Genomic DNA, 57671 nt, shown 5'->3' with positions numbered 1-57671 from the left:
ATAAGACTGGGGCTCATGATAGAGCGCTGTTGGCAAAATAGGTAGTTGAGCGCGGGCCTCTGTCATTATTTGCTCACATGTCCGGACCAACGTCGTGTGCCCCTCGGCCGCTGGCTCTGTATACTGGCGGCCTATTTTAGGAGGGCTTCATGGTCGAACAAACTGAACTCAACCGGCTCTTTTGGCATAGCCGCCGTGGCATGCTCGAGCTCGATGTCTTGCTGGTCCCGTTCAGCGCGGAGGTCTACCCGACCCTGAGCGAAGCCGATCGCGAGCTGTACAAGCGCTTGTTGAGCTGCGAAGACCAAGACATGTTCGGCTGGTTCATGGAGCGTAGCGAGTCCGAAGACCCGGAGCTGCAACGCATGGTTCGCATTATTCTGGACCGTGTCCAGCCCAAGTGAACGCTTCGAATGTCACTGGCAGGGCTCAAGGGCCCTGCTGGTGGCGTACCTCTCCAGCCAGTTGCTGGCCTTGCTGGCCCTGAGCCTGCTGCAACTGCCCTTGTGGTTGTGCCTGGCGGCCATCGCCCTGTGCCTGCTGCACGGCGCCTGGATTATCCCCCGGCGTATTCTGCTGACGCATCCCAATGCCATTACTGCACTGCGCCGCGATGCCCTCGGTTGGCAGTTGTTCAGTCGCGGCCAGGGCTGGCAGCCGGTGCGATTGAAACCCGACAGCCTGGCCCTGCCAGGTTTGGTGGTGCTGCGTTTTCGCCGGCCCGCAGGGTGTTTGAGCGAAGGCCAGTGCATTGCCTTCGATGCGTTGGAGCCGGTGCAGCACCGACGCCTGCGCGTGCGCCTGAAGTTCAGTCGGCGTAGGTGGGTGGCTGCAGGATAGTGTCGCAGGCCTCACTGAGCATGCTCGGATAATCCAGGGTGTAGTGAAGGCCCCGGCTTTCCTTGCGCTGCATGGCCGAACGGATCATCAGTTCGGCCACCTGGGCGAGGTTGCGCAACTCGATCAGGTCGCGGCTGACCTTGTAGTTACTGTAGAACTCGTCGATTTCGTCAAGCAACAGGCGCACCCGGTGCTCGGCACGCTGCAGGCGCTTGTTGGTGCGCACAATGCCGACGTAGTCCCACATGAAGCGCCGCAACTCGTCCCAGTTGTGGGCGATGATCACGTCTTCGTCAGAGTCGGTGACCTGGCTTGCATCCCAACAGGGCAGCGCCTGGGGCATTTCGACCTGGTCGAGACGGGCGACTATGTCGTTGGCAGCCGAGCGCCCGTATACAAAACATTCGAGCAGCGAGTTGCTGGCCATGCGATTGGCGCCGTGCAGGCCGGTAAAGCTGGTTTCGCCAATGGCATACAGGCCCGGTACGTCGGTCAGGCCCTGCTCGTCGACCATCACCCCGCCGCAGGTGTAGTGAGCGGCTGGCACCACCGGGATCGGCTGGCGGGTGATGTCGATGCCGAAGGTCAGGCAGCGTTCATAAACGGTGGGGAAGTGGCTTTTGACGAACTCGGCCGGTTTGTGGCTGATGTCCAGGTAGACGCAGTCGACCCCCAGGCGCTTCATCTCATGGTCGATGGCGCGGGCGACGATATCGCGTGGGGCCAGTTCTTCGCGCGGGTCGAAACGCGGCATGAAGCGTTCGCCATTGGGCAGCTTGAGCAGGCCGCCTTCGCCACGCAGGGCTTCGGTAATCAAGAAACTCTTGGCCTGGGGGTGGTACAGGCAGGTCGGGTGGAACTGGTTGAATTCAAGGTTGGCCACCCGGCAACCAGCGCGCCAGGCCATGGCGATGCCATCGCCGCAAGCACCGTCGGGGTTACTGGTGTACAAGTAGACTTTGGCCGCGCCACCGGTGGCCAGCACGGTGAAGCGGGCGCCGAAGGTGTCGACTTCGCCGCTGTTGCGGTCCAGCACATAAGCGCCCAGGCAGCGATCGCCGTCAAGACCCAGGCGCCGCTCGGTGATCAGGTCGACCGCCACCCGCTGCTCCAGCAGCTCGATATTGGGCCGCAACCGCGCTTGGGCCAGCAGGGTGGTGAATATTGCCGCGCCCGTGGCATCGGCGGCGTGGATGATGCGCCGATGGCTGTGGCCGCCTTCGCGGGTCAGGTGGAACTCGAAGCCGCTTTCTTCATCGCCGGCGTGTTCGTCGCGGGTGAAGGGCACGCCCTGGTCGATCAGCCACTGAATCGACTCACGGCTATGCTCTACGGTGAAGCGCACAGCGTCTTCATGGCACAGCCCGCCACCGGCATTGAGGGTGTCTTCGACGTGGGATTGCACCGTGTCGGTATCGTCCAGCACCGCGGCCACGCCGCCCTGGGCCCAGAACGTCGAGCCGTTGGCGAGGTCGCCCTTGCTGAGCACGGCGATGCGCAGGTGGCCGGGGAGGGTCAGGGCCAGGCTGAGGCCGGCGGCACCGCTGCCGATCACGAGAACATCATGTTGGAATTGTTGGCTCATGTCAGGACACTAGTATCTGAAGGGGGGGATCGGCACAATAGTCAGGCGCTTATGGCATTGTGAAACTATCGTGAATCTGGGCCGGCTGCCTTTATAACAGCCCCAAGGCCCTGATTTCCAATGGCGCTTGTGCAGTCTTGGTGGCCTTTTGTGGGAACTTTCCGTGATGCACGGATATCCATAGAAGGATGCCCGCACGCCACAAATGCCGCGGCGACGCACGGCAGGCGCCCGTTGGAGGCACTGTTTGCGTATTCGAGACCCGATTATCGACGCAGCCGGCCGTGACCGTGCTGCGTTTTTCGTGCGAGCCGACCAAGGGCCGCAGGAAACTTGCTTGGAGGGGAGAACTTTTGCGAAAAGCCCGAGTCTATGGTTGCAAGCCTGAACGGTGGCATTTGCAACGCTCCTTCGAGTTCACTGAGGAGTATTCATGCTAACCCAGGAAGAGGATCAGCAGCTTGTCGAGCGCGTGCAGCGTGGCGACAGGCGAGCGTTCGATCTGTTGGTGCTGAAGTATCAGCACAAGATTCTCGGGTTGATCGTGCGTTTTGTTCACGACACCCATGAAGCCCAGGATGTTGCGCAGGAAGCTTTCATCAAGGCTTACCGCGCGCTTGGTAATTTTCGCGGAGACAGCGCTTTTTATACCTGGCTGTACCGCATTGCCATCAACACGGCAAAGAACTATCTGGTATCCCGCGGTCGGCGGCCACCGGACAGCGATGTAAGTTCCGAGGATGCGGAATTTTACGACGGCGATCATGGCCTCAAGGATCTGGAGTCCCCCGAGCGCGCGTTGTTGCGAGATGAGATCGAAGGCACCGTCCATCGGACCATCCAGCAACTGCCAGAAGATTTACGTACGGCGTTAACTTTACGTGAATTCGATGGTCTGAGTTACGAGGACATTGCGAGCGTCATGCAGTGTCCGGTGGGTACCGTGCGCTCTCGAATCTTCCGCGCTCGGGAGGCCATAGACAAAGCCCTGCAGCCGTTGTTGCAGGAAACCTGAGACAGCGGCGACAGCCAAGAGAGGAACCGCCATGAGTCGTGAAGCTTTGCAGGAATCGCTGTCCGCGGTGATGGATAACGAAGCGGACGAGCTGGAGTTACGTCGGGTATTGAATGCCGTCGACGACCCTGAAACCCGTGCCACCTGGTCGCGTTACCAGGTTGCCCGTGCAGCGATGCACAAGGAATTGGTACTGCCACAGCTGGATATCGCATCGGCCGTATCCGCAGCGCTGGCCGACGAAGCCGCACCCGCCAAGGTCTCCCGTGGCCCGTGGCGCAGCCTTGGCCGCCTGGCCGTCGCCGCTTCGGTGACCGTCGCGGTGCTGGCCGGTGTGCGCCTGTACAACCAGGATGAAATCAGCGGTGCCCAGCTGGCCGCCCAGCAACCGGCACAGCAAGGCCTGAGCCTGCCACAAGCGCAAGGCCCGGCCGTATTGGCAGGCTATAGTGAAAGTGCAGAACAGCCAGGCCCGATGGCCAATGGCGTGCTGCAAGGGCAAACCGGCTGGCACGACCAGCGTCTGCCTGGCTACCTGCGCCAGCATGCTCAGGAAGCAGCCCTCAAAGGAACCGAGAGCGCTCTGCCGTACGCACGTGCAGCCAGCCTGGAAAATCGTTAAGTAAGGAGGATCATGCGCGCGCTACCTCTCATACCGCTGCTGCTGGGTAGCTGGTTGACGGTGCCGGCCCTTGCCGCCAACTCCTCTCCGGAGGCAGGTGACTGGCTCAAGCGTCTGGCCCAGGCCGAGCAACAGCAGAGTTATCAGGGTACTTTCGTTTACGAGCGTAACGGTAGCTTCTCCACCCACGACATCTGGCATCGCGTCCAGAGCGGCAAAGTCAGCGAGCGGTTGTTGCAGCTCGATGGTTCTGCCCAGGAAGTCGTGCGTGTCGATGGGCGCACCCAGTGCGTGAGCGGAGCCCTGGAAGCGGGAGTGGCCAATACGCCGGAGCCTACGGCGCGAGTGCTTGATCCTTTGAAACTGATGAGCTGGTACGACCTCGGGGTCGCCGGCAAATCCAGGGTGGCAGACCGCGCAGCGGTGATCGTCACCCTGACCCCGCGTGATCAACACCGTTATGCCTTCGAGTTGCACCTGGATCGTGAGACCGGGTTGCCGCTCAAATCGCTGATGCTCGATGACAAGGGGCGTTTGCTTGAGCGCTTCCAGTTCACTCGGCTGGATACTGCCCAGGCGCCAGACGATAACGACCTCAAGGGCAGCCCTGGCTGCAAGTCGCTCTCACAGGTAGCGGCGCAATCAGCACAACCAGTCACAGACTGGCGTTCGGATTGGCTGCCGCCGGGTTTCGAGTTGGTGACGAGCTCCGTGCGCAAGGACTCGCAGAACAAGAGCACCGTCAGCAGCTTGATGTACGACGATGGCCTGGCGCGTTTCTCGGTGTTCGTCGAAGCCCTGGATAAAGGTACTGCAGCTGACATCCGCACCCAGCTTGGCCCGACCGTGGCCGTCTCGCGGCGCTTGACCACGCCCAGGGGCGAAATGATGGTCACCGTAGTCGGCGAGATCCCCATCGGCACCGCCGAACGCATTGCGCTGTCCATGCGCGCCCAGGATGCTCAGGCAAAGAAATGAGACGCCGGCAATGAAGCTGACAGTGCGAGGATTGCTTGGCTGACATGATTGGCAAGCTTTGCAATTTGCAAAAACTCCAGATTTTTTCTATAGGTCAGTCCTTTCGGGGGCTGGCCTTTCCTGCTTCTGCAGGTCCCTACTGCTAACCACGCTCGTTGTGACGGGAGCCGTATGTCAATACCACGCTTGAAAACCTACCTATCGATGTTCGCCGCCGTGTTCATGCTCGGTCAGGTGCTCACCGCCCAGGCCGAAGCCCTGCCGGATTTCACCACCCTGGTCGAGCAGGCCTCGCCTGCTGTAGTGAACATCAGTACCAAGCAGAAACTGCCGGACCGCAAGTACGCCGCCGGGCAAATGCCCGACCTCGAAGGCCTGCCGCCGATGTTCCGTGAGTTCTTCGAGCGCAATATGCCGCAGACCCCGCGCTCGCCGCGCGGTGATCGTCAGCGTGAGGCGCAATCGCTGGGTTCGGGTTTCATCATCTCCAGTGATGGCTACGTGCTGACCAACAACCACGTGGTCGCCGACGCCGACGAAATCATCGTCCGCCTGTCGGACCGCAGCGAGTTGCAGGCCAAACTGGTCGGCACCGACCCGCGCACTGACGTCGCCCTGCTCAAGGTCGAAGGCAAGGACCTGCCGACCGTCAAGCTAGGCGATTCGGAGAAACTCAAGGTAGGTGAGTGGGTGCTGGCTATCGGTTCGCCGTTCGGCTTCGATCATTCGGTGACCAAAGGCATTGTCAGTGCCAAGGGCCGTACCTTGCCTAACGACACCTATGTACCGTTCATCCAGACTGACGTGGCCATCAACCCGGGTAACTCCGGTGGCCCACTGTTCAACATGAACGGCGAGGTAGTGGGTATCAACTCGCAGATCTTCACCCGTTCCGGCGGCTTCATGGGCCTGTCGTTCGCCATCCCGATCGACGTAGCCCTGGATGTTTCCAACCAACTGAAAAAAGACGGCAAGGTCAGCCGTGGCTGGCTGGGCGTGGTGATTCAGGAGGTCAACAAGGACCTGGCTGAATCGTTCGGCCTCGATAAACCGGCCGGTGCCCTGGTCGCCCAGGTTCTGGAAGACGGCCCGGCGGCCAAGGGTGGCTTGCAGGTGGGTGACGTGATCCTGAGCATGAACGGTCAGCCGATTGTCATGTCTGCCGACTTGCCACACCTGATTGGCAGTCTGAAGGATGGTGCCAAGGCCAAGCTGGACATCATCCGTAGTGGCAAGCGGCAGTCGCTGGACATCACCATTGGTGCACTGCCGGATGACGACGCCGAAATCGCCAGCAACCTCACTGGCGGCGTCGAGCGCAGCAGCAACCGTCTGGGTGTGTCGGTGTCCGATCTGACTGCAGAGCAGAAGAAAACCCTTGAGCTCAAGGGCGGCGTGGTCATCAAGGAAGTCCAGGATGGTCCGGCGGCGCTGATCGGCCTGCGTCCGGGTGATGTCATCAGCCACCTGAACAACCAGGCGATCCTCTCGGCCAAGCAGTTCACTGAAATCGCCAAGGAACTGCCGAAGAACCGTTCGGTGTCCATGCGTGTCCTGCGTCAGGGGCGTGCCAGCTTCATCACCTTCAAACTGGCTGAGTAAGCCGGGTTGAGCAAAAAAGGCAGCCTAGGCTGCCTTTTTTTGAGCTGTAGGAGCGGGCTTGCCCCGCGATTGCATTCTGTCAGCCACATCGCATCGCGGGGCAAGCCCGCTCTTACCCTCGGTGGTGATGGAAACTTATCCTGCGGTCGTAGTGCCCACAGTTCACGTGACGCCAACGTCAAGCTTCAGGTACAATTCCCGGCTATTTTTCGGTGGGCGTCCGGCCCGCAGCCTTTTTGAGTGTTGACCCGTGAGTGATTTGAGTCATATCCGCAATTTCTCCATCATCGCCCACATTGACCATGGCAAGTCGACCCTGGCCGACCGCTTCATTCAAATGTGCGGTGGCTTGTCTGCGCGTGAGATGGAAGCCCAGGTACTCGATTCCATGGACCTGGAGCGTGAGCGCGGTATCACCATCAAAGCCCACAGCGTCACCTTGCACTACAAGGCGCAGGACGGCAAAACCTACCAGCTGAACTTCATTGACACCCCGGGCCACGTCGACTTCACCTACGAAGTCAGCCGTTCCCTGGCGGCTTGTGAAGGTGCCTTGCTGGTGGTCGATGCCGGCCAGGGCGTCGAAGCCCAGTCGGTCGCCAACTGCTACACCGCCATCGAGCAGGGCCTTGAGGTCATGCCGGTGTTGAACAAAATGGACCTGCCCCAGGCCGACCCGGACAAGGTCAAGGACGAGATCGAGAAGATCATCGGCATCGACGCTACCGACGCCGTGGCCTGCAGTGCCAAGAGCGGCATGGGCGTGGACGAGGTGCTCGAGCGCCTGGTGCACACCATCCCAGCCCCTACCGGTGACATCGAGGCGCCCCTGCAGGCGCTGATCATCGATTCCTGGTTCGACAACTACCTGGGCGTCGTCTCCCTGGTGCGTGTACGTCACGGCCGGGTGAAGAAGGGCGACAAGATCCTGGTCAAGTCCACCGGCAAGATCCACCTGGTCGACAGCGTCGGTGTGTTCACCCCCAAACATACCCAGACCGCCGACCTCAAGGCCGGCGAAGTAGGCTTCATCATTGCCAGCATCAAGGACATTCACGGTGCGCCAGTGGGCGATACCCTGACCCTGAGCACGACCCCCGAGGTCGAGGTGCTGCCAGGCTTCAAACGCATTCAGCCGCAGGTTTATGCCGGCTTGTTCCCCGTCAGTTCCGAAGATTTCGAAGATTTTCGTGATGCATTGCAGAAGCTGACCCTGAACGACTCGTCGCTGCAATATCTGCCGGAAAGCTCCGATGCCCTGGGCTTCGGCTTCCGTTGCGGCTTCCTCGGCATGCTGCACATGGAGATCATCCAGGAGCGCCTGGAGCGCGAATACGACCTGGACCTGATCACCACTGCGCCAAGCGTAATCTTCGAGGTCAAGCTCAAGACCGGCGAAACCATCTACGTCGACAACCCGTCGAAGTTGCCGGATGTCTCGTCGGTCGAAGACTTCCGCGAGCCGATCGTTTCGGCGACTATCCTGGTGCCTCAGGAGCACCTGGGTAACGTCATTACCCTGTGCATCGAGAAACGCGGCGTGCAACGCGACATGCAGTTCCTCGGCTCGCAGGTGCAAGTGCGCTACGATCTGCCGATGAACGAAGTGGTCCTGGACTTCTTCGACCGCCTGAAGTCCACCAGCCGCGGCTATGCTTCGCTGGACTACCATTTCGACCGCTACCAGTCGGCTAACCTGGTCAAGCTCGACGTACTGATCAACGGTGACAAGGTCGACGCCCTGGCGCTGATCGTGCACCGCGACAATGCGCACTACAAGGGCCGCGCATTGACCGAGAAGATGAAGGAACTGATTCCTCGGCAGATGTTCGATGTGGCAATCCAGGCCGCCATTGGCGGGCAGATTGTTGCGCGTACCACTGTCAAGGCGCTCAGAAAGAACGTGCTGGCCAAATGCTACGGTGGCGACGTGAGCCGTAAGCGCAAGCTGTTGGAGAAGCAGAAGGCCGGTAAGAAACGCATGAAGCAGGTCGGTAACGTGGAGATTCCACAGGAAGCCTTCCTCGCCGTGCTCAGGTTGGATAGTTAGGTCCTATGTCACTAAATTTCCCGCTGTTGCTTGTCATCGCCGTCGCCGTCTGCGGTCTGTTGGCCCTGGTCGACCTGCTGTTCCTGGCCCCGCGCCGGCGCACGGCAATCGCCACCTATCAGGGCAGCGTCAGCCAGCCTGAAATGGCCGTGGTCGAGCGCCTGAACAAGGAACCGTTGCTGGTCGAGTACGGTAAATCGTTCTTTCCGGTGCTGTTCATTGTCCTGGTGCTGCGCTCGTTCCTGATCGAGCCGTTCCAGATCCCCTCAGGGTCGATGAAGCCGACCCTGGACGTGGGCGATTTCATCCTGGTAAACAAGTTCTCCTACGGGATTCGCTTGCCGGTGATCGACAAGAAAGTCATCGAAATCGGTGACCCGCAGCGTGGCGATGTCATGGTGTTCCGCTATCCGAGCGACCCGAACGTCAACTACATCAAGCGTGTAGTAGGCCTGCCGGGCGATGAGATTCGCTACACCAGCGACAAGAAGCTGTTCGTCAACGGCCAGGCAATTGCCGAGCAATTGGTGGGCAGCGAGCCGGGAACCCTGGGCAGCGCCGAGTTGTATCAGGAAAAGCTCGGTGCAGCCGAGCACCTGATCCGCAAGGAAATGAGCCGCTACCGCATGCCGCCTGATCAGCAATGGACGGTCCCGGCCGGCCATTACTTCATGATGGGCGACAACCGCGACAACTCCAACGACAGCCGTTACTGGGATGACCCCAACATCCCCAAGGAACTGCACGGCATGGTTCCGGACAAGAACATCGTCGGCAAGGCCTTCGCGGTCTGGATGAGCTGGCCAGAGCCGAAACTGAGCCATTTCCCCAACCTGTCGCGGGTCGGCTTGATCAAGTAACACCATAACGGCGCTGTCCTGGGACAGCGCCGAATGCGTTTCTGGCATAGGCTGTGTTCAGGGATCTTGCGATTCAACCGGGCATCGCGGCCAGCGAGCATGAACCAAACAGTCTTTCAGGATGTTGATTTGAACAACGCGTTAAACCCGACGGTAGCCCCGATGGCGGCGTACCGAGCTGAAAAGTGTGAGCCTTGCGCCCTGGCGCCTGGCCTGAATTTCGACCACGAACTGCGCGTGGGTACACTGTGAGCGTTTCCTTGAGCCGCCTCGAGCGTCAGCTGGGCTATACCTTCAAGAACCAGGAGCTGATGCTGCTGGCCCTGACGCACCGCAGTTTTGCCGGGCGTAACAATGAACGCCTCGAGTTCCTCGGCGATGCGATCCTCAACTTTGTCGCCGGCGAAGCGCTGTTCGAGCGTTTCCCCCAGGCCCGCGAAGGTCAGCTGTCGCGTTTGCGCGCACGCCTGGTCAAGGGTGAGACCCTGGCGGTACTGGCCCGTGGCTTTGACCTGGGCGACTACCTGCGTCTGGGCTCGGGCGAGCTCAAGAGCGGCGGTTTCCGTCGCGAGTCGATCCTTGCCGATGCCCTGGAGGCGTTGATTGGCGCCATCTACCTGGACTCGGACATGCAAACCGCCCGTGAGCGGGTGCTGGCCTGGTTGGCGGGCGAATTCGAAAGCCTGACCCTGGTCGATACCAACAAGGACCCGAAAACCCGTCTGCAGGAATTCTTGCAGTCGCGGGCCTGCGAACTGCCGCGCTACGAAGTGGTGGATATTCAAGGTGAACCCCATTGCCGGACGTTTTTCGTCGAATGCGAAGTGACCCTTTTGACTGAAAAAAGCCGAGGGCAAGGCGTCAGCCGGCGTATCGCCGAGCAAGTCGCGGCCGCCGCAGCACTGATCGCCCTGGGCGTGGAGAATGGCAATGACTGATACCAACACTACCCGCTGCGGCTATGTCGCCATTGTCGGCCGCCCGAACGTGGGCAAGTCGACCCTGCTCAATCACATCCTCGGGCAAAAGCTGGCGATCACCTCGCGCAAGCCACAGACCACTCGCCACAACATGCTCGGGATCAAGACCGAGGGTGATGTCCAGGCGATCTACGTCGATACCCCGGGCATGCACAAGAGCAACGAAAAGGCGCTCAACCGCTACATGAACAAAACTGCTTCGGCCGCCCTCAAGGACGTCGACGTGGTGATTTTCGTCGTTGACCGCACCAAGTGGACCGACGAAGACCAGCTGGTGCTGGAGCGCGTGCAGTACGTGCAGGGGCCGGTGATCCTGGCGATCAACAAGACCGACCGGATCGAAGAGAAAGCCGACCTGATCCCGCACCTGCAGTGGTTGCAAGAGCAGCTGCCGAATGCCGAAATCGTGCCGATCTCGGCCCAGCAGGGTCACAATCTTGAAGCGCTCGAAGGCCTGATCGCCAAGCACCTGCCGGAAAACGATCACTTCTTCCCGGAAGACCAGATCACTGACCGCAGCAGCCGTTTCCTGGCCGCGGAGCTTGTGCGTGAGAAGATCATGCGTCAACTCGGCGCGGAGCTGCCGTACCAGATCACCGTGGAAATCGAAGAGTTCAAGCAGCAGGGCAAGATCCTGCACATCCATGCGCTGATCCTGGTCGAACGTGACGGCCAGAAGAAGATCATCATTGGCGACAAGGGCGAGCGGATCAAACGCATCGGTTCCGAGGCGCGCAAGGACATGGAAGTGCTGTTCGACGCCAAGGTCATGCTCAACCTCTGGGTCAAGGTCAAGGGTGGCTGGTCCGACGACGAGCGCGCCCTGCGTTCGCTGGGCTACGGCGACCTCTGATCGCTCCAGGCCCGGCGGCGTCCGCTGCCGGGTCGAACCTCTTCTGAAGCGCCGCTCATGGATCTGCCAGTTGGCCAACCGGCTTACGTGCTGCACAGCCGGGCCTACCGTGAAACCAGCGCGCTGGTTGACTTTCTCACCCCGCAAGGGCGCCTGCGCGCGGTCATGCGCCGTGCCCGTGGCAAGGCGGGCAGCCAGGTCCGGCCTTTCGTGCCGCTTGAGGTCGAGTTTCGCGGGCGCGGCGAGCTGAAGAATGTCGGCCGCCTGGACAGTGTCGGCGTGGCTGCCTGGTTGCATGGCGATGCGCTGTTCAGCGGGCTGTACCTCAATGAGCTGCTGATTCGCCTGCTGCCGGCTGAAGACCCTCATCCGGTGGTGTTCGAGCACTATGCCGCGACCTTGCAGGCCCTGGCCGCGGGACGGCCGCTGGAACCCCTGCTGAGGGCTTTTGAATGGCGCCTGCTGGACGAGCTGGGCTATGCCTTTGCGCTCGATCAGGACATCAACGGCGACCCGCTGGCCGTTGATGGCCTGTACCGCTTGCAGGTCGATGCCGGGCTTGAACGGGTCTACCTGCTGCAGCCGGGGCTGTTCAACGGCGCCGAGCTGCTGGCCATGGCCGATGCCGACTGGGATATTCCGGGCGCTCTGAGCGCGGCCAAGCGCCTGATGCGCCAGGCTTTGGCCGTGCATCTGGGCGCACGGCCGCTGGTCAGTCGCGAACTGTTTCGCAAGCGCTGAACAACGTCGTATGCTGTGTGGCTCAACTTTCAGGAGAGCCTCTTCGTGACTCAAAGCAACCGCATGCTGCTCGGCGTGAACATCGACCACGTGGCGACCCTGCGCCAGGCGCGTGGCACCCGCTACCCGGACCCGGTCAAGGCCGCGCTGGACGCCGAAGAGGCCGGTGCCGATGGCATTACCGTGCATCTGCGCGAAGACCGCCGGCACATCCAGGAGCGTGATGTGCTGCTGCTCAAGGACGTGCTGCAGACGCGCATGAACTTCGAGATGGGTGTCACCGAAGAAATGATGGCGTTTGCCGAGCGCATTCGTCCGGCGCATATCTGCCTGGTACCGGAAACCCGCCAGGAATTGACCACCGAAGGTGGCCTGGATGTCGCCGGCCAGGAAGCGCGGATCAAGGCCGCGGTCGAGCGCCTGTCGCGCCTGGGGTCGGAAGTCTCGCTGTTCATCGATGCCGACGAGCGCCAGATCGAAGCCTCGCGCCGCGTCGGTGCGCCGGCCATCGAGCTGCACACTGGCCGTTATGCCGATGCGCAAACCCCGAGCGAGGTGGCCGAAGAGCTCAAGCGCGTGGCCGATGGCGTCGCCTTTGGCCTGGGCCAGGGCCTGATCGTCAATGCCGGTCATGGCCTGCATTACCATAACGTCGAGGCGGTGGCGGCAATCAAGGGTATCAATGAACTGAACATCGGCCATGCACTGGTGGCCCATGCGTTGTTCGTTGGCTTCAAGTCGGCGGTGGCCGAGATGAAGGCGTTGATTCTGGCGGCCAGCAGCAAGTAAAAGCATCGCGGGGCAAGCCCGCTCCTACAGGTTGATGTGGGAGCGGCGGTGCGGCGATCCGACTTGCCCCGCGATGAGGCCCTATCAGCCAGCCCGATCGGCAAACACCAGGCTAAACCGCGTCACCCCCTGCAATTCGCTCTGCACCTCAACCCGCCCTCCATGCACCTGCATGATCGAGCGCACGATGGCCAGCCCCAGGCCGGTCCCGCCCTCCAGCCGCGAGCGCCCCGAGCCCACCCGGTAAAAACGTTCGAACAGATGCGGCAAATGCGTCTGGGCAATGCCTGGCCCGCGATTGGCTACCGACACCCACACCGATCCGTCCCGGCGCTCAATGCCAATATCAATCGGTTGCCCTTCATCGCCATGGCGGATGGCATTGCTGAGCAAGTTGGACAGCGCTCGCTGCACCATCAAGCGCTCGCCCATCACCGTGCCCCAGCCCTGCACGCGCAAGGCAATGCTCTTCTGCTCGGCATTGCACTCGAACAACTCGCACACCCGTTTTACCTCATCGGCCAGTACCACCGGCTTGAGCGGCACCTGCGTCTGGGGCTGGCTGACCTGGGCGAGGAACAGCATGTCGTTGATGATGCGGTTCAACCGGGTCAGTTCTTCGATGCTGTTTTCCAGCGCTTCGCGGTACTCGTCGTTGCAGCGCTCGCGGCTGAGGGTGACCTGGGCCTTGCCCATCAGATTGCCGATGGGAGTGCGCAGTTCATGGGCCAGGTCATCGGAAAATTGTGAAAGCCGCTGCACGCCATCGTCCAGGCGATCGAGCATGATGTTGATCGTCCCCGCCAGGTCGCCCAGCTCCTGTGGCAGGCCGGCTTCGGGCAGGCGGTGGCTGAGGGTTTGCGCCGACACCTGTTCGGCGACGCGGCGAAAACGCCGCAGCGGCAGCAGCCCGCGCTGAACCAGCTTCCAGGCACCCAGGCCAATCAGCACCAGCAGCAGCGGCAGAGCCCACAGGGTCGAGCCCAGGTAGGCCTGGAGCAGGGCATGGTCGTCGGCGCGGTTGACCGTCAGTAACACTCGCACCGGGGTGCCGTCGCGCAGGTGCATCAGCCGCGAGGCGGTGAGCAGGTGCTCGCCGGCCTGATCGCGCCAGGGGCTGAAAGCCAGCTGCGGGCCGCTTTCAATCTGTAGCAAGGCATTGGCTTCCAGGGCCGGGCCCAGGGTCAGCAAGGCCGAATGACGGCCGGTCAGGGCGATGATGCTCAGGCTCAGGTTGTCGTGGCCCATGACCACATCCAGCAACGGGTGAAGCGGCGTGCTCAGGTCGGCGGCTTTTAGGTCAATCGTCAGGCTGTGTTCGATCTGCACCATTTTGTTGGCCAGGTGCTTGCGCGCCCGGCTGTCCAGCTCATGGTCCAGGGCAAACACCGCAAGGCAGGCGAGCAGCAGCACCAGCGCTGCGCCCATCAGGCTGACGCTCAGGCCCAGGCGCAGTGACAGGCGCGCAGGTTTCATTCGCGGGCCTCGAGTACGTAGCCGACACCGCGCAAGGTGTGGATCAGCTTGGCATCGAAGGGGTCGTCGATCTTCGCCCGCAGGCGACGGATCGACACTTCCACGACATTGGTGTCGCAGTCGAAATTCATGTCCCAGACCAGCGAGATGATCTGCGTGCGCGACAGCACCTCACCGCTCTGGCGCATCAGCAAGTGCAGCAGGGCGAACTCCTTGGCGGTCAGGTCGATGCGCTGGTCGCTGCGGTAGGCACGGTGACGGCTGGGGTCCAGTTCCAGGTCGGCAACTTTCAGGGTGTTCGGTTGCAGCGCCTGGTCATTGCGCCGCAACAGGCTGCGGATGCGGGCCAGCAGTTCGGGGAACTCGAAGGGCTTGAGCAGGTAGTCGTCGGCGCCCAGGTCCAGGCCCTTGACCCGGTCGGCCAGCCGGCCGTGGGCGGTGAGCATCATGATTCGGGTGCTGGACTCGGCGCGCAAGCGCTGCAGCACGGTCCAGCCATCAAGCTCTGGCAGGTTGACGTCGAGAATGACCAGGTCATAGGCCTGTTGGCGTGCCAGGTGCAGGCCATCGGCGCCGGTATGGGTGCAATCGACGATGTAGCCGTTCTCGCGCAGTCCCTGCTGCAGGTATTCGGCGGTGCGCAGTTCGTCCTCGACAATCAGTAGACGCATGGGAGAGCTCGTTGGCAGTGAAAGGCGCTGATTCTCAACCCTGAAGTAGATACAAGGTCAAGCGCTGAAAGGCATTGAGTGGCGGATACTAAGCCATCTGCGCCCAGGGTTTGCCTGGATTACAGATTTGTAACATTTGAGTCATCTTGGCGATAAACCCCAATTACTAGAGTGCGGGCTCCGATCACGGCGTAGGAGTTCGCCATGTTTTGCACCCTGAATCGGCCAGGCATAGGCCCTGGTCGGATATTTCTGGCGCTGTTGCTGCTCGCCTTGCCATCGCTGGCCCTGGCGCAAGCGCGCGTATTGACCCTGGAGTCGGCGCTGCAGGCGGCTCGCGACAACAACCCCGAGCTTGCCGCTGCGCGTTGGGGCATCGACATTGCCGAAGGCGAACGGCGCCAGGCTGGCGTGCTGCCCAACCCCGTGTTGAGCTGGGAAGTGGAAGACACCCGCAAGAGGTCGCAGACCACCACCATCGGCGTCAGCCAGATGTTCGAGCTGGGCGGCAAGCGCGGTGCGCGCCTTGACGTTGCCGACCGCGATGCACAGCTTGCGGCGCTGGAGCTGGAGCGCCAGGGCAATGTGCTGCGCGCCGAGGTAATCGGCGCCTTCCAGGCTGCAGCCCAAGCCCAGGAAGGCTTGCAACTGGCCGAGCAGTCCGTGCGCCTGGGCAAGCGAGCACTGCAAGTGGTGCAAGGCCGGGTCAAGGCCGGCAGTGCCTCGCCGGTCGAGGCGACACGCGCCCAGGTGCAGTTGTCCGAGGTGCGTCTGGAGCAAAGTCGTGCCGAGCAAACACTGACCATTGCCTACCAGCAACTGGCGGCGGTGACCGGCGCGCCGCTGGTGCAGTTCGCCCGGGTTGAGGGGGGGCTGGCGCCGGATAGCAACATACCCAGCCGCACGCTGTTGCTCGATCGTCTGGAGCAGACCGCCGATTTGCGCCTGGCCCGCCTGCAGATCGATCAGCGTGAAGCGGCGCTGGGCCTGGCCCGCAGCCAGCGTGTTCCCGACCTCACCGTCAGTGTCGGCAGCCAGTACAGCGAAACCGACCGTGAGCGCATCAATGTGGTCGGGCTGTCGCTGCCCATTCCTTTGTTCGACCGCAACCAGGGCAATGTCCTGGCCGCCGCCCGGCGCGCCGACCAGGCTCGCGACCAGCGCAATGGCGCCGAACTGCGCCTGCGCAGTGAAGTGATCCAGGCCCTGACTCAGTGGAGTACGGCGGCCCAGGAGGTGCAGACCTTCGACCGTTCGATCCTGCCTGCCGCACAGCAGGCGCTGGATGCCGCCACCCGCGGCTTCGAGCGCGGCAAGTTCGCTTTCCTCGATGTGCTCGATGCCCAGCGCACCCTGGTGGCAGCGCGCCTGCAATACCTGCAGGCCCAGGCCCAGAGCAGCGAGGCGCGAGCGCGCCTGGAACGGATCTTCGGCGACTTGAGCCTCGCCAGTCGCTGAGCGCGACCTCCACCCGATTATTTGCAGAGGAACCTCCATGAACAAGAAGTCCATCACGCTGCTGGTCGCGGCCTTGCTGCTCGGCCTGGGCCTGGGCGTGCTGCTGGCGCGCCAGGGCGGGCCGGTTGCCGCCCCTGCGTCCGCCCATGCCCATGCCGAAGGCGATCACGAGGAAGAAGAACATGGCGAAACGGAAAAAGCTGAAGAGGGTCACGAGCAAGAGGGCGCGCTGACCCTCAGCCAGGAGCAGATCGACCTGGCGGGTATCGAACTGGCCGCCGTCGGCCCGCGCCAGTTGCAACGCAACCTGTCGCTGCCCGGTGAGATCCGCTTCGACGAAGACCGTACCGCGCACTTGGTACCACGGGCTGCCGGGGTGGTCGAGTCGGTCGCCGTGGTGCTGGGCCAGCAAGTCAAGGCCGGCGATCTGCTGGCAGTGATCGCCAGCCCGCAGGTTTCCGAGCAGCGCAGTGAACTGGCCGCCAGCCAGCGCCGTCTGGAACTGGCGCGCAATACCTATCAGCGCGAGAAGGCGCTGTGGCAGGAGGGAATCTCCGCCGAGCAGGATTATCAACAAGCCCGCCAAGCCTTGCAGGAAGCGGACATTGCCCTGGCCAACGCCCGCCAGAAGATCAGCGCCCTGAGCGGCAGCGTGGTCCTGGCCGGCGGCAATCGCTATGAGTTGCGTGCCCCCTTTGCCGGGCAGATCGTCGAGAAGCACCTGGTGCCGGGCGAGGTGGTCAATGAAACCAGTGCTGCCTTCACGCTTTCGGACCTGTCGCGGGTCTGGGCGACCTTCGGTGTGGCGCCCCGTGACCTGCCCAAGCTGCGCGCTGGTATGCAAGTGAACATTGTCGCCAGTGAACTGGGCCAGCAGGTCAGCGGCACGGTCACTCATGTCGGCAGCCTGCTCGGCGAGCAGACCCGTACCGCTGCGGTGCGTGTGACCCTGGACAACCCGCAAGGCGCCTGGCGGCCCGGCCTGTTCGTCGCCGTGCAGGTTCCCACCGAGCAGTATGCCGCCGCGTTGAGCGTGCCGGACCAGGCCCTGCAGACCCTGGAAGAAAAGCCCACGGTGTTCGTGCGCACCGCCCAGGGTTTCATGGCCCAGGCGGTTGAGCCGGGCGCCAGCGCCAACGGCTTTGTCGAGATCCGCGAAGGCTTGCAGGTCGGCCAGCAAGTGGCTGTGCAGGGCAGCTTCATCCTCAAGTCGGAGCTGGGCAAGGCCAGCGCCGAACACGCCCACTGACCGGGGAACTCACATGTTCGAACGCCTCATACAATTTGCCATCGAGCAGCGCCTGATGGTGCTGCTGGCGGTGCTGCTGATGGCCGGGCTGGGAGTTGCCAGCTATCAGAAGCTGCCGATCGATGCCGTGCCGGACATCACCAACGTCCAGGTGCAGATCAACACCCAGGCCGCAGGCTTTTCGCCGCTGGAAACCGAGCAACGCATTACCTTCGCCATTGAAACGGCCATGGCCGGCTTGCCGGGGCTGGAACAGACCCGTTCGCTGTCGCGTTCAGGCCTGTCGCAGGTGACGGTCATTTTCCAGGAAGGCACCGATCTGTTCTTCGCCCGGCAACTGGTCAACGAGCGCCTGCAGCAGGCGCGCGAGCAGTTGCCGGAGGGCGTTGAAGCGGCCATGGGGCCAATCTCCACCGGCCTTGGCGAGATCTTCCTGTGGACCGTCGAAGCCGCCGACGATGCGCGCAAGGCTGACGGTAGCCCCTACACGCCGACCGACCTGCGCGAGATCCAGGACTGGATCATCAAGCCGCAACTGCGCAACGTGCGTGGGGTGGCGGAGATCAACACCATCGGTGGTTTCGCCAAGCAATACCAGATTGCTCCGGACCCGAAACGGCTGGCGTCCTACAAGCTGACCTTGAACGACCTGCTCACCGCCCTTGAGCGTAACAACGCCAACGTCGGTGCGGGATACATCGAGCGCCGCGGCGAGCAGTTGCTGATTCGCGCTCCGGGGCAATTGGCCGGCATCGATGATATTGCCAATATCGTCCTGGCCAACGTCGACGGTACGCCGATCCGCGTGCGCAACGTTGCCGAGGTGGGTATCGGCCGTGAACTGCGCAGCGGCGCGGCGACCGAGAACGGTCGCGAAGTGGTGTTGGGCACGGTGTTCATGCTGATCGGCGAGAACAGCCGCACGGTGTCCCAGGCGGTGGCGCAGAAACTGCTGGAGATCAACCGTTCGCTGCCTGAAGGGGTGAGTGCGGTCACCGTCTACGACCGTACCAACCTGGTCGACAAGGCCATCGCCACGGTGAAGAAGAACCTGATCGAAGGCGCAATCCTGGTCATCGTCATTCTGTTCCTGTTCCTGGGCAATATCCGTGCGGCGCTGATCACCGCCATGGTCATTCCGTTGTCGATGCTGTTCACCTTTACCGGCATGTTCAGCAACAAGGTCAGCGCCAACCTGATGAGCCTGGGGGCTCTGGATTTTGGCATCATCGTCGATGGCGCGGTGGTGATCGTCGAGAACGCGATTCGCCGCCTGGCCCATGCCCAACAGCATCACGGCCGCCTGCTGACCCGCTCCGAGCGCCTGCACGAAGTCTTCAATGCTGCCCGTGAAGCCCGTCGGCCACTGATTTTTGGCCAGTTGATCATCATGGTGGTGTACCTGCCGATCTTTGCCCTGAGCGGGGTCGAGGGCAAGATGTTCCACCCGATGGCCTTCACCGTGGTCATCGCCTTGCTGGGCGCCATGTTGTTGTCGGTGACCTTCGTGCCGGCCGCCATCGCCCTGTTCGTCACCGGCAAGGTCAAGGAAGACGAGAACCTGCTGATGCGCAGCGCCAAACGCGGCTATGCACCGCTGCTCAAGTGGGTCATGAGCCATCGGCCGCTGGCCTTCGCCCTCGCCGCGATCACTGTGCTGCTCTCGGGTGTGCTGGCCAGTCGCATGGGCAGTGAGTTCGTGCCGAGCCTGAGCGAGGGCGATTTCGCCTTGCAGGCCTTGCGCGTGCCCGGCACCAGCCTGAGCCAGTCGGTGCAGATGCAGCAGCGCCTGGAGCAGAGTGTGCTCAGCCAGGTGCCGGAAGTCGAACGGATGTTTGGCCGTACCGGCACTGCCGAAATCGCCTCGGACCCGATGCCACCGAACATCTCCGACAGTTACGTCATGCTCAAGCCCCAGGAGCAGTGGCCGGATCCGGGCAAGAGCCGCGAGCAGCTGATTGCCGATATCCAGCGCGCCAGTGCACGGGTGCCGGGTAGCAACTACGAGCTGTCGCAACCGATCCAGCTGCGTTTCAACGAGCTGATCTCCGGGGTGCGCAGTGATGTTGCGGTGAAGGTGTTCGGTGATGACATGGCGGTGCTCAACAGTACGGCGACGAAGATTGCCAGCACCTTGCAGGCAGTGCCCGGTGCTTCGGAGGTCAAGGTCGAGCAGACGTCCGGGCTGCCGGTACTGACCATCGAGGTCGATCGGGACAAGGCTGCACGCTATGGCCTGAATGTCGGCGATGTACAGGACACCATCGCGGTGGCGGTGGGAGGGCGCCAGGCGGGTACCTTGTACCAGGGCGACCGGCGTTTCGACATGGTCGTGCGCCTGTCCGATGACCTGCGCACCGATATCGAAGGGCTGTCCCAGTTGCTGGTGCCAGTACCTGCCAGCGCGGCGGGCAATGGCCAGATCGGCTTCATCACCCTGGCCGATGTGGCCAGACTGGACCTGGTCCAGGGCCCCAACCAGGTCAGCCGCGAGGACGGCAAGCGCCTGGTGGTGGTCAGTGCCAACGTGCGCGGGCGTGATATCGGCTCCTTTGTCGAAGAAGCAGGCCAGCGGATCGACAGCCAGGTCAGCATTCCGGCCGGCTACTGGATTCGTTGGGGTGGCCAGTTCGAGCAGTTGCAGTCGGCGGCCCAGCGCCTGAAGGTGGTGGTGCCGGTGGCCTTGCTGCTGGTGTTTGGTCTGTTGTTCATGATGTTCAACAACCTCAAGGATGGCCTGCTGGTGTTCACCGGTATTCCTTTCGCCCTGACCGGTGGTGTGGTTGCCCTCTGGCTGCGCGACATCCCGCTGTCGATCTCGGCAGGCGTGGGGTTCATTGCGCTCTCTGGCGTCGCAGTGCTCAACGGCCTGGTGATGATTGCCTTTATCCGTGGCCTGCGTGAGCAGGGGCGTTCCTTGCAACTGGCCGTTGACGAAGGTGCATTGACGCGTCTGCGACCGGTGTTGATGACCGCCCTGGTCGCCTCCCTGGGCTTTATCCCCATGGCCCTGGCCACCGGCACCGGTGCCGAAGTGCAGCGACCGCTGGCCACTGTGGTGATTGGCGGCATCCTGTCGTCCACGGCGCTGACCCTGCTGGTGCTGCCCGCGCTGTATTACTGGGCACACCGCAAGGACGAAGAGGAGGTCGTACCTGAGGTGACGAAACTGTAATTCGCCGCTCATCTTCGGGTTATTCAGCCCTTGTCAGGATAACCATGGCGGCCGCTTCTGCGGCCGCCTTACTTGTTACTGCCAATAATCAGGAGTTGAAGATGGGGAATAAAACCACAGCCTGTTTTACCGGTGCATTGGCCCTGGTCGGTTGCGCTACCGCCAATGCCGTCAGCCAGCCCGAGGGTGGGGGCTTTGTCGAAGACAGCAGCCTGACGGTGCTCAGCCGTAACTTCTATTTCAACCGAGACTACCGCAAGGGGGGCGAGTCTCCCACAGGCAAGGCGGGCTACGCCGAAGCCTGGGCCCAGGCTTTTATCGCTCGTTTCGAGTCGGGCTATACCGAGGGTACCGTGGGTTTTGGCCTGGATGCCCACGCCATGCTCGCCCTCAAGCTGGACAGTGGCGATGGCCGCAGCGGCGGGCGCAGTTCGTTCGACATGTTGCCGGTGGACCGCAACGGCAATACCGCCAGCAACTTCAGCAAGCTGGGCGGTGCGCTCAAGGCGCGTCTGTTCGATACCGAACTGAAAGTGGGCGATGTGTTCCCGACCACGCCGGTGGTGCATTTCGGTGACTCACGGCTGTTGCCGGAAAGCTTTACCGGCTGGACTCTGGAGAACACCACCCTGGCGGGCCTGAAAGTGCAGGGTGGACGCTTGCACGCCATGAGTCAGCCGTTGTCGAGCAATCGTCGAGATGGGTTTGTAACCTTCTACGGTGGCCCGGTCGACTCGCCCTGGCTGGGTTACTTTGGCGGTGACTATCAGGCGACGGACAACCTTAGCCTGAGTCTCTACAGCAGCCGCCTGAAGGATGCCTGGGATCAGCTTTACGCAGGCCTCAACTATCAGTACCCGATTACTGATCAGCTGACCGGCTTTACCAGTTTCAATTACTACAAAGCCAAGGATGAAGGCCGGCAACGCTTGGGCTCATTCGATAACGACATCTGGAGTGCCCGCGTCGGTGTCACCTACGGCGCCCATACAGTCGCCTTGTCGCACCAACGCAATGAGGGGGATAACGACTTCGATTACTTGCGCCAGTCCAATTCAATCTACCTCGACAACTCGATCCAGTATTCCGATTTCAACTCGCCCAAGGAGCGCTCATGGATGCTGCGCTATGACCTCGACATGGCCAGCTACGGGGTACCCGGCCTCAGTTTCATGACGCGCTACGGGCGCGGAAGTGGCATCGACTATTCCAACGCCAACAGCACCTACATGCGCCGCGATGCCGAGGGTAATCCGCTGACCGGTCAGAAGCGCTGGGAGCGCGATATCGAGGCGAAGTACGTGGTGCAGTCCGGTAACCTCAAGGATTTGTCGTTGCGTTTGCGTCAGGCCACCACCCGCGCCAGTGCCTTTGAGCAAGACCTGGATGAGGTGCGCTTGATTGTCGAGTATCCGCTGACTTTGCTGTAGGGCGAATCTTGCAACACTGTAATGTCCGGCTCACCTTGGCGTTAGCTTGCCCTACGTAAGATTGAAGTGTCCTGAAATTCAATCACGAGGTGAGCAACATGAGCCTGAACAAATATGTGCTGGTGGCTGTATTGGCCCTGGGCAGCAGTGCGGCACTGGCCGAAGGTGGAGCGGAGCGTTCGAAGCAGTTCTGGGAAAACTTCCGCCTCAGCCAGGAACAGATTCACGGCAAGAAGGATGAGGCGGTGGCCAAGTCCGACTCGGAAAAACCTGAAACGGCGACCCGGCAGGTCGCCAAGGAATAGCTCCATTCACCTTAGAAGCTCCCCCGCTCCTTTGGAAAAGGTGAATCTTCGGCGCCCCCACGGGCGCCTGTTTTATTTGCGCGCTACCAGTACTGCGCGACGCGGCGCCGGCAGGCCTTCGAGGGTGCGGCTAGGGTCGTTGGGGTCGAGGAAGTCGCTGAGCGACTGGTAGCGCATCCACTCGGTGCTGCGCTGTTCTTCAACGCTGGTGGTGCTGACATCGACGCAGCGTACCTCGCTGAAGCCGGCGCGGCGCAACCAGCGCTCCAGCGCCGGTACCGAAGGCAGGAACCAGACGTTGCGCATTTGTGCGTAGCGATCTTCGGGCACCAGCACCTGGTTCTCGTCGCCTTCGATCACCAGGGTTTCCAGCACCAGCTCGCCGCCTTTGACCAGGCAGTCCTTGAGCGCCAGCAGGTGCTCGATGGGGGAGCGGCGATGGTAGAACACGCCCATGGAGAACACCGTATCGAAACCTTCGAGGTTGGCTGGCAGGTCTTCCAGGGCGAAGGGCAGGTGCCAGGCGGGCAGGTCCGGCAGGTAGCGCTGTACGGCCTGGAACTGGCAGAAGAACAGCCAGTTGGGGTCGACACCGATGACGCTGTCGGCCCCGGCACCGAGCATGCGCCATTGGTAGTAGCCGTTGCCGCAACCGACATCCAGCACCCGCTTGCCCTTGAGGTCCAGGTGCGGGGCAACCCGCGACCATTTCCAGTCCGAGCGCCATTCGGTGTCGACGTGCACGCCGAACAGCTCGAACGGGCCTTTGCGCCACGGCGACAGGCCCATCAGCGCTTGCTGCATGCGCGCGCGGGTGTCGTCATCGCAGTCGCAATCCAGATTCAGGCCGTGTTCCAGCTCAATGCGCGTCGGCAGCAGCGTCGGCAGGGCATCCAGCGCGGCTTGCCAGCGTTCCAGGTCGCCGTGACCCTTTGCCATCTTGGCATCGAGTTGCGCTTGCAGGCCCTGGGTCCATTGCGCCAGGGGAGTGCCCGCCAAGCGGCGGACCAGGGGGGATAGATCAATCATGGCAGGGCAATCAACGAGGCAAAGTTAAGGCATTGGAACCAGGGCACGACCTTGGAGAAACCGGCCGCGAGCAGGCGCTCACGGTGTTCTTCGAGGCTGTCGGGCTTCATGACGTTTTCGATAGCGCTGCGCTTCTGGGCGATTTCCAGTTCGCTGTAGCCATTGGCACGCTTGAACGCTACATGCAGGTCGGTGAGCAGGGCGTGTTCTTCTGCGTCATCAAAGCGCAGCTTCTCCGAGAGAATCAGCGCACCGCCTGGCAGCAGCGCCTGGCGGATGCGCGTGAGCAGTTCCAGGCGCTGCTGGGGGGCGATGAACTGCAGGGTGAAGTTCATCGCCACCACCGAGGCCGGTTGGAAATTCAGAGCGAGGATGTCGCCTTCGACCACCTCGACCGGCAGCAGCTCCTGGAACATCGAGTCCTGGGCGTTGAGGTACTGTCGGCAGCGCTCGACCATGGCCGCTGAGTTGTCCACGGCAATGACCCTGCAGCCCTCGTTGCGCACATGCCGGCGCAGGGCCTGGGTCACCGCGCCGAGCGAACTGCCCAGGTCGTACAGGGCACTGTTGGGCTGGGCGAACTGGGCGGCGAGCACACCGAGGTTCTCGACGATGGTCGGATAACCGGGGACCGAGCGCTTGATCATGTCCGGGAACACCCGCACCACGTCTTCGTTGAAGGCGAAGTCGGGCACCTGGCCAAGGGGCTGGGCGAATAGGCGGTCGGGTTCTTTGCTCACGGGGGCAATCCAGGCGTTGGACGGTAAAGGGCGGGCATTTTAGCCAAACTGGCGCCAGGATGCATGGCCCGCTGACCAGCGCCGCCTACTTCACCGTGATTGCGCAGTCGAAGGTCTGCACCGGGCGCACTTCCGGGGCCCAGGGTTGCTGGTAGACCAGCAGCAGCTGGCCTTCGCCGGCGCTCTGGGCCTGGAAGCGCCACAGCGATTGCCCGGCGCTGCCGACCACGCCGGCATCTTCCGGGTGGCTATAGACCTCCGGCCCGAGGCTGCGCAGGATACCGGCGGCCGGGTTCTGTACCAGCCAGCGGTAGCCGGTGCTGGGGTTGCTCGGCAGGGTCAGGGTGAGGGTCTGGCCCGTCTGCAGGTGCACAGGGCACTGGCTCGCTTTTTCCAGCACGACGTTGTCGTGTTTGCCCGGCGTTTGTGAACAGGCTGTCAGGAGTGACAGACCGAGGACCAATAGCGTGCAATTGATGTTCATCGACAATTCTGTCCGTCAGGCTGGTATTGGCTTTCTGGAAAGCCTGCCCTCTGCAGGGCACTTCGCAGCAGTATTAGTTTGAAGGTCCCCGCCGAGTTGGCGTGTAAACAGGGACGTGGTCATGGGCAGTACACAGATCAATCTTGACACATTGCAGAATGAGGCTGAGCACCTGCCTGGAAATCTCATTCAGGCAATGGCGGAGCGCGATGGCGCCAATGAGGGTGGGTTGACGCTGACACGAGAGCATATTGTCACCCTTAACCAGTATGCCAACTATACCTTCCAGCTTCCTGTTGCCAAGGATGCGGTGATTCGCTGGTTGGGCTATTCCACCATCAATGAGCCGGAGCTGATGCCGAGCAAGATGGAGGCGATGCACAAGCAGTTGCAGAAACACGGGCGCAGTTGGACGGTGCTTGCCGACAATAGCAAGAAACTCGGCTTCGAGTTGGCTGCCAGTGCCAATGGCATCAATACCACCGGCGACGAGATATTGGACATTCTCGAAAAAAGCCGAGCGCTGGGCAGGCGCAGGGATGCTTGGGAAACCATCAAGTTCGACAAGGCGATCAGCCTGGGGGCAGAAGACCGAAACAGGGTCCTGGACCTGGTTGACTATATGGAGGTACTGCGTGAAGACGTGGACCTGTTTGCTCGGCGCGTGAGCGCAGTACGTGAAGAAACCGAATGTTTTCGCGATACCGCGCGTGAACAGCTGATTCCCTTGGTTGCGGTCAAAATCCAGGCGATCAAGCGGCAAGAGGCGAGCGGGGTAGTACAGCAGCAGCGCGAAGATCTGGCAGAGCTGGACAACGAAATCAAACGACGTGAAGCCGAGTATGACCAGTATGTCAAAGCAGCGCTGAGTGGCCTGGCTGCAGGGCCGCTGGGCGCGGCTATAACCGGCGGTATCTATGGCAGCAAGGCGGCGAAAGTACGCAAGGAGCGGAACAAGCTGCAGGGCCGGCGCGCTGAACTCAGCCAGAAACTCAAGGGGTCCGTTCGGTTGGAGGGGCTGGTGGAAGAACTCGGCACTCAAATGGGACAGCTGGATACTCGACTCAGGGATGTAGTGACGGCCTCATCTCACCTGCAATCGGCCTGGCAGTTGATCGGGGTGTACATCGATGCATCGATTGAACACCTCCAACGGATCAAATCCAATCTGGAGTTATTAAAGTTTGCAATATTTTTCAAGCGTTTCATTGGCCAGTGGAAAGATATTGAAAAATTTGCCCAACATATGAATCGTGTCTTTGATGACGCCGCAGCCACCCAATAAGGATATCCCTAGATGAGTGATAATGTCGTTGCCCTGAGTGCCGCACTTGACGTCCCCAATATGGATAAGATTCTTTCAGTTGTATCGGCGTATTCAGCGTTTTGGGAGCAGCGTACCTTTAGCTTTCTGCCGTTGCTGCATGAATCAGTTGAGCGGCACTACAAAGGGATGCAGCGTTACGCTGAGGGGTTGGCTAAACACTCGGAAGTACTGGCGGTCACCATAAAGTCATACCAGCTTGGTGAGTTGCTTGAGAGTTTTCGCGAGGACTTGGGAGACCCTGAAGAAGAGAAGTTCTTCCTAGAGGAGCTGCAGATTTCAAAAGACAAGCTCGCTGTAAAACTTGATGCCGTAGTCTCTGGGGTGGTGACGGCGTCGAAGGCCATCGCCAGCCTGCCGGTTTATGATGCGAGCCGCGACCAGGCAAGTTACCTGGAAACTCAGGAGCGGCTGGCCAGCAGCCTGCAAGCGCTAACCGATACGCTCAACGGCAAACGCGAAAACCTTGCCGAGTTTGAAAGAGCCATCGGTGTGTTTGAGGCCAATGGCATCGAACAGCTGTTCCAAGGCAAATTGCCAACGGTTCAACAGCTCCAGGGGCTGGTCGCTCAGGGCGCCACAACGGCGGGTGCCGCCGTAGCGGTCGAGCAGGCATTGGAGGCACTGGGCAAATTGATGGAGGGCGTGCAGCAAGACATGCAGTACTCGCGACTTCAAGACCAGCGTCGGGCGCTGCGCACCGAGGTAAACGAACTGATCGCTGAACAACGCAAAAAGGAGCAACGAGCGAATCAAGTTAAAGCCCATCTGCAAGCGCTGTCAGAATATGCAGTGCTAACTTCAGGACGCCGGGAATGGTTGGTGGAAATGCAGCAGATACGCCTGCAATTGGAGGCGGTGAGCAATCAACTGCGCAGGATAAAACTGGGCAGTTTCGAAGAGGCGCAAGCGTTCAATCAGTTGCTGGAAAAATTGATCGCCTATGTTAAGAGTATTGTCTCCCAGTTTTGTCAGGCATTTTAACCGCTGCCACACTTTACAACGGCCGCCCCAGTTTAGTGTAAAGGGGCGGCACCGGGTGGACGTCTGTAGGAGAAAGTTAAGGATGAATGCAAATGTAACGCTGGATAGCGCTTGGCAAGTACAAGCTTCAAGTCTTCCCGAAGCGTTGTTGAGTGCCATGGCCTCAGGGTTGGACACAGGCGCTCTGAGTTTGTCGCCAGCGCACGTTCATAACCTCAATGCGTATGTCGCCTATGCGAGGGAACTGCCGAACTCACCGGCTGGCATCTCTCAGTGGATGAGTACAGAGGGAGGGCTGGCGAACCTTGGAACCCTGGCTTCAAACCCTGAGCTGAACACTAATGCCATGGTGACATTCTTTCGCCTGGTGAAAGGGCATGCCAGCTGCTGGGAGGTGTTGTATGGGAAAAACCTACAGCTGAGCAATGCATTGGCCACTGTCGCCGGTAATATCAAGCGTTCAGGGGACGTCATTCTGGACGTCTGTGCACACACCAAGGCATTGGGTACGCAACGTGAAGCTTGGGACGCCTTGCAGGGCGGTGAGGCGCTGGCGCTCAGTGCGGCCGATAGGCAGATTGTGTCGTCCTTGCCCAACTACGTGAATTCACTCAAGGAACAACTGAAGGAGTACTCCCGGAAAGTCGAGTCTGTACACCTCGAAGGCACTCGGTTTCGCGATGAGGCTCGGCGGCAGATCATTCCTGCGACCTTGAGAAAGGTCAATGAAGTTGGCAAATGCATCAAACCAGCGACCCGAGACTTCAGTGCAGCCACGATGGCACTGGTAAGGTTGCAAATGCGTATCCGGGAGCTCTCGGAAAAACTGCAGAACATGGAGCAGTTGCTCAGGGAAGTGCTGACCGCTTCTTCTCATGTTCATTCAGCCTGGCAAAGCCTGACAGCTTACATTGATGCGTCGAACAATCAGCTTCAGCTCATTACCTCAGGCCAGCAACTGGCACGCTTCGCGATCTACTTCGGGCGGTTTCTGGGGCAGTGGAAGACGATCGAACAAAGCGCAACGCAGATGGGCCGCACGCTGGCCCAGTATCAGCGGTGAGCGCGATTCAAGTGCCGTCAAGCAGGGGCGCGGGCCTTCAACGCCCGCGCCTACTTCCACAAAACTTCAGTTGAACAGCACCTTCGCCACATCAGCGAAGCGCTTGGCAAAGTGCACGCTCAATCCCTCCTTGAGGTAGTCCGGCAACTCTTCGAAATCACCACGGTTGGCTTCCGGCAGGATCAGCTCGAAGATCTTCTGCCGCCGTGCCGCGATTACTTTTTCGCGCACCCCACCTATTGGCAGGACCACGCCGGTCAGGGTCAGCTCGCCGGTCATGGCCACGCCTTTTTTCGGCGCCTGGTCGCGGGCCAGTGACAGTAGCGCGCTGGCCATGGTCACCCCGGCGCTGGGGCCGTCCTTGGGGGTGGCACCTTCGGGCACGTGCAGGTGAATGAACGCTTCGTTGAAGAAGCTCGGGTCACCGCCGTACTGCTTGAGGTTGGCGCTGACATAGCTGTAGGCGATCTCGGCAGACTCTTTCATCACCTCACCCAACTGACCGGTCAGCTTGAAGCCGCGGTTGAGGGTGTGGATGCGTGTTGCCTCGATCGGCAAGGTGGCGCCGCCCATGCTGGTCCAGGCAAGGCCAGTGATCACGCCCTTGCCGGCAAGCACCTGTTCGCTACGAAATACCGGCATGCCCAGTGAGGCTTCGAGGTCCTTGGCAGCGATCTTGATGGTTTTCTCTGGATCGTCCAGCAGCTGTACCACCGCCTTGCGCACCAGCTTGCCCAGCTGCTTTTCCAGCTGGCGCACACCGGCTTCGCGAGCATAGCCTTCGATTACCATACGCAGGGCGCTGTCGCTGATGCTCAGGCTGCTCTTGGCCACGCCGGCTTTTTGCAGCTGCTTGGGCCACAGGTGGCGCTTGGCGATGGCCAGTTTTTCTTCGGTGATGTAGCCGGACAGGCGAATCACTTCCATTCGGTCGAGCAACGGCCCGGGGATCGAGTCCAGGGTGTTGGCGGTGCACACGAACAGCACCTTGGACAGGTCCAGCCGCAAGTCCAGATAGTGATCGAGGAAGTCGACGTTCTGCTCCGGGTCGAGGGTTTCCAGCAGCGCCGAGGCCGGATCGCCCTGGTAGCTTTGGCCCATCTTGTCGATCTCGTCGAGCATGATCACCGGGTTCATTACCTCGACGTCTTTGAGGGCCTGCACCAGCTTGCCCGGTTGGGCGCCGATGTAGGTGCGGCGGTGGCCCTTGATCTCGGCCTCGTCGCGCATGCCACCGACACTGAAGCGGTAGAACGGCCGGCCCAGGGATTCGGCGATGGATTTGCCGATACTGGTCTTGCCGACGCCCGGCGGGCCCACCAGCAGCACGATCGAACCGCTGATCTCGCCTTTGTAGGCACCTACGGCGAGGAATTCGAGAATGCGCGCCTTGATGTCATCAAGGCCTGCGTGGTGCTGATCGAGCACTTTGCGCGCGTGCTTGAGGTCGAGTTTGTCCTTGCCGTAGACGCCCCAGGGCAGGTTGGTGGCCCAGTCCAGGTAGTTGCGGGTAACCGCGTACTCCGGTGAGCCAGTCTCGAGGATCGATAGCTTGGCCGTCTCTTCGTCGATGCGCTTTTGCGCGGCGGCGGGCAGGGTCTTGCCCTGCAGGCGCTGCTCGAACTGTTCGAGGTCGGCGCTGCGATCGTCCTTGGTCAGGCCCAGCTCCTGCTGGATGACCTTGAGCTGTTCCTTGAGGAAGAACTCGCGCTGGTGCTCGCCGATCTGCCGGTTCACTTCGGCGGAGATCTCGTTCTGCAGGTGCGCAACTTCGACTTCCTTGCGCAGCATCGGCAGGACCTTCTCCATGCGCTTGAGCATCGGCACGCAGTCGAGCACTTCCTGCAACTGGTTGCCGGTGGCCGAGGTCAGCGCGGCGGCGAAGTCGGTCAATGGCGACGGGTCGTTGGGGCTGAAGCGGTTGAGGTAGTTCTTCAGCTCTTCGCTGTACAGCGGGTTGAGTGGCAGCAGTTCTTTGATCGCATTGATCAGGGCCATGCCGTAGGCCTTGACCTCGTCGGTTGGCTCGCTGGTTTGATGCGGGTATTCGACCTCGACCAGGTAGGGCGGGCGATGGTGCTTGAGCCAGGAGCGGATGCGGACCCGGGTCAGGCCCTGGGCGACGAACTGCAACTTGCCGTTTTCGCGGCTGGCGTGGTGAACCTTGACCAGGGTGCCGTACAGCGGCAGGGCCGAGGTGTCGAAATGACGGTGGTCTTCGGGCGGCGTGTCCATGAAGAACAGGGCCAGGGAGTGGTGCGGGGTCTTGGCGACCAGATCCAGGGTTTCGGCCCAGGGCTCTTCATTGACGATCACCGGCAGTACTTGCGCGGGGAAGAACGGGCGGTTGTGAATCGGGATGATATAGACCTTGTCCGGCAGCTGTTGGCCAGGCAAGGCAAGGTTCTGTCCGCTGTGTTCGGCGGCTTCGAGATGCTCGACTTCGGCGTTGTCCTCGGGATGTTCGGGTAGATCCTGCTGATCGCTCATGGGGCACCTGCTCAATGACTATGGTGCTTAGATGGGGCGGGTGGGGGGCGGTTTCAATGGTAGCGCTTGATCGCGGGGCAAGCCCGCTCCTACAACTCTGTAGGAGCGGGCAGGGGTTTACTCAGCCAATTTGTAAGCGATTACGTAATCGCCCATCTTGGTGCCCAGCGAGCCGTGACCACCGGCGGTCACCAGCACGTACTGCTTGCCGTCCTTGCCGGTGTAGGTCATCGGCGTAGCCTGGCCACCGGCCGGCAGGCGCGATTTCCACAGCTCCTTGCCGGTGTTGGTGTCGTAGGCTCGCAGGTACTGGTCCAGGGTGCCGCTGAGGAAGCCCAGGCCGCCGGCGGTGACGATCGAGCCGCCCATGCTTGGCACGCCAATCGGCAGGCCGATCGGGATCGGCGAGCTGTCACGGCTGGTGCCGTTCTTGTGCTTCCACACCACCTGGTTGGTGGTCAGGTCGATACCGGCCACGTAACCCCAGGCTGGCGCCTGGCAGGGTACGCCCAGCGGCGACATGAACGGGTGCATGATCACTGCGTACGGCGCGCCGGTGTTCGGCTGTACACCACTGGTTTCGCTCTCGCGCTTGCTGCCGGCGGCAACGTCGGCACGCGGCACCATTTTCGAGACGAAGGCCATGTAGTTGGGGCTGGTGAACAGCAGTTGGCGCACCGGGTCGACCGAGACGCTGCCCCAGTTGAACACGCCAACGTTACCCGGGTAGACCAGGCTGCCCTGCTCCGAGGGCGGGGTGTACTGGCCTTCGTAGCGCAGCTCGCGGAACTGGATGCGGCAGAGCATCTGGTCGAACGGGCTGGCGCCCCACATGGCTTGTTCGGTCAGGTCCGGGCCGAGCAGGTTGAGGTCCGAACGGGCCTGGGTCGGCGCGGTGTGGTCGCCTTCGACCGCACCTTGCGGCACCGGGATCTCGCGGATCGGCACGATCGGCGTGCCGTCGCGACGGTCGAGCACGTACAGGCTGCCCTGTTTGGTCGGGGCGATCAGCGCAGGTTTGACGCCGTCGGCGGTTTTCAGGTCGAGCAGGGTCGGCTGGCTGCCGACGTCCATGTCCCACAGGTCGTGGTGGGTGAACTGGTAGTTCCAGCGTACCTTGCCGTTGCCCAGGTCAAGGGCAACGATACCGGCGCTGTACTTCTCGGCGCCCGGGGTACGGTCAGCGCCCCACTGGTCTGGCGTCTGGTTGCCCAGCGGCAGGAAGACCATGCCCAGTTTCTCGTCGACACTGGCCAGCGACCACATGTTCGCCGAGTTGCGGCTGTAGGTTTTGCCCGCTGCCAGAGGTGCGGTGTCGTCCGGGTTGTTGCTGTCCCAGTTCCACACCAGGCGGCCGTCGTGGACGTCGTAGGCGCGAATCACCCCGGATGGCTCGTTGGTCGATTCGTTGTCGGTGACATGGCCGCCGATGATCACCAGTTCGCGGGTGATCGCCGCAGGCGAGGTGGAGTAGTAACCGCCGGCGGTGAACGGGCCGATGCCGGTGGTCAGGTCAATCACGCCCTGGTTGCCGAAACCTTCACAGACCTTGCCGGTATCGGCGTTCAGGGCGATCAGGCGGGCGTCGGCGGTTGGCAGGTAGAGGCGACGCGGGCAGGCGACGGCAACGGCCTGGCCGGCTGCGCTGATTTTCGGCGCGGGGCTGCCGTCGGCACTGACGTAGTTGTTCTCGTCGTAGTACGACACACCACGGCAGGTCATGTGGGCAAAGCCCTTGAAGCCTACCGGGCTTTTGATCTGCGGGTCGAAACGCCAGATTTCTGCGCCGGTGTCCGGGTCCAGGGCCAGCACCTTGCTGTGGGCGGTGCAGGCATACAGCTTGCCGTTGACCTTGAGCGGGGTGTTCTGGTTGGTCAGCTCCACCGGGTCGTTGTCGGTCGGCAGGTCGCCGGTGCGGATGCGCCAGGCTTCCTGCAGCTTGTGCACGTTCTGCGGGGTGATCTGGCGCAGCGGCGAGTAACGGTCGCCAAATTCGCTGCGGCCATAGGCCTGCCACTCGCCATCGGGCATCTGTGGCGCGGTGCTGCTCATCTGCGCGCTTTCGCGGCCCAGCTCGCCCTTGATTTCACCTGGGTTGGTGAACTGGCTGGCCACTGCAGTGGCGCCAGACAGCACCACTGCCAGGCTCAGCAGGCCGGTGTTGACCTTGGAAGGGTTGCCCAGCAATGGGCGACGGGCCCACGGCAGCAGCAACACCACGCCCAGGGCAAACCACAGGGCCAGGCGCGGCACCAATTGCCACCAGTCCAGGCCCACTTCCCACAATGCCCACAGGGTGCTGCCCAGCAGCACCAGGCCGTACAGGCCCAGGGCGTGCCGGCGCAGGGCCAGCAGGAGGATGCCGGACAGGGCAAAGCCGATGCCTGCGATCAGGTAATACAGCGAGCCGCCCAGCTGGCTCAGTTTGATACCGCCGGCCAGCAGGGCCAGGCCCATCAGCAACAGCAGCACACCGATCAGTCGCGGCAGCCAGCGGGTTCTACTCAAGGCACCATCAGTGCTCATCGTGTGTTCTCCGTTAGGTGAAAAGGGTGATTAGAAACTGCTCTGGATCTTGATCCCGCCGATCAGCGCGTCGTCGACCTGGCTCACGCCACCGGGGTGGCGGATGTACTGCAGGTTCGGGCGCACGGTCAGCCAGTCGGCCAGGTGAATGCCGTAGTACAGCTCGGCGCTGTATTCGGTGTCCTGGATCGGACGGAACAGGGGATCGTTGTAGTCGCTGACGCTGCGGGCCTGATTGATGGCCTGGGCATTCTTGCGATAGGCAGGGTTGACGTGCACGCGGGCCAGGGCGAAACCGATGTCGTCCTTGGCGCGGGCATCGAAGGGCCCCTTGTACACCACACCTGCCTGAACATAGTTGTCGATGGCATTGGTCTTCTTGTCGTGCAGCGTGGCGTTGGCGAACACGCTCAATCCCCGCGAATGGTCGGATGCCAGCGACGTCACCTGTTGCTGGGCGCCGAGCCAGAAGCCGTGCTTGCTCGAACGGCTGCGGTAAGCCTGGCCGCTCAGTGCTGCCGGTTGTTCGTTGCTGTCTTTGTAGACATCGCTTGCCTTGGCATTACTGTAGTAGTAACCGGCGCGATATTCCCCTTTCAGGCCGTTGAGGGCCGGCGTCCAGACCAGTTCGACCGGGATCACCGCGCCCTGGGTGCCGCTGCCGCTGAGCTTGAAGCCGTTGCCGCGATCAAGATTGGAAGGATTCTGCTCATAGGCGCCGATCTGCGCGTAGAGCTCCGGGGTCAGGTTGTACTTGACCCGCAGGGCCCACTGGCTGACCGGCCAGTTGTACCAGATGTTCCCGTCCCAGTTACCCACCTGGGAGCCGCAGAACGCCAGGTTCTGGAAGTCGCAAGGGAAGCTGTTGAAGTCCTCGCCCTGGCCGAAACGGCCGAATTTCACATCCAGCGCACCGTCGAAGTACTTCTGTTTGATCCACATCTGGGTCAACCGCCAGGTCTGGCCACGGCCCCAGATTTCCTGGGCCGAGGTGAAGCCGCCAACGCGCGGGTCATTGATGCGGTCGTTGCTGATGTTGTCGCCATGGCGCTGGGTAACGGTCAATTGAAACTCGGCGTCGTGCCAGCCGAGGATCTTTTGCAGGTCCAGATGGGTACCGAGGGCGAACTGGCCGCTGTAACGCGCAGTTTCGTCATCGTCATAGCCGCCGTGCAGGTTGGCACCCATTTCGCCGGTGTAACCCAGGGTGAAGTCGTAGCCGCGTTCAGCCAGCTCCGTGCGGGTGCCGCCCCAATCGCCAAGCATCCATGGCGAGTCGCTGGCGAACATCGCCGCAGCCTGGGCGCAAGGCGCGAGGCTGGCGATGGCCAGACCCGAAAGCAGTGTCCGGGTGGCGGGGGAAAAGCGGAAACGATCATTCTGAGGCATGAGATAGCGCTATCTTTTGATTATTGAACAAACGGCAAGGCCACCGAGCTCCGAGGATCATCGGCGATAAAGCTGCAGAAAAGTGAACTGAAGCGGTTCAGCTTGCGGCGGGGAGGATATAGCTGAATTTGTAAGAAAAAAAGTCAATTCAACGAGAGGCACCATTGCCGGATCGGTAATAGTCCGGCAACGGTGCCATTGGGTAGGAGCGGGCTTGCCCCGCGAAGAGACCTGTACAGCCAGCACATCAGGCGCGTGCTTGATAGCGGGGCAAGCCCGCTCCTACAAGGGTGGTGTTGGGTTAGAAGGTGGTACGCAGGCCGACTTCGACACTGCGCCCTGGCGCCGGGGCGATGTCGCGCAGGATCGAGCTTGCGTAGCGTACGGTCTGGTCGGTCAGGTTCTCGCCGCGGACGAAGGCCAGCCACTGGCTCTGGCCGATGTCGAAGCGATAGCCGACGCTGGCGCCAAGGGTGGTGTAGCCGTCGGTGCTGGTCTCGTTGGCCGGCTTTTTATGCTGGGCACTGGCGTGTTGCACATCCAACCGTGCCTGCCAGCGGTCCAGCTCCCAAAGTAAGCCGCTGTTCAGGCGCAGCGGGGCGATGCGCGGCAGGTCTTCGCCGCTGTCGAGGTTCTTGGCCCGGGTGTAGTCGCCAGACAGTTCCAGGGCGAAGCTGCCGTAGCGGTTCTGCGCCAGTTGCCAGCGGTCCTGGGCTTCGATGCCGTAGAAGCGCGCGCGAACCCCGTGGTAGAGGTACTCAGGCACATCGCCGCCGTGGTCATGGTCATGGTCATGATCGTGATCGCCGTGATCATGGTCGTGGTCATGACCTTCGCGCAGGTTGCCGCTGGCCAGCAGGCCGATGTAATTGCGGAAGTGGCTGTAGAACACACCGACGCTGCCCTTGTGCGTGCCATTGTCGAAGCGCAGGGCCAGGTCGCTGGAGATGGCTTTTTCCTTGTTCAGGTTCGGGTCGCCGACTTCGTAGGTGCCAGTGGCGACGTGGGCGCCATTGGCATACAGCTCATAGAAGGTCGGGGCGCGCTCGGTGTAGCCCAGGGTCGCAGCCAGGGACCAGACTGGCGTCAGCTCGTAGACTGCGCCGGACGACAGGCTGGCGGCGGTGAAGCTGCTCGAACGATCCGCTTCGGCAAAACGCTCGCTGCCCTTGCTGTCGGGTTCGACCCGGGTGTGCTCCAGACGTCCGCCGAGGCTCAGGTTCAGGCGTTCCGTTGCTTGCCACTGTTCGAGCATGAACAGCGCCAGGCTGTTGGTGTCGGTGTGCGGTACGAAGGCCTCTTCGCCGAGGGCGGAGAATTCGTTGCGGCTGACCTGGGCGCCAATCACCCCTTCGACCGGCCCCAGCGGTTGATGCCGGGCCTCGACCCGCGCCTCGTAGCCCTTGTTCTTGAAGGTGGTGTGCACCTCGCCACTCTCCAGTTCGCGGTGCTGGTAGTCGGTGTAGCCGAGGTCGACTTTCACCGAGCTGAACGGACCGTCCAGGTCGTGCAGTTCCGAAGCAAAGCCGTAATGATCCTGCTGCATGTCCAGGCGCACGCCGGGCTCGGCCACCGACCCGTAGTTGGAGTCATAGCGGCTGTAGGAAAGGCCGGCATAGCCGTGATCCCAATGGTAGGCACCGCCTACGGCGCCACCGTCCTGGCGGCCGTCGCTGTTTTCCAGGCGATGCTTGCTGCCTGGTTCGTCAGCGTCGCGCACGTTCGAGCTGCGCGCATAGCCGGGGATGCGCAGGTCATTGAACTGGCGGCTGTTGGCGTCCAGGTGCAGGGCGAAGCGGCCATCGCCGGCCTCCAGCTTGCCAGCGCTGCTGCGGGTGGTGTCGGCGCCACCGTAACGCAATTCGCCAGCCCCATGAATGCCATCGATGGGCGAGGTCGGAATACGGTTGTCGAAACTGTTGACCACCCCGCCGATGGCATTGCCGCCGTAGAGCAGGGCGGCCGGGCCGCGGACGATTTCGATGCGCTCGACGGTGGCCGGGTCCAATGGCACGGCGTGGTCATAGGACAGCGACGAGGCGTCCAGGGCACCGACGCCATTGCGCAGGATGCGAATGCGGTCGCCATCCAGGCCGCGGATCACCGGGCGGCTGGCACCGGGGCCAAACCAGGTAGAAGCGACACCGGGTTGGTTGTTCAAGGTCTGGCCGAGGCTGCCTTTTTGTTGCAGGGCCAGGTTGTCGCCATCGAGCACGGTGCTGGGCGCGGCCAGTTCGCTGTTACCCAGTGGGTTGGCGGTGATCACCTGGGGTTGCAGCTCGACAGCCTGGCTCAACGGCGAGGCGAGCCAGAGCGCGGCGGCGAGGGGGGAGAGGCGCAGGGGTAAGTGAGGCATGGAGGGCAGGGGTCCTTGGCAGTGTTATAGTATTGATACAATATAACATTACAGTCGAAGATAAAACGCTCACGTGCTGGCTAGAGCCTTTGCCCACACTAGAATGTCTTTAAGCAGCACCGCGAATGCGAAAAGTCTGAAGACTTGCAGGCGAGCCTCGGCTAAGGTGCGCACCTTTCGTTGGCTGGAGCACAGGCATGACCGCCGCTAATCAAAACCCGCTGCATGGCGTGACCCTGGAGCAGATCCTCACTGCGCTGGTAGAGAAGTACCAATGGGACGGCCTGGCTGAGCGCATTGATATCCGCTGCTTCAAGAGCGACCCGAGCATCAAGTCGAGCCTGACCTTCCTGCGCAAGACGCCCTGGGCCCGGGAGAAGGTCGAGCGCCTGTACCTGAAAATGCAACGCGGCCGCTGAGCCGGTGAGCCGCCAAACGCTACTGATCGCCCTGGCTGCGTGCCTGGGCTGGAGCGCGTTGGCGATTCAGATGTACCTGCTGTTGTGGGCCCGTTGGCAGGAGCAGGCCAGCCTGCTGGGCGGCCTGGTGACCTTGTTCAGTTTTTTCACGGTGCTCAGCAACACCCTGGTCGCGGTGGTGCTCAGCTATGCGGCAGTTGGCCGGGACTCGCCACTGCGGCGCTTCTTTCTGGCGCCCTGGGTCAGTTCCGGGGTGGCCGCCAGTATCATCCTCGTCGCTCTTGCCTACAGCCTGTTGTTGCGTCACCTGTGGCAGCCACAGGGCTGGCAATGGCTGGCGGACGAGTTGCTGCATGACGTCATGCCGCTGGTGTACGTGGTTTATTGGTGGTGCTGCGTGGAGAAGGGCAGCCTGCGCGCAAGGCATCTGCTGGCCTGGCTGCTGTACCCGCTGGGGTACTTTGCCTACGCGATGCTGCGGGGGCAGGTGATAGGTGTCTATCCCTATCCGTTCATCGATGTGGCCGAACTGGGTTATGTCCGGGTTGTGCTCAATGCGCTGGCGATACTGCTGGGGTTCATTGCCATCGGCCTGCTGTTGCTTGGCCTGGATTATTGGCAGGGCGGGCGCCTGGCCAAAGCCAGGACGCAACCCTGAGGTAGCCGGTCAATCGTCGTGTGAGTCGAGGTTCCAGTAGGAGACGGCCTTGATCATGTCTTCCTTGACGCCCTTGTCATCGATGAGCCGGCGCTTGGTCTTACGCATCAGCGATTTTTCCAGGGCAATCCAGGCGTACATCTGCCCTTCAGGCAGGCTCAGATCCTTCACCACTTCAAGCAGGTCCTGCTTCTGACGCAGCACCCAGATCACCTCGACCTGTGACGCGCTGGTCAACGGCTGTTGCTCCTGGGCGTCTTCGATTTCAATCACTGCCAGCACTTTGCGGCCAGCGGGCAGTTCTTCCAGGCGCCGGGCAATGGCCGGGATCGCGGTTTCATCGCCAATCAACAAATAGCTGTCGAAAATGTCCGGAACCACCATCGAAGCGCGTGGGCCGGCGATATTGAGCACCTGGCCGACCTGGGCCTGGGCCGCCCAGGTGGAGGCAGGGCCGTCACCGTGGAGCACGAAGTCGATGTCCATCTCGCCGCCGGCCAGGTCGATACGCCGCGGCGTGTACTCGCGCATGGTCGGACGCCCGCCGTCACGGCTGAAGTCGAGGTTGTCGAGCAAGGTCTGTTCTTCTGGCGTGCAGGCGAACATCAGTTTGACGTGATCGTCGCTGCCAACACTGGTAAAGCCCTGCAGTTCCGGCCCGCCGAGGGTGATGCGGCGCATGCGCGGGGTCAGCTCGGTGACCCGCAGCACGGTCAGGCGGCGGTGTTTGATCTCGTGGTTGACGCGGTGAATGGTGGCGTTTTCGCTAACAGTCATTCGGGTTTCTCCGGTGTGGTCGCAATGGGCCCTGCGACGATGGCTTTGGCGGTGTCGTTGAGCAGGGTTCGGACCCGCTCGATTTCCGCCGGGTTCCAGCGCCCGCTGTGCATTTGCAGGGCATGGCGCAAGTTATGTACGGCTTCGTGGATCTCGGCCGGACGGTCGTGGCCGCGCAGCGAGCGCTTGCTGACTTCGATGCGCATGCGCACGCCGTCCAGGGCAATGGCCTGCTCGGCCAGGGATTTTTCTCCGGACGCAGTGATGCCGTAGAGGCGTTTGCTGCCCTGGGTTTCACCGCTGATCAATTCGGCTTCTTCAAGAAAATTCAGGGTTGGATAGATCACGCCCGGGCTTGGGCTGTAACTGCCATCGAAGAGGCTTTCGATCTGACGGATCAGGTCGTAACCGTGGCAGGGTTGTTCGCCCAGCATCGATAGCAGCAGCAGTTTCAGGTCGCCAGGGGCGAACACCCGTGGGCCGCGATCGCCACGCTCACGGCTGTGGCGACGTTCGAAACCGTCATGCCGCTCGCCATGCTCGCGATGGGGTTGATGGTCGCGCATGAGGAATCTCCGGTTGCGTTAGATGTATCTTTAGATATTACTCAAGATATATCGTAAAGCAAGCGCGAGAATAGGAATATTTCTCATGAAGTGCGTAGGAATGGACGAATTTGTGTAGGAACCCTTAAGGATTTTCCTACAAACACCTCGGATTGCCTTGATCTACACACCTGGAAAACGCTCCTAAGATTTGCCACGTTTTTTCATCTGTGAGTATTTCACCGTGGCACGTTCAATTTTTTTCATCGGGCTGCTCTGGGGCCTGTCATTTTTTGCCCAGGCTACGCTCCCGGTTACCAAGACCGCTCGCGAGCACAGCGTGCGGCAAGAGCTGGAAGCCAACCTCGATCGTTTGGTCGAGCGTGCTCACCAATTGATCGGCGTGCCCTACCGTTGGGGCGGCATGTCGGTGACGGGGGGCTTCGACTGCAGTGGCCTGCTGGTTTATCTGTTCCGTAACGAGGCCGATATCAGGATTCCGCGCACCACGTCGGCGATGCTCAAGTCCGGTGCCCGCACCATCAAGCAGAGCCAACTCAAGCGCGGTGATGCGGTGTTCTTCAATCGCAATGGGCAGGGGCGGATCGGCCACGTCGGCCTGTACATCGGCGAAGGGCGTTTTATCCACGCCCCCCGGACCGGCAAGCACATCCGTATCGACTCGCTGAAGAACAGTTACTGGAGCAAAAGCTATACGACGGCCAAGCGCTTCCACTAGCGCTGCACCATCCTCGGCGGTTTGCACAGGGTGTGGCTGCCCGGCTCCAGGTAGGGCATGAGGATCGGCGCCATACCCTTGAGCACCTGCACCGGCAGTGCCGAGGTAAAGCGGAAGGACTCTGCCGCCCGACCGGGTACGAAGGCGGTAAGGGTGCCGAAGTGATTTTCGCCGAGGTAGAACACGAAGGTTGCGGTGCGGTTCAGCGAGCGTGAACCGATCAGGCGCCCACCGGCACCGAAGCTTTCGATGCGGTTGTCGCCGGTACCGGTTTTGCCGCCCATCACCAGTGGTGTGCCGTCAGCCAGTTTGAAGCTACCCGACACGCGTCGCGCGGTACCGGCGTCGACCACTTGCGAGAGGGCGCCGCGCAGGGCCCGGGCAACTTCCACCGAGAGCACCCGCTGGCCCAGGTCGGGGTCGCTGGTCAGACGGGTTTCATAGGGCGTTTCAGCGGCGAAGTGCAGGGTATCGATGCGCAGCACTGGCAGGCGCACGCCATCGTTCTGAATGATGCCGATCAACTCGGCCAGCGCTGCCGGGCGATCGCCGGAGCTGCCGATGGCTGTGGCCAGTGACGGCACCAGGTGGTCGAACGGATAGCCGACGCGCTTCCAGCGTTGATGGATATCGAGAAAGGCTTCGATCTCCACCAGGGTACGGATGCGGCTGTCGCGTGCACCTTTGTGGCGACTCTTGAACAGCCAGCCATAGACTTCCTGGCGTTCGAAATGGCTGGCTTGCGCCGCGTCCTGGAACGTCGCGCTGGGGTGCTGCAGCAGATAGCCGAGCAGCCACAGGTCCAGCGGGTGGACCTTGGCGATAAAGCCTTGGTCAGGCAAGTCGTAGGCGCCAGGTCGGTACGCTTCATACAGCTCTTGCAGGCGCTTCTCGGTAACGGTGTTTTGCTTGGTAGCGGGGGTTTTGTTCTCGACCCGGTCTTTTTTCAGGTGCGCCTGGACAAAGGCATTGAAGGTGGCCTGGTCGGCTTCGGGGAACAGATAGCGGTGTACCGCGGCCAGGCGGATCGGTGTGACCCGCAGGCTGTCGAGGAAGGTGTCCAGGCGCTGCTGGGAGGTCTTGCGCTGGTACTTCTTCCAGAACCTGCGCATGTAATCGGTGCCTTCCTTGTCGGCAAAGCGCGCCAGGTATTCCTGCCGGCGCGGTTCGGCGTCGTCCTTGAGCAGGCTGGCACTGTTGCCCGGCTGTTGGTAGGTGCTGTAGCGCACAAGATCACGCATCAGGCGGATGAACGGCAGGTTGATCGATTCGCGCAGGGCATCCTTGAGGGTCGGAATGCGGCCGTTGTCTTCCTTGCGAAAGTTGTTGAACACGTGCAGGCCACCGCCAGTGAAGAAGGCCTCGCCGGGGCTGGCCGAGTACTTGCGCTCAAGGGCGGCGTTAAGCATTGCGTTGAGGTCGCGGTCCTTGTTCTGGATCAGGTAGTCGATGGCCCAGCGGGTGATGAAGTCCAGTTCCGCTACCTGGACTTTCTTCAGTTCGGCGGCTGGAGTGCCGGCGTATTTGTCGTGCAGTTCGCCGATGATTTCCAGGTAGCTGGTCAGCACCCGCAGCTTGGCGGTCGAACCCAGCTCCAGCTTGCTGCCTTCGTTGATGTCGAATGGCTGGTCGGTGCTGTCGGTCTGCACCCGCACCCGCGAGCCGTCGGCGGTGCGTTCGAGCAGGGTAAAGCTGTAGCGCACCTGGGTGGTGCTGGTCGGGGTCAGCAGGCGTTCGCCGTACAAGCCCATTTTCTCGGCAAAGGCCGGGTCGGCGAGGTCTTTGAGGTACTGGCTGACCTGGCCCTGCAATTGCGATTGCAGGGTGCTGGTGGCTGACAGGTCGAGACGGTCGAGGTCGTACAGCGGCCGGCCGAGGGCGGAAGACAGGCGACTGCGGGCAACGCTGATGCCCTTGTTGGTAACGATCGGCTGGATGGTCGGTTGGGCTACCCAGTCGCGGTAGATGGCTTTGCTGGCCAGGGCGGCATCAGCCAGTGGCTTGTCGATGATGTTGCTGGCCGAGAGGATGCGGATGTGGCTGTCGGTCAGCAGCGCCAGCTCCTCACGGCCCTTGGACAAGAAGTGCGAGGGCCGGCGCTGGGCGATCATCAGCGACAGCACCTGACGCAGGGCCAGGCCGCGGGTGGCGAGGCTGGCGGGGTCATTGTCGGTGGATGACAGGGCCTGGTTGACCTGGGCAAAGTCGGCGCCGTACCAGACCCGCAAGCCTTCCGCCATGCCATGCACTTCACCGTGGCCGGGCACTGCCGACAGCGGCACGCTGTTGAGGTAGTCACGTACGATCCGCTGGCGTGCTTGCAGGGTCTGGGGGCCATCCTGATAGGCACGAACGCTGGCAGAAATCATCTGGCGGATCTTCTCGCTGCCCGAGACCGTCAGGCCGTCGGGCGAGTGCCGATACTTCTCCAGTTGGGTCGCCAGGGTACTGCCACCGGCCGACTGGCCGGGCAAGGCCAGGTATTTTGCCACTTGGGTGTAGGCCGCCTTGGCAAAGCGCGGCCAGTCTACTGCGGGGTTGTTCAGCGGGTCGTTGGCATCGAGCAGGTCACGGTTCTCGATGAACAGCAGGCTGTGGACGATGACCGGTGGAATCGAGGCGAAGTCGGGATACAGGTGCTGCGGGTAATGGAACTGGTACAGCGCATCGCCCTTGCAGTCGGTGATCGACAGGCCTGCCTGGATCTTCTCGGCATAGGGAACGAAGAAGCCGTGATCAACGTAGTTCACTAGTGCCGGAGAGAATCGGGTCTGTTCGTTGATCACATAATCGCGCTTGAGCAGCCGTGGCAGGAACTCACCCAGCGCGCTATAGCCAAGGCGCTTGTCGAACGGGCCGTCACCAGGGTAGCGGATGGTGTCGCTGGGGCCGGGCTGCATGGAGTAGCTCAGGGTCGCGGCGAACTGGCTGAACTCTCGAGATTGCAGGCGTGAGGTGTGCATTTCAGTGGTGGCGGCATACCCCAGGGCGATCAGGGCAAGTACCAGCACCAACCAGAACAGCCGCCACCAGAGATGGCGCTGGCGTGGGCTTTTCGGCGATGGCGAAGGTTCGAGGTTTTCAGGGGGAGCGTCCGTACTGTTTGGTTCCGATTGCCACAATGCGCCCATAGTCTTCAGCCCGGCTACGTTTTTCGTCTTGCTTGCCTGAAGCTTAGACGGTGGCCGGGTTTGGTGAAAAATTTGTAGTCAGTTGCCAGGTGATTCCTAAAAGCGTGTCAGAAATGCTCCTTTGGTGGAGCTTGAATTGCCCCGTTTTGGTGCTATGTTAGCCGCCCTGTTTCCTGCAGAGGCTCAAGCACGGGGAATGCCCCTCCGTAGAAGCGGTTTTTGCCGAGAGTTCTCGCCAAATATCGCGCTCTATACAGTGAAATGCCCTGCAGGGGCCTTTCTATACTGCTCGCCCCTTTCGCTCTGCCGGTTTTGCATACCCGGCAGACGGGCCCGCTCACAAGGCGGTGCCCGGCGAGGCAACGCATCCAGCCTATCGGCGATGCCAGGCCTGCACGAATGGTTATATCCAATAACAAAATGAGGTTGTATTTCTATGCCAGTCGGCAACCACCCTGCTCACGGTGAGACCGCCCAAGGCGGCCCACTCAAGCGAGAACTCGGCGAACGTCATATTCGCCTGATGGCGCTGGGCGCCTGTATCGGTGTCGGCCTGTTCCTGGGTTCGGCCAAGGCCATCGAAATGGCCGGGCCGGCGATCATGCTGTCCTACATCATTGGCGGTCTGGCGATCCTGGTGATCATGCGTGCCCTCGGCGAAATGGCCGTGCACAACCCCGTCGCCGGCTCCTTCAGCCGTTACGCCCAAGACTACCTTGGCCCGTTGGCGGGCTTTCTCACCGGCTGGAACTACTGGTTCCTGTGGCTGGTGACTTGTGTGGCGGAAATCACCGCGGTGGCCATCTACATGGGCATCTGGTTCCCGGAAGTGCCGCGCTGGATCTGGGCCCTGGCAGCCCTGGGCAGCATGGGCGCGATCAACCTGATCGCGGTCAAGGCCTTTGGTGAGTTCGAGTTCTGGTTTGCCCTGATCAAGATCGTCACCATCATTGCCATGGTCCTGGGCGGGGTGGGCATCATCGCCTTCGGTTTTGGTAACGATGGGGTGGCCATGGGCATCTCCAACCTCTGGAGCAACGGTGGTTTCATGCCCAATGGCGTGACCGGCGTGCTGATGTCGCTGCAGATGGTGATGTTCGCCTACCTGGGCGTGGAAATGATCGGCCTGACCGCCGGTGAAGCGCGCAACCCGCAAAAGACCATTCCGCAGGCCATCGGCTCGGTGTTCTGGCGCATTCTGCTGTTCTACGTCGGTGCCCTGTTCGTGATCCTGTCGATCTACCCGTGGAACGAAATCGGCAGCCAGGGCAGCCCGTTCGTGATGACCTTCGAGCGACTGGGTATCAAGACCGCTGCCGGCATCATCAACTTCGTGGTGATCACCGCCGCACTGTCGTCGTGCAACGGCGGCATCTTCAGTACCGGGCGCATGCTCTACAGCCTGGCGCAGAACGGTCAGGCGCCGGCCACCTTCGCCCGTACCTCGAGCAACGGCGTGCCGCGCAATGCCTTGCTGCTGTCGATTGCAGCCCTGCTGCTGGGCGTGCTGGCCAACTACCTGGTGCCGGAGAAAGTCTTTGTCTGGGTAACCGCGATCGCCACCTTCGGGGCGATCTGGACCTGGGTGATGATCCTCCTGGCTCAGCTGAAGTTCCGCGCCGGCCTGAGCAATGCCGAGCGTGATGCACTCAAATACCGCATGTGGCTGTGGCCGCTGAGTTCCTACCTGGCGCTGGCGTTCCTGATCCTGGTGGTCGGCCTGATGGCCTACTTCGAGGAGACCCGCGTGGCCCTGTACATTGGCCCGGCGTTCCTGGTGATGCTGACCGTGCTGTATTACGTGTTCAAGCTGTCGCCAAACACCGTGGAGCAGCGCGCCGCAAGCTCGGCGTCCTGATCCTCGCATGAAAAAAACCCGTATCCATGGATACGGGTTTTTTTTGCCTGCGGTTATCAGGTAGCAACCGCCCGCATCGGCTGGGTCAAACGTTTGTTGAAGTCCAGCCAGGCACCGAGCAGGGCCATGATCGTAACCCCCACCAGCGCGGTGAAGACCTGCACGGCAAAGGTGTCATCGGCCATGGCATTGACCATGTCCGCCAAGGGCGCCAACAACACCCCCAGGCAGAACACTTCAAGGGAGTAGCGGCCCATGCGGCAAGTTTGCTGCGCCAGCCAGTTGTGCGTCCAGCCAACGCCCGGCAGCAGTTTGGCGGTGACATAGGCCAAGGCCAGGAAATGCAGCAGGCGCACCGGCGACAGGTCGGTCTTGCTGATCGGGTACAGCAGGTTATTGAGGCTAGTCGGCATCCACGCATCGTGAATCTCTGGCCAGCGCCAGGACAGGGTAATGATGCCCGCAGCCAGTGAGTAGGCGGCTGCGGCGAGGAACAGAGGCTGTCGGCTTAGCGGCCGGGTTTGTGCTGGCCGTGCCTGCTGCCCGTACAACGCAGCGGCGCCGCCAAGCACGAACAGGAACTGCCAGGTGACCGGGTTGAAGTACCACACGCCATCGGAAAAATTCGCCAGGTTCCAACCAAGCTTAGGTGCCACCAGGTACACCGCCATCGACACCCCGACCACGGCCAGGGCATTGCGCATCAGCAGCGGCAGTACCAGCGCCAAGCCAGCCAGCAGCACGATATACAGCGGCAGCGGGTCCATCAGGTTGGGCTTGAAGCGCAGCAGCAGCTCGTCGGTCAGGGCCTGCTGGGGGTTGGTGATGAAATGGGTGAGGCCCATCTCCTGGACCAGGTCGCGGGTCTGCACATGGCTGTTGGCAAAGAACACGATGCCCATCAGCATCGCCAGCAGGAAGATGTGCACCACATACAGCACCCAGGTACGGCGCAAGATCTTCACGCAGGCGATCAGGTAGCCATCGCGTTGCAGGACCTTGCCATAGGCCAGGACTGCGGCGTAGCCGGCGAGAAATACGAACACTTCCGCAGCATCGCTAAAACCGATGTTACGCAGGGTGATCTGGCCCAGAGGGTTGTGGGGGACGTGATCCCAGAAGATGAAGATCAACGCCAGGCCTCGAAAGAAATCGATGCGCGGGTCGCGTCCGTTAAGCATGGCAGCGGGCTCTTGAACAGTTGATGTAGTAGTGACCTGCGGACGAGGGCAATCGCTCGCGCCGCGCGTCGGGCGGGGGGCAGGGTGGAGGTATTTGGCTGCAATTGCAAAAGTTGCTTATTACTGGATGTCTCGAGTCGGCCCGAGTTTGCAGACCGTTGGTCGCAAATGGGCCTTAGCTGTTAATTTTGTCAGTAGACGAACCGCCGGCGACATGGCTTGCTGGTGTAAAGCCGCAGCAGGCAGGGAGGCGGGACGTGGATATGGCCAATATATGGAAAGGATTCTCTACCTACAGCGTGATCGGCATTGCCAATACCCTGGTGCATTGGCAGCTTTTTTTCGTCTTGCGGGTAGCGTTCGATTTAAGTCAGGCCCTCAGTAATCTTCTGGCGTTTTGCGTGGCGGCCAGCCTTTCATTTTATGTAAATGCTCTGTACACCTTTGCCGTGGTGCCCTCGATCGGGCGCTACCTGTTGTTCATGCTATGTCTGGGCGCGATCAGCCTTGCGGTGGGCTGCTTGGGCGACTATTGGCGGCTGCACGGGATAATCACCGTCGTGAGCTTTTCCCTGATCAGCCTGACTTGCGGCTTTCTGCTGGCCAAATGGGTGGTGTTTCGCAGGGCCGCGCCATGAACGTCTCGCTGATCGTTCCAGTATTCAATGAAGAGCAGGCGGTGCGCCCGTTTTACCACGCGGTGCGGCGAGAGCCATCATTGCAGGGGCACTGCATTGAAATTGTCTTCATCAACGATGGCAGCAGTGACCGCACGGCGGAAGTCGCCCGGTCGATTGCGATGGCTGATCCGGATGTAGTGTTGATCAATTTTTCGCGTAATTTTGGCAAGGAACCGGCGCTGTTCGCTGGCCTGGAGTACGCCAGTGGTGATGCCGTGGTCCCCATCGATGTTGACCTGCAAGACCCGGTGGAGGTGATTGCGCAGTTGATCGATCAGTGGCAGCAGGGCGCCGATGTAGTCCTGGCCAAACGCCGTGATCGCTCCGCCGATGGTTACCTCAAGCGCCGCAGCGCTTCGTTGTTCTATCGCCTGCTCAATCGCATCGCTTACACCCATATCGAGGAAAACGTCGGCGATTTTCGCTTGATGGACCGCAAAGTGGTGGACGTGATCAAGACCCTGCCGGAGCAGCAGTTGTTTATGAAAGGTGTGCTGTCGTGGGCAGGCTTCAATGTCGCCATCGTCGCGTACGACCGCGCACCGAGGGCGGTGGGGCGCAGCAAGTTCAACGCCTGGCATCTGTGGAACTTGGCACTGGACGGCATTACCTCGTTCAGCACTTGGCCCTTGCGCCTGTGGAGTTACGTCGGCGCGTTCATCTCGTTGTTGGCTTTGCTGTATGCCGCTTACCTGGTTCTGGACAAGCTCCTGTTCGGCAATGATGTGCCCGGATATCCGTCCTTGATGACGGCAATTCTGTTCTTGGGCGGGGTACAACTGATCGGCATCGGCATACTGGGCGAGTACATCGGTCGTATCTACATGGAGGCCAAGCATCGCCCCCGGTATGTGGTGAAAGAGATTGTGAAGGCTACTGTCTCGGCTTATCGAAAGGAGGCCACGCATGCAGGGGAATGAGCGGGCATTAAGCCCGAAAGAAGTGATGGTGTTTTTTATCGTTCTGTCTCTTGTGTACGTGTATCCGATTGTTCGTGCTGATTATGCCTATGTGGATGACAACTGGCGGGCACTGCTCCAGTCCCAGGACGCCTGGCGCAATCAGGGCCGAATCTTGCTGGAGTGGTTGTACCGGCTGCTGACCTTCAGCGAAGTCGCGATCAATATCTTTCCGCTGCCCCTGCTCATCTGTATTGCTATCCTCGCCCAGGCCATGGTTCGCCTGACTTTCTGGTTGTTTCCCTGCCCCGGGATTACCAGCTGCCTGGTGATCCTGCCGGTTTTATGCAACCCGTTTTTCCTTGGCAATCTGACCTATCAATACGATGGGCCGGGGATGGTACTGGGGGTGGTTGCGGTTATCTGGGCCATCACCTGCCCAATTGCACAGCGCTATGTGCGTGGGCTGGTGTCGGCCCTGTTGATTGCTGCAACGCTGAGCCTCTACCAACTGACCATCAGCTTGTTTATCGGCTTGTGCGTTGTCGAGTATGTCCGTGGAGTAAAGGACAAGGTTCCAGCCCAGGCAGTGTTGCAGGTGCTCATGGAAAGGTGCGTGCAACTCGTGGGTGGTGGTCTTATCTACTTCTTGAGCGCGTACCAATGGGTTATCGATACCCGGGGCAACCCCCTGCCGTTTGCCCAGCAGTGGTGTGCGGTGGTGTGGCAGAAATTCTGCTTTTCGATGCAGATGCTGGGTGTGTTGGTGGCCTCTGCGGGCAATGTGCTCAGCATTACCGTGCTGCTGGGCGCAAGTGCCGGTTTTGTTTTACTCATGAGCAACATCCGCCAGATGCAGGGGCGTACTTCAGCCAAGCTTGGCGTTGCGCTGTTGTACCTGTTCAGCCTCGCGGTCTTGGTCTGGAGTGTGCCGGGCATGATGCTGTTCCTAACCGAACCCAACCTTGAAGCCAGGAACTTCATCGGTGTTTCGGCCATATTGCTGTTGCTGTTCTATTTCAATCACCAGTTACTCGGACAGATCTGGCCGGTTTTGCGCTGGCTGTTGCTCATGCCCACGCTGTTCATGTTTGCCTTCAGCTACGCCTATGGGCAAGTGATCATTGCCAAGAAAGAGCTCGAGTCGGCCATGGCGCTCTACATTGCCAACGACCTGGTATCACGAAGTGAGTTGCGCAGCGTGAGCAAGTATTACTACTTGCGGGCGCCCGGAGACGGTAACTGGTTGCCCAGAGGTCACGGCGCCCTGACCCATATGCCGCTACTCAGGTACATCCTCAGTGGCTCGAATTCGGTGTTGCATGCTCACTTTTTTCCGCGTCTGGGGATCAATAACGTCATCGTCGGTGAGGCTGCAGTCTTTGAGCAACTGGCGGCGGCAGGAGGCGTGAGCGAGCCGCTGGTGGACAACAGGTTCTATTCCATTTACGTCACCGGCGCGCAGGGCTTCATTGTCATGAAGCCCATACAGGACGATGAAAACTACAACCACAACTGGCCCCGCGTCCCTTAGGCCGCTGCCACCTCCTGTGGCTCGAAACTGTCCGCCCGCGCCATCTGCCACATCCGTGAATAGAACTCGCCATTGACCTCGCCGCTGAGCAGCTCACCCGGCTTGAGGAACACATGCATCTGCGAGAACAGCTTGATCTCGGTGGCAGAAATGCGCCGCACCAGGTGCTTGGCCTGCAGTTGCGAAGGGTGTTCGAGGCCGGCGGCGGCGAGCATTTCGGCCAGGGCCTTGAGGGTGTTGTGGTGGAAGTTGAGCACTCGCCGGGCTTTGTCGGGCACCACCAGGGCACGCTGGCGCAGCGGGTCCTGGGTGGCGACGCCGGTCGGGCATTTGTTGGTGTGGCAGCTCTGCGACTGGATACAGCCGATGGCGAACATGAAGCCGCGCGCCGAGTTGGCCCAGTCGGCGCCGATGGCCAGCACGCTGGCGATGTCGAAGGCGCTGACGATCTTGCCGCTGGCGCCGAGCTTGATCTTGTCGCGCAGGTTCAGGCCCACCAGGGTGTTGTGCACGAACAGCAGGCCTTCACGCAGCGGCACGCCGATATGGTCGGTGAACTCCACGGGCGCTGCACCCGTGCCACCTTCCTTGCCGTCGACGACGATGAAGTCGGGGAGGATGCCGGTCTCGAGCATGGCCTTGGCAATGCCCATGAATTCCCAGGGGTGGCCGAGGCAGAATTTGAAGCCCACCGGTTTACCGCCAGACAGCTCACGCAGTTGGGCGATGAACTGCATCATTTCGATCGGCGTGGAGAAGGCGCTGTGACGTGACGGCGAGATGCAGTCTTCGCCCATCATCACGCCGCGGGTCTCGGCAATTTCGCGGGTGACTTTGTGCTTGGGCAGGATGCCGCCGTGGCCGGGTTTGGCGCCTTGGCTCATCTTGATTTCGATCATGCGCACCTGTGGGGTGCGCGCCTGTTCGGCGAAACGCTCGGGGTCGAAGCGCCCGTCCGCGGTGCGGCAGCCGAAATAGCCGCTGCCCAGTTCCCAGGTCAGGTCGCCACCGTGCTCGCGGTGATAGGGGCTGATGCTGCCTTCACCGGTGTCATGGGCGAAGTTGCCCAGCTTGGCCCCCTCGTTGAGGGCGCGGATGGCATTGGCGCTGAGCGAACCGAAGCTCATGGCCGAGATGTTGAACACCGACGCCGAGTAGGGTTGGCTGCACTGCGGGCCGCCGACGATGACCCGAAAACCTGCCGGGTCACTCAGTGGCGCCGGGCGCATGGAATGGCCGATGAACTCGAAACCGGACTGGTACACGTCGATCAACGTACCGAAGGGTTTGTCCGAGGCTTCGTTCTTGGCCCGCGCATACACCAGTGAGCGCTGGGCCCGGGAAAATGGCAGGGCGTCGCTGTCGGCTTCGAGCAGGTACTGGCGAATCTCTGGGCGAATGCCTTCGACCAGGTAGCGGATGTTGCCAAGGATCGGGTAGTTGCGGCGTACCGCGTGGCGGCTCTGCAGCAGGTCGCCCAGGCCAATCAGGCTGAGCACTGCAGTCACCAGAGTGAACGGCCACAGCCATTCGTGGTGGAGGAAGGGCAGGCTGGCCAGGGTGAACAGCACACAGGCAGCGAAGAAGGCGTAGCGGCTGAGAAGTGACAGGCTCATACGGTTTCCTTGCGATGGCACGGTCAGGCTCAGGGCCTGGAAAACCCCGACCTTAGCCCGGTTGGGGTTTCCAGCGCCAGCCCGCAGCGCGCAAGGGCTGCAAGCTTCATGAAGGAATCGAAAATCATTTGTATTTGCGATAAACTGATATGTTATATAGTATCAATAAATCTTCACTCACTTTTCCAGGAGACTTGGCCATGAAACCCGGCATTCACCCCGACTACCGCCCCGTGCTGTTCCACGACACGGCTGCCGACGTGTACTTCCTGATCGGCTCGACCGTCGACACCGACCGCAATCACCGCCATAGCGACGGCAAAACCTACCCTTATGTGGCTCTGGATGTGTCCAGCGCTTCGCATCCGATCTACACCGGCCAGCAGCGCAAGACACAGGTCGAAGGCCGGGTGGCCGGCTTCAACAAGCGTTTTGCCGGTTTCGCTTCACCGCAGGTCAAGTGACCAGGGCCGCATCGCGGATCAGGCGGTCGCGCCACTCGCCCTGGCGTGTTGGTTCATCGTCAGGGTGGTACTGGACCTTGCCGGCAATCAGCGTCGCCACCGGCACACCGTCAAGATAAAGTAGGCGATTAGCGCTGACGGCGGGGACTTTGCTGCCCGGCAGCAGGCTGCCGACCAGGTTCAGCGGATCGCAGGCACTGATTGCTACCAGGCTGCCATCGAGCGGGCGTCGGCGCACTTCTCGCAGCAACGCCACGGCCTCGGGCAGGGCGAACTGTTCGCCGGCCAGGCCGCCGATAAAGCGCCCGCCACGGATTTCGCCGTGGGCCTCCAGGCGGTGGTAGCAACGCAGCAGTTCGCGCCAGCTGGGCAGCCAGTCGGCCTCACGTTCCAGCAAGCGCCAGCAGATTACGCCGTAGCGGCGCAGCAAGGTGCGGGCAAGGTGTTCAAGGTCTTCGTCACGCTTGGCGCCGGGCTTGCGCAGCAGGGCCCAGCGCCCGGCGTCCTGCATGCCGCCGAGCAATGGCCCGCGACCGCGCCGCTGGCGCTTGTTCGCGGGGGTGATCAGCGCGCGCAGGCCGGCAAAGCTGTCAGCGCTGATCAAGCCGGCGGCCACCAGTTCCTGTAGCGCGTTTTCCAGCTCGCTGGGCAGCAGGTGGGCGTCATGCAGCAGCTCGTCGAAGAACGAGGCGCCCTGATCGCTCAGCACACCATGCACGCGCTGGGCACGCAGGCTCAGCTCACCGGGTTCCAGTGCCGGGCCCAGAGCCTGCCACAGGCCCAGGCGCCCCCGTGGCAGCAGCACCAGCGGCGTGCTGCGCAAGGTGCTGCTCGCGGCACTCGGCGCCAGGCGCGCCCAGGCGTACTTGCCGGCGCGGCAGGCTTCGTCGAGCCAGCGCGGGCTGTAGTCCTTGAGCCGGGTGGGCAGCAGGTCGCTTTCCCAGGCGCTGGCCGCTGCCGGGTACCCTTCGAACTGATCGAGCACCGCGCTCAGTGCGGCCTGGCCTTGCAGGCGGGCGTTGGTTGACAGGTGCTGCCAGTCGAACAGAAAGCGCATGAAGTCCTGCAGGCTGACAGGTTCGATTTCCCGACGCAGGCGTTTGATGGTGTAGCGATGAATGCGTGCCAGCAGGTGCCGCTCGCACCATTGCAGCACCTGTTGACCCGGTTGGAAGTAGCCGCGCATGACATAGCCTTCGCCCTCCAGGCGGGCCAGGGCCTGTTCGATGGCGCTGGTTGGCAGTAACAACGGCGCGGCGATCTGCTCGCAGGTCAGCGGGCCGAAGCCGCTCAGACGTGCGCGCAGCAGCTCGACCAGCGCGGCATCGGCGTCCATGGCTTGATCGAAACCGGGCAGGGCGGCAAGCTCGGGTGTGAGGGGCGCTTGCGGGTATAAGGCACGCAGCAGCACCCGGCGTTCGCGGGCCAACCACAGCGCCTGGTCGCCGGCCAGTTGCAGTCGACAGGCGCGGCCCTGCATGGCCAGCGTCGCCAACCAATCCTGCCAGCCTTCATTGACCTGGGCTTCGGCCTGGCTGATACAGGCCAGGCTCATCAAGGCTTCGTGCATTTCATCGCTGCGGGTCGGTGTCGGCCAGGCTTCGGCCTGTACTGCGGCGATGGCTTGCGGGTCCAGCGCGCCAAGGTCGTCGTCGCTCTGCGCCTCGTTCCAGCGGCGATTGAGCACGGCCTGGGTACGCCGTTCTTCCAGCGGTGCATCATCGAGGAAGGTGTAGGGGCGCGCGTTGAGAATGGCCGAGGCCAGCGGCGAGGGCGCCGGCAGGTCACGGGCAACCAGGGTGATTTGACCTTGCTCGATCCGCCGCAGCAGCGCCAGCCAGCCTTCGCTGTCCATGGCTTCGTGCAGGCAGTCGTCGAGGGTTTGCTCGACCAGTGGATGATCGGGAATCTGCCGCTCGCCAGCGAGGTTTTCCAGGCAGGCGATCTGGTCGGGGAACACGGCGGCAATCAGGTCTTGGCTTTTCATCCGCTGGATCTGCGGCGCCACTTTGCGCCCGCCGACGAAGCGCGGCAGTGCCAGGGCGGTGCCGGCGTTCCAGCGCCAGCGTACGCCAAACAGCGGCGCATCGAGCAACGCCTGGATCAGCACTGCCTCGGCGCTGTTGCTGGTCAGGTAACGCCAGACTTCGTCGAGCGCAAAACTGTGGCTGGTCGACAGTGACAGGACAATGGCGTCTTCGCTGGCCGCAGCCTGCAATTCGAAGTTGAAAGTGCGGCAAAAGCGTTTGCGCAGGGCCAGGCCCCAGGCGCGGTTGATACGGCTGCCGAACGGCGAATGGATGATCAGTTGGGTACCGCCGGACTCGTCAAAAAAACGCTCCATCACCAGCGTTTGTTGCGAGGGCAGGGCGCCGAGCACCTGACGGGTGTGGGCGAGATACTCAAGCAACTGTTCGGCGCTGTCCTGGCCCAGGCCCAATTCTGCCGTGAGCCAGTCGAGCAGCGCGTGTTGCTGGCCATCGCTTGCGCTCAAGCGCCGGTCGATTTCACCTTGCAGGCGCGCCACGCCCGCAGACAGTTCGTCACTGCGCCCCGGCGCCTCGCCGAGCCAGAACGGGATGCTCGGTGGCTGGCCCTTGGCATCCTCGACCCGTACCCGGCCGCTTTCCACTCGCAGGATGCGGTAGGAGGCGTTGCCCAGCTGGAAAATATCGCCAGCGATGCTCTCAACCGCGAAGTCTTCGTTGACGCTGCCAATGTTCAGGCTTTGCGGTTCGAGGATTACCGCGTAGTCGGCATTATCGGGAATGGTGCCGCCACTGGTCAACGCCGTCAGCTGGGCGCCACGGCGCCCGCGCAAGGTAGCGTTGACCGCGTCGCGGTGCAGATAGGCGCTGCGGATGCCCTGGCGGCCATTGAAACCTTCGCCGAGCATGCGCAGCAGCGCCTGGTAGTGGCCCTGCTCCAGCCCGGCATAGGGCATGGCCCGGCGCAAGCAGTCGAACAACGCCTGCTCATGCCACTCCTGGTTGCTGACTTCGGCGACTATCTGCTGGGCCAGGACATCCAGCGGGGCCACCGGCACGTGCACGCGATCCAGCTCGCCGCGGCGCACGCAATCGAGCAACGCTGCGCATTCGATCAGATCATCGCGCGACAGCGGGAACAGCCGGCCTTTTGGCGTGCCCTCGACCTGATGTCCGGAGCGCCCGACCCTTTGCAAAAAAGCGGCAATCGAACCGGGCGAGCCAATCTGGCAGACCAGCTCGACTTCACCGATATCGATGCCCAGCTCCAGCGAGGCGGTGGCCACCAGTACCTGCAACTCACCGCGCTTGAGCCGTTGCTCGGCGTCCAGGCGGTATTCCTTGGCCATGCTGCCGTGGTGCGCAGCCACGGCGTCATGACCCAGGCGCTCGCTCAAATGGCGGGTCAGGCGCTCGGCCAGGCGCCGGGTGTTGACGAACACCAGGGTGGTGCGGTGCTCGCGGGCCAGGGCTGCCAGGCGGTCATAGACCAGGCCCCAGACATCCGTGGCCATCACTGGCCCAAGCGGCACCGGCGGCACTTCCAGGCCCAGGTCACGGGTCCGGGCATGGCCGATATCGACGATCGCGCACGCGCGTCCCTGACCCACCAGAAACTGCGCCACTCGTTCGACTGGGCGCTGGGTGGCCGACAGGCCAATTCGCCGCAGTGGCCGCCCGCACAGTGCCTCCAGGCGCTCCAGGCTCAGGGCCAGGTGACTGCCGCGCTTGTTGCCAGCCAGTGCGTGGATTTCATCGACGATCACCGTGTGCACGCAGGTCAGGCCCTGGCGGCCTGACGCCGAGCCGAGCAACACATACAGCGATTCGGGGGTGGTGACCAGAATGTGCGGCGCCTGCCGGCGCATCGCCGTGCGTTCTTTGTGCGGGGTGTCGCCGCTGCGTACCGCTGTGCGGATGTGCAGCGGTTCCAAGCCTTGCTCGGCCAGCAGCGCATTGATCCCGGCCAGCGGTGTCTGCAGGTTGATCTGGATATCATTGGACAGCGCCTTGAGTGGCGAGACGTAGACCACCTGGGTCTGCTCCGGCAGTTGCCCGGCCGCCACCCCCTGTGTGAACAGTTCATCGAGGATTGCCAGGAAAGCGGTCAGGGTTTTGCCTGAGCCGGTGGGGGCGGCAACCAGCAAGGACTGGCCACGGCGAATCAACGGCCAGGTCTGGGCCTGGGCGGCAGTGACCGTCGGGAACTGGCGCTGGAACCAGGCACGGACTGCGGGGTGGAAGGCGTCCGGTTCCGGGTGCTCGAGGGCGGGGAGGTTCATGGGCTGTTTATGCGGCCAATGTTGCGGGCTTGCAATAGGCGTTCGTCAGACCGCTCCTGCATTGAAAGGCCACCAGCAACATGTGATCCTTGCGCGCTTTCCCGTTCACGAGCATCCCATGAGTAAAACCATCCGCATCGCCGCTGCCCTTCTGCTCGACCCGCAAGGCCGTACCCTGCTGGTACGCAAGCGTGGAACCCAGGCGTTCATGCAGCCTGGCGGCAAGATCGAGGCCGACGAGCAGCCGGTTAGCGCCCTGGCCCGTGAGCTGTTCGAAGAGCTGGGTCTGTCGATCGAGGCACAGGACGCCGAGTTTCTCGGCCAGTTCAGCGCCCCGGCTGCCAACGAGCCGGGGTTTGTCGTCCAGGCCGAGATTTTCAAAGTACACACTGCCATGCCGGTCGAGCCTGCAGCGGAAATCGAAGAAGTGGTGTGGGTCTCGGCCCGCAAGCAACTGACCCTGGAGCTGGCGCCGCTGACACGGGACTTGATTCTGCCCCTGTATCGGCAGTTAACTACCACCCCCGCCTGATCGCACTTGCAAAGGAATGCCGATGATCCCTACCCATGAATGGCTGCTGTTTATTGGTGCTGCGCTGCTGATGGTCCTGACCCCGGGGCCGAACATGATCTACCTGATTTCCCGCTCGATCTGCCAGGGCCGCATGGCCGGGGTAACGTCGTTGCTGGGCGTGGTCGGTGGCTTTCTGGTGCACATGACGGCCGCAGCCATTGGCCTGACGGCCTTGTTCATGGCCGTACCGCTGGCTTACGACCTGCTCAAGTGGGCCGGTGCCGGTTACCTGCTGTGGCTGGCCTGGCAGGCGGTCAAGCCCGGTGCCCGTTCGCCGTTCGAGCCGCGCGAGCTGGCACCGGACTCGCCGCAAAAGCTGGTGCTCATGGGCTTTCTGACCAGCGTACTCAACCCCAAGGTGGCGGTGTTCTACCTCTCGGTACTGCCGCAGTTCGTCTCGCCGGAAAACGGCTCGGTGCTGGCTCAAAGCCTGGCCTTGGGTCTGACCCAGATCGCCGTGAGCTTCTCGGTCAACCTGCTGATCGCCCTGTTCGCCGCCGGCATTGCCGGTTGGTTCGTGCGCTATCCGCTGTGGCTGATGCTGCAGCGCTACGTGATGGGCTTCGTCCTCGCCGGCCTGGCATTGCGCCTGGTGCAGGAGCAACGCCGGGTCGTGTAAGGCTTAGCGTACCGCGCTGACACCGTCGAGGGTGGAGAACGAGGTGTCCTTGGCGGTCAGCAAAAAGTCGCGCATGTAGGGCGCATCAAGCATATCGGTGCGCACCGCCGCGTACAGCGTGGCAAACAGGCCTTTCTCGCCCAGGCGCTTGGCCTTCACATACCCACGCGAGCTGTACTCGTGCAGGGCCCAGTGCGGCATGCCGCACACGCCGCGACCGCTGGCGACCAGTTGCATCATCATCACCGTCAGCTCTGCTGTGCGCACGTGCGCAGGCTCCACATCGGCCGGCTCGAGGAAACGGGTGAAGATATCCAGGCGGTCGCGCTCCACCGGGTAGGTGATCAGGGTTTCGCTGGCCAGGTCTTCGGGCACCATGTACGGTTTGTGCGCCAGCGGATGCTGGTTGGCCACGGCGAGCATCGCTTCGTAGGTGAACAGCGGCACGTAAGTGATGCCGCTGAGTTCCAGTGGATCGGAGGTCACTACCAGGTCAAGGTCGCCACGGGCCAGCGCTGGCAGCGGGGCAAAGGCAAAACCCGAAGCCAGGTCGAGTTCGACTTCCGGCCAGGCGTTGCGGAACTGGTCGATGGTCGGCATCAGCCACTGGAAGCAGCTGTGGCATTCGATCGCCATGTGCAGG

47 protein-coding genes (1 of these 47 cut by a window edge) are annotated in these 57671 nt (G+C 61.8%); 30 read left to right on the top strand and 17 right to left on the bottom strand.

The window, feature by feature from the left end; translation table 11 throughout:
- The first annotated feature begins 149 nt into the window (after positions 1-149).
- Together EXN22_RS21900 and EXN22_RS21895 are read left to right on the top strand one after the other, a co-directional pair.
- The gene (locus tag EXN22_RS21900) at positions 150-404 is read left to right on the top strand and encodes an FAD assembly factor SdhE (RefSeq protein ID WP_038607607.1); all 255 of its coding nucleotides are present in this window, start codon (positions 150-152) and stop codon (positions 402-404) included.
- The gene (locus EXN22_RS21895) at positions 388-840 is read left to right on the top strand and encodes a protein YgfX (protein WP_130266021.1); all 453 of its coding nucleotides are present in this window, start codon (positions 388-390) and stop codon (positions 838-840) included. Before EXN22_RS21900 ends, EXN22_RS21895 begins: the two co-directional genes overlap by 17 nt.
- Here EXN22_RS21895 and nadB read toward each other — a convergent pair.
- The gene (gene nadB / locus EXN22_RS21890) at positions 809-2425 is read right to left on the bottom strand and encodes an L-aspartate oxidase (protein WP_130266020.1); all 1617 of its coding nucleotides are present in this window, start codon (positions 2423-2425) and stop codon (positions 809-811) included. The genes EXN22_RS21895 and nadB overlap by 32 nt on opposite strands.
- Before the next feature lie 433 nt (positions 2426-2858).
- On the opposite strand from nadB, the gene rpoE reads away from it, so the two are divergent.
- From rpoE to pdxJ, 10 genes are all read left to right on the top strand, one after another.
- On the top strand, positions 2859-3440 hold the full coding sequence (gene rpoE, locus EXN22_RS21885) for an RNA polymerase sigma factor RpoE (protein ID WP_010220971.1): 582 nt from the start codon (positions 2859-2861) through the stop codon (positions 3438-3440).
- A gap of 31 nt (positions 3441-3471) precedes the next feature.
- Positions 3472-4062, top strand: coding sequence for an RseA family anti-sigma factor (locus EXN22_RS21880; protein WP_038999040.1), 591 nt, complete (start codon positions 3472-3474; stop codon positions 4060-4062).
- A gap of 12 nt (positions 4063-4074) precedes the next feature.
- A complete protein-coding gene (locus EXN22_RS21875) occupies positions 4075-5040 on the top strand; it encodes a MucB/RseB C-terminal domain-containing protein (RefSeq protein ID WP_130266019.1) in 966 nt (321 codons plus the stop codon).
- Between the two features lie 204 nt (positions 5041-5244).
- Positions 5245-6642, top strand: coding sequence for a DegQ family serine endoprotease (locus EXN22_RS21870; protein WP_165392288.1), 1398 nt, complete (start codon positions 5245-5247; stop codon positions 6640-6642).
- 250 nt (positions 6643-6892) lie between these two features.
- Positions 6893-8692, top strand: coding sequence for a translation elongation factor 4 (gene lepA, locus EXN22_RS21865; protein ID WP_130266017.1), 1800 nt, complete (start codon positions 6893-6895; stop codon positions 8690-8692).
- Positions 8693-8697: 5 nt separating this feature from the next.
- Complete coding sequence (gene lepB / locus EXN22_RS21860; protein ID WP_130266016.1) at positions 8698-9552, top strand: signal peptidase I; 855 nt, start codon at positions 8698-8700, stop codon at positions 9550-9552.
- Between the two features lie 248 nt (positions 9553-9800).
- Entirely contained in the window at positions 9801-10490 is a 690-nt protein-coding gene (gene rnc, locus EXN22_RS21855) for a ribonuclease III (protein WP_130266015.1), read from the top strand.
- Positions 10483-11385 (top strand): GTPase Era, encoded by a 903-nt coding sequence (gene era, locus EXN22_RS21850; protein ID WP_115085573.1) that lies wholly within the window; start codon positions 10483-10485, stop codon positions 11383-11385. Before rnc ends, era begins: the two co-directional genes overlap by 8 nt.
- Before the next feature lie 57 nt (positions 11386-11442).
- Positions 11443-12126, top strand: coding sequence for a DNA repair protein RecO (recO, locus tag EXN22_RS21845; RefSeq protein ID WP_130266014.1), 684 nt, complete (start codon positions 11443-11445; stop codon positions 12124-12126).
- Between the two features lie 63 nt (positions 12127-12189).
- Positions 12190-12915 (top strand): pyridoxine 5'-phosphate synthase, encoded by a 726-nt coding sequence (pdxJ, locus tag EXN22_RS21840; RefSeq protein WP_407691982.1) that lies wholly within the window; start codon positions 12190-12192, stop codon positions 12913-12915.
- Positions 12916-12999: 84 nt separating this feature from the next.
- Here the strand turns inward: pdxJ and EXN22_RS21835 are convergent, their stop codons facing one another.
- Both EXN22_RS21835 and EXN22_RS21830 read right to left on the bottom strand, forming a co-directional pair.
- On the bottom strand, positions 13000-14391 hold the full coding sequence (locus tag EXN22_RS21835) for a heavy metal sensor histidine kinase (RefSeq protein WP_130266012.1): 1392 nt from the start codon (positions 14389-14391) through the stop codon (positions 13000-13002).
- Positions 14388-15062, bottom strand: a complete 675-nt coding sequence (locus tag EXN22_RS21830) for a heavy metal response regulator transcription factor (protein ID WP_130266011.1) — start codon at positions 15060-15062, stop codon at positions 14388-14390. Before EXN22_RS21830 ends, EXN22_RS21835 begins: the two co-directional genes overlap by 4 nt.
- Before the next feature lie 204 nt (positions 15063-15266).
- Here EXN22_RS21830 and EXN22_RS21825 point away from each other — a divergent pair, with 204 nt between their 5' ends.
- The 5 genes from EXN22_RS21825 to EXN22_RS21805 all read left to right on the top strand — a co-directional run bounded on the left by EXN22_RS21825 (position 15267) and on the right by EXN22_RS21805 (position 22679).
- Entirely contained in the window at positions 15267-16520 is a 1254-nt protein-coding gene (locus EXN22_RS21825; RefSeq protein WP_130266010.1) for a TolC family protein, read from the top strand.
- A gap of 37 nt (positions 16521-16557) precedes the next feature.
- On the top strand, positions 16558-17769 hold the full coding sequence (locus EXN22_RS21820; protein ID WP_130266009.1) for an efflux RND transporter periplasmic adaptor subunit: 1212 nt from the start codon (positions 16558-16560) through the stop codon (positions 17767-17769).
- Between the two features lie 13 nt (positions 17770-17782).
- Positions 17783-20944 carry a CusA/CzcA family heavy metal efflux RND transporter gene (locus tag EXN22_RS21815; protein WP_130266008.1) on the top strand — a complete coding sequence of 1054 codons (3162 nt, stop codon included), beginning with the start codon at positions 17783-17785 and terminating at the stop codon, positions 20942-20944.
- 101 nt (positions 20945-21045) lie between these two features.
- On the top strand, positions 21046-22374 hold the full coding sequence (locus EXN22_RS21810) for an OprD family porin (protein WP_130266007.1): 1329 nt from the start codon (positions 21046-21048) through the stop codon (positions 22372-22374).
- Positions 22375-22472: 98 nt separating this feature from the next.
- Positions 22473-22679: a hypothetical protein gene (locus EXN22_RS21805; protein WP_130266006.1), complete on the top strand. Its 207-nt coding sequence runs from the start codon at positions 22473-22475 to the stop codon at positions 22677-22679.
- 72 nt (positions 22680-22751) lie between these two features.
- Here EXN22_RS21805 and cmoB read toward each other — a convergent pair whose 3' ends face one another.
- From cmoB to EXN22_RS21790, 3 genes are all read right to left on the bottom strand, one after another.
- Complete coding sequence (gene cmoB, locus EXN22_RS21800; protein WP_130266005.1) at positions 22752-23708, bottom strand: tRNA 5-methoxyuridine(34)/uridine 5-oxyacetic acid(34) synthase CmoB; 957 nt, start codon at positions 23706-23708, stop codon at positions 22752-22754.
- A complete protein-coding gene (gene cmoA, locus EXN22_RS21795) occupies positions 23705-24448 on the bottom strand; it encodes a carboxy-S-adenosyl-L-methionine synthase CmoA (RefSeq protein ID WP_130266004.1) in 744 nt (247 codons plus the stop codon). The genes cmoB and cmoA overlap by 4 nt, the downstream gene beginning before the upstream one ends.
- 85 nt (positions 24449-24533) lie before the next feature.
- Complete coding sequence (locus tag EXN22_RS21790; protein ID WP_130266003.1) at positions 24534-24932, bottom strand: protease inhibitor I42 family protein; 399 nt, start codon at positions 24930-24932, stop codon at positions 24534-24536.
- 121 nt (positions 24933-25053) lie between these two features.
- On the opposite strand from EXN22_RS21790, the gene EXN22_RS21785 reads away from it, so the two are divergent.
- The 3 genes from EXN22_RS21785 (at position 25054) to EXN22_RS21775 (ending at position 28303) form a co-directional block, all read left to right on the top strand.
- Positions 25054-26217: an alpha-xenorhabdolysin family binary toxin subunit A gene (locus EXN22_RS21785; RefSeq protein WP_130266002.1), complete on the top strand. Its 1164-nt coding sequence runs from the start codon at positions 25054-25056 to the stop codon at positions 26215-26217.
- A 12-nt stretch (positions 26218-26229) separates the two neighbouring features.
- Positions 26230-27240, top strand: a complete 1011-nt coding sequence (locus tag EXN22_RS21780) for an alpha-xenorhabdolysin family binary toxin subunit B (protein ID WP_130266001.1) — start codon at positions 26230-26232, stop codon at positions 27238-27240.
- 82 nt (positions 27241-27322) lie between these two features.
- The gene (locus tag EXN22_RS21775) at positions 27323-28303 is read left to right on the top strand and encodes a hypothetical protein (RefSeq protein WP_130266000.1); all 981 of its coding nucleotides are present in this window, start codon (positions 27323-27325) and stop codon (positions 28301-28303) included.
- Between the two features lie 66 nt (positions 28304-28369).
- Here the strand turns inward: EXN22_RS21775 and lon are convergent, their stop codons facing one another.
- The 4 genes from lon to EXN22_RS21755 form a co-directional block, all read right to left on the bottom strand.
- Complete coding sequence (gene lon, locus EXN22_RS21770) at positions 28370-30793, bottom strand: endopeptidase La (RefSeq protein ID WP_130265999.1); 2424 nt, start codon at positions 30791-30793, stop codon at positions 28370-28372.
- Between the two features lie 117 nt (positions 30794-30910).
- Positions 30911-33319, bottom strand: a complete 2409-nt coding sequence (locus EXN22_RS21765; protein WP_130265998.1) for a glucose/quinate/shikimate family membrane-bound PQQ-dependent dehydrogenase — start codon at positions 33317-33319, stop codon at positions 30911-30913.
- Positions 33320-33349: 30 nt separating this feature from the next.
- On the bottom strand, positions 33350-34708 hold the full coding sequence (locus tag EXN22_RS21760; RefSeq protein ID WP_130265997.1) for a carbohydrate porin: 1359 nt from the start codon (positions 34706-34708) through the stop codon (positions 33350-33352).
- Between the two features lie 301 nt (positions 34709-35009).
- On the bottom strand, positions 35010-37064 hold the full coding sequence (locus tag EXN22_RS21755) for a TonB-dependent receptor (RefSeq protein ID WP_130265996.1): 2055 nt from the start codon (positions 37062-37064) through the stop codon (positions 35010-35012).
- 197 nt (positions 37065-37261) lie between these two features.
- Between EXN22_RS21755 and EXN22_RS21750 the strand changes: the two genes are divergently transcribed.
- Positions 37262-37483 (top strand): VF530 family protein, encoded by a 222-nt coding sequence (locus tag EXN22_RS21750; RefSeq protein WP_130265995.1) that lies wholly within the window; start codon positions 37262-37264, stop codon positions 37481-37483.
- A 4-nt stretch (positions 37484-37487) separates the two neighbouring features.
- Positions 37488-38141: a Pr6Pr family membrane protein gene (locus EXN22_RS21745; RefSeq protein ID WP_130265994.1), complete on the top strand. Its 654-nt coding sequence runs from the start codon at positions 37488-37490 to the stop codon at positions 38139-38141.
- Positions 38142-38150: 9 nt separating this feature from the next.
- On the opposite strand, the gene EXN22_RS21740 is transcribed toward EXN22_RS21745, so the two are convergent.
- Together EXN22_RS21740 and EXN22_RS21735 are read right to left on the bottom strand one after the other, a co-directional pair.
- Positions 38151-38918 (bottom strand): siderophore-interacting protein, encoded by a 768-nt coding sequence (locus tag EXN22_RS21740; RefSeq protein WP_130265993.1) that lies wholly within the window; start codon positions 38916-38918, stop codon positions 38151-38153.
- Positions 38915-39484: a PadR family transcriptional regulator gene (locus EXN22_RS21735; RefSeq protein WP_130265992.1), complete on the bottom strand. Its 570-nt coding sequence runs from the start codon at positions 39482-39484 to the stop codon at positions 38915-38917. The genes EXN22_RS21740 and EXN22_RS21735 overlap by 4 nt, the downstream gene beginning before the upstream one ends.
- 319 nt (positions 39485-39803) lie before the next feature.
- Between EXN22_RS21735 and EXN22_RS21730 the strand changes: the two genes are divergently transcribed.
- Positions 39804-40202: a C40 family peptidase gene (locus tag EXN22_RS21730; RefSeq protein WP_407691981.1), complete on the top strand. Its 399-nt coding sequence runs from the start codon at positions 39804-39806 to the stop codon at positions 40200-40202.
- Here EXN22_RS21730 and EXN22_RS21725 read toward each other — a convergent pair.
- Positions 40199-43333: a transglycosylase domain-containing protein gene (locus tag EXN22_RS21725; RefSeq protein WP_130265990.1), complete on the bottom strand. Its 3135-nt coding sequence runs from the start codon at positions 43331-43333 to the stop codon at positions 40199-40201. The two genes, EXN22_RS21730 and EXN22_RS21725, sit on opposite strands and share 4 nt — an antisense overlap.
- Positions 43334-43769: 436 nt before the next feature.
- On the opposite strand from EXN22_RS21725, the gene EXN22_RS21720 reads away from it, so the two are divergent.
- Complete coding sequence (locus EXN22_RS21720) at positions 43770-45191, top strand: amino acid permease (protein ID WP_130265989.1); 1422 nt, start codon at positions 43770-43772, stop codon at positions 45189-45191.
- 56 nt (positions 45192-45247) lie between these two features.
- Here EXN22_RS21720 and EXN22_RS21715 read toward each other — a convergent pair whose 3' ends face one another.
- Positions 45248-46372: an OpgC domain-containing protein gene (locus EXN22_RS21715; RefSeq protein WP_130265988.1), complete on the bottom strand. Its 1125-nt coding sequence runs from the start codon at positions 46370-46372 to the stop codon at positions 45248-45250.
- 263 nt (positions 46373-46635) lie between these two features.
- Between EXN22_RS21715 and EXN22_RS21710 the strand changes: the two genes are divergently transcribed.
- From EXN22_RS21710 to EXN22_RS21700, 3 genes are read left to right on the top strand one after another with little or no spacing between them, the layout of a single operon-like run.
- Entirely contained in the window at positions 46636-47010 is a 375-nt protein-coding gene (locus tag EXN22_RS21710) for a GtrA family protein (protein ID WP_130266879.1), read from the top strand.
- Positions 47007-47972, top strand: coding sequence for a glycosyltransferase family 2 protein (locus tag EXN22_RS21705; RefSeq protein ID WP_130265987.1), 966 nt, complete (start codon positions 47007-47009; stop codon positions 47970-47972). Before EXN22_RS21710 ends, EXN22_RS21705 begins: the two co-directional genes overlap by 4 nt.
- A complete protein-coding gene (locus EXN22_RS21700; RefSeq protein ID WP_130265986.1) occupies positions 47959-49485 on the top strand; it encodes a glucosyltransferase domain-containing protein in 1527 nt (508 codons plus the stop codon). The genes EXN22_RS21705 and EXN22_RS21700 overlap by 14 nt, the downstream gene beginning before the upstream one ends.
- Here EXN22_RS21700 and EXN22_RS21695 read toward each other — a convergent pair.
- On the bottom strand, positions 49482-51101 hold the full coding sequence (locus EXN22_RS21695; protein WP_130265985.1) for an FMN-binding glutamate synthase family protein: 1620 nt from the start codon (positions 51099-51101) through the stop codon (positions 49482-49484). The two genes, EXN22_RS21700 and EXN22_RS21695, sit on opposite strands and share 4 nt — an antisense overlap.
- Positions 51102-51301: 200 nt before the next feature.
- Here EXN22_RS21695 and EXN22_RS21690 point away from each other — a divergent pair, with 200 nt between their 5' ends.
- Positions 51302-51565 (top strand): type B 50S ribosomal protein L31, encoded by a 264-nt coding sequence (locus EXN22_RS21690; protein WP_130265984.1) that lies wholly within the window; start codon positions 51302-51304, stop codon positions 51563-51565.
- Here EXN22_RS21690 and EXN22_RS21685 read toward each other — a convergent pair.
- On the bottom strand, positions 51558-55835 hold the full coding sequence (locus EXN22_RS21685) for a DEAD/DEAH box helicase (RefSeq protein WP_130265983.1): 4278 nt from the start codon (positions 55833-55835) through the stop codon (positions 51558-51560). The genes EXN22_RS21690 and EXN22_RS21685 overlap by 8 nt on opposite strands.
- 118 nt (positions 55836-55953) lie before the next feature.
- On the opposite strand from EXN22_RS21685, the gene EXN22_RS21680 reads away from it, so the two are divergent.
- Together EXN22_RS21680 and EXN22_RS21675 are read left to right on the top strand one after the other, a co-directional pair.
- On the top strand, positions 55954-56367 hold the full coding sequence (locus EXN22_RS21680; protein WP_130265982.1) for an NUDIX hydrolase: 414 nt from the start codon (positions 55954-55956) through the stop codon (positions 56365-56367).
- A 22-nt stretch (positions 56368-56389) separates the two neighbouring features.
- Positions 56390-57028, top strand: a complete 639-nt coding sequence (locus EXN22_RS21675; protein WP_130265981.1) for a LysE family translocator — start codon at positions 56390-56392, stop codon at positions 57026-57028.
- A gap of 3 nt (positions 57029-57031) precedes the next feature.
- On the opposite strand, the gene metR is transcribed toward EXN22_RS21675, so the two are convergent.
- Positions 57032-57671, bottom strand: partial view of a transcriptional regulator MetR gene (gene metR, locus EXN22_RS21670; protein ID WP_130265980.1) — the 3' portion only. It continues 278 nt past the right edge of the window; 640 of the gene's 918 nt are visible here — the last part of the coding sequence; the start codon falls outside the window, past its right edge; its stop codon occupies positions 57032-57034.

Source organism: Pseudomonas tructae (genome assembly GCF_004214895.1).
GTDB lineage: Bacteria > Pseudomonadota > Gammaproteobacteria > Pseudomonadales > Pseudomonadaceae > Aquipseudomonas > Aquipseudomonas tructae.
The sequence above is the reverse complement of the archived record's forward strand: the minus strand, read 5'-3'. Positions and strand labels throughout refer to the sequence as shown.

Bases quoted from the DNA above. Each gene is read 5' to 3' on its own strand.
- EXN22_RS21900 (WP_038607607.1), top strand. From the start codon at position 150: ATGGTCGAACAAACTGAACTCAACCGGCTCTTTTGGCATAGCCGCCGT.
- nadB (WP_130266020.1), bottom strand. From the start codon at position 2,425: ATGAGCCAACAATTCCAACATGATGTTCTCGTGATCGGCAGCGGTGCC.
- rpoE (WP_010220971.1), top strand. From the start codon at position 2,859: ATGCTAACCCAGGAAGAGGATCAGCAGCTTGTCGAGCGCGTGCAGCGT.
- EXN22_RS21880 (WP_038999040.1), top strand. From the start codon at position 3,472: ATGAGTCGTGAAGCTTTGCAGGAATCGCTGTCCGCGGTGATGGATAAC.
- EXN22_RS21875 (WP_130266019.1), top strand. From the start codon at position 4,075: ATGCGCGCGCTACCTCTCATACCGCTGCTGCTGGGTAGCTGGTTGACG.
- EXN22_RS21870 (WP_165392288.1), top strand. From the start codon at position 5,245: ATGTTCGCCGCCGTGTTCATGCTCGGTCAGGTGCTCACCGCCCAGGCC.
- lepB (WP_130266016.1), top strand. From the start codon at position 8,698: ATGTCACTAAATTTCCCGCTGTTGCTTGTCATCGCCGTCGCCGTCTGC.
- era (WP_115085573.1), top strand. From the start codon at position 10,483: ATGACTGATACCAACACTACCCGCTGCGGCTATGTCGCCATTGTCGGC.
- recO (WP_130266014.1), top strand. From the start codon at position 11,443: ATGGATCTGCCAGTTGGCCAACCGGCTTACGTGCTGCACAGCCGGGCC.
- pdxJ (WP_407691982.1), top strand. From the start codon at position 12,190: ATGCTGCTCGGCGTGAACATCGACCACGTGGCGACCCTGCGCCAGGCG.
- EXN22_RS21835 (WP_130266012.1), bottom strand. From the start codon at position 14,391: ATGAAACCTGCGCGCCTGTCACTGCGCCTGGGCCTGAGCGTCAGCCTG.
- EXN22_RS21830 (WP_130266011.1), bottom strand. From the start codon at position 15,062: ATGCGTCTACTGATTGTCGAGGACGAACTGCGCACCGCCGAATACCTG.
- EXN22_RS21825 (WP_130266010.1), top strand. From the start codon at position 15,267: ATGTTTTGCACCCTGAATCGGCCAGGCATAGGCCCTGGTCGGATATTT.
- EXN22_RS21820 (WP_130266009.1), top strand. From the start codon at position 16,558: ATGAACAAGAAGTCCATCACGCTGCTGGTCGCGGCCTTGCTGCTCGGC.
- EXN22_RS21815 (WP_130266008.1), top strand. From the start codon at position 17,783: ATGTTCGAACGCCTCATACAATTTGCCATCGAGCAGCGCCTGATGGTG.
- EXN22_RS21810 (WP_130266007.1), top strand. From the start codon at position 21,046: ATGGGGAATAAAACCACAGCCTGTTTTACCGGTGCATTGGCCCTGGTC.
- EXN22_RS21805 (WP_130266006.1), top strand. From the start codon at position 22,473: ATGAGCCTGAACAAATATGTGCTGGTGGCTGTATTGGCCCTGGGCAGC.
- cmoB (WP_130266005.1), bottom strand. From the start codon at position 23,708: ATGATTGATCTATCCCCCCTGGTCCGCCGCTTGGCGGGCACTCCCCTG.
- EXN22_RS21790 (WP_130266003.1), bottom strand. From the start codon at position 24,932: ATGAACATCAATTGCACGCTATTGGTCCTCGGTCTGTCACTCCTGACA.
- EXN22_RS21785 (WP_130266002.1), top strand. From the start codon at position 25,054: ATGGGCAGTACACAGATCAATCTTGACACATTGCAGAATGAGGCTGAG.
- EXN22_RS21780 (WP_130266001.1), top strand. From the start codon at position 26,230: ATGAGTGATAATGTCGTTGCCCTGAGTGCCGCACTTGACGTCCCCAAT.
- EXN22_RS21775 (WP_130266000.1), top strand. From the start codon at position 27,323: ATGAATGCAAATGTAACGCTGGATAGCGCTTGGCAAGTACAAGCTTCA.
- lon (WP_130265999.1), bottom strand. From the start codon at position 30,793: ATGAGCGATCAGCAGGATCTACCCGAACATCCCGAGGACAACGCCGAA.
- EXN22_RS21765 (WP_130265998.1), bottom strand. From the start codon at position 33,319: ATGAGCACTGATGGTGCCTTGAGTAGAACCCGCTGGCTGCCGCGACTG.
- EXN22_RS21760 (WP_130265997.1), bottom strand. From the start codon at position 34,708: ATGCCTCAGAATGATCGTTTCCGCTTTTCCCCCGCCACCCGGACACTG.
- EXN22_RS21755 (WP_130265996.1), bottom strand. From the start codon at position 37,064: ATGCCTCACTTACCCCTGCGCCTCTCCCCCCTCGCCGCCGCGCTCTGG.
- EXN22_RS21750 (WP_130265995.1), top strand. From the start codon at position 37,262: ATGACCGCCGCTAATCAAAACCCGCTGCATGGCGTGACCCTGGAGCAG.
- EXN22_RS21740 (WP_130265993.1), bottom strand. From the start codon at position 38,918: ATGACTGTTAGCGAAAACGCCACCATTCACCGCGTCAACCACGAGATC.
- EXN22_RS21735 (WP_130265992.1), bottom strand. From the start codon at position 39,484: ATGCGCGACCATCAACCCCATCGCGAGCATGGCGAGCGGCATGACGGT.
- EXN22_RS21725 (WP_130265990.1), bottom strand. From the start codon at position 43,333: ATGGGCGCATTGTGGCAATCGGAACCAAACAGTACGGACGCTCCCCCT.
- EXN22_RS21720 (WP_130265989.1), top strand. From the start codon at position 43,770: ATGCCAGTCGGCAACCACCCTGCTCACGGTGAGACCGCCCAAGGCGGC.
- EXN22_RS21715 (WP_130265988.1), bottom strand. From the start codon at position 46,372: ATGCTTAACGGACGCGACCCGCGCATCGATTTCTTTCGAGGCCTGGCG.
- EXN22_RS21710 (WP_130266879.1), top strand. From the start codon at position 46,636: ATGGCCAATATATGGAAAGGATTCTCTACCTACAGCGTGATCGGCATT.
- EXN22_RS21705 (WP_130265987.1), top strand. From the start codon at position 47,007: ATGAACGTCTCGCTGATCGTTCCAGTATTCAATGAAGAGCAGGCGGTG.
- EXN22_RS21700 (WP_130265986.1), top strand. From the start codon at position 47,959: ATGCAGGGGAATGAGCGGGCATTAAGCCCGAAAGAAGTGATGGTGTTT.
- EXN22_RS21695 (WP_130265985.1), bottom strand. From the start codon at position 51,101: ATGAGCCTGTCACTTCTCAGCCGCTACGCCTTCTTCGCTGCCTGTGTG.
- EXN22_RS21690 (WP_130265984.1), top strand. From the start codon at position 51,302: ATGAAACCCGGCATTCACCCCGACTACCGCCCCGTGCTGTTCCACGAC.
- EXN22_RS21685 (WP_130265983.1), bottom strand. From the start codon at position 55,835: ATGAACCTCCCCGCCCTCGAGCACCCGGAACCGGACGCCTTCCACCCC.
- EXN22_RS21680 (WP_130265982.1), top strand. From the start codon at position 55,954: ATGAGTAAAACCATCCGCATCGCCGCTGCCCTTCTGCTCGACCCGCAA.
- EXN22_RS21675 (WP_130265981.1), top strand. From the start codon at position 56,390: ATGATCCCTACCCATGAATGGCTGCTGTTTATTGGTGCTGCGCTGCTG.